Annotated in this window: 51 protein-coding genes (2 of these 51 running past the window's edge); 16 read left to right on the top strand and 35 right to left on the bottom strand. The window is 45.7% G+C overall.

Annotated features, from left to right (window positions below):
- Positions 1–228 carry the end of a transporter substrate-binding domain-containing protein gene (locus E4T81_RS10605; RefSeq protein WP_135044320.1) on the top strand. 594 nt of this gene lie to the left of the window's left edge, so 228 of the gene's 822 nt are visible here — the last part of the coding sequence; the start codon falls outside the window, past its left edge; it ends in the stop codon at positions 226–228.
- On the opposite strand, the gene E4T81_RS10600 is transcribed toward E4T81_RS10605, so the two are convergent.
- The 23 genes from E4T81_RS10600 to E4T81_RS10490 form a co-directional block, all read right to left on the bottom strand.
- On the bottom strand, positions 221–1,126 hold the full coding sequence (locus E4T81_RS10600; protein ID WP_135044318.1) for a dihydroorotate dehydrogenase: 906 nt from the start codon (positions 1,124–1,126) through the stop codon (positions 221–223). The genes E4T81_RS10605 and E4T81_RS10600 overlap by 8 nt on opposite strands.
- Positions 1,114–1,887 carry a dihydroorotate dehydrogenase electron transfer subunit gene (locus E4T81_RS10595; RefSeq protein ID WP_135044316.1) on the bottom strand — a complete coding sequence of 258 codons (774 nt, stop codon included), beginning with the start codon at positions 1,885–1,887 and terminating at the stop codon, positions 1,114–1,116. Before E4T81_RS10595 ends, E4T81_RS10600 begins: the two co-directional genes overlap by 13 nt.
- 64 nt (positions 1,888–1,951) lie before the next feature.
- Positions 1,952–2,479 carry a helix-turn-helix domain-containing protein gene (locus E4T81_RS10590; RefSeq protein ID WP_135044314.1) on the bottom strand — a complete coding sequence of 176 codons (528 nt, stop codon included), beginning with the start codon at positions 2,477–2,479 and terminating at the stop codon, positions 1,952–1,954.
- A 708-nt stretch (positions 2,480–3,187) separates the two neighbouring features.
- On the bottom strand, positions 3,188–6,025 hold the full coding sequence (gene uvrA / locus E4T81_RS10585) for an excinuclease ABC subunit UvrA (RefSeq protein WP_135044312.1): 2,838 nt from the start codon (positions 6,023–6,025) through the stop codon (positions 3,188–3,190).
- 14 nt (positions 6,026–6,039) lie between these two features.
- Entirely contained in the window at positions 6,040–7,002 is a 963-nt protein-coding gene (locus E4T81_RS10580; RefSeq protein WP_135044310.1) for a lytic transglycosylase domain-containing protein, read from the bottom strand.
- A gap of 20 nt (positions 7,003–7,022) precedes the next feature.
- The gene (locus tag E4T81_RS10575; protein WP_135044308.1) at positions 7,023–8,354 is read right to left on the bottom strand and encodes a gliding motility-associated C-terminal domain-containing protein; all 1,332 of its coding nucleotides are present in this window, start codon (positions 8,352–8,354) and stop codon (positions 7,023–7,025) included.
- Positions 8,355–8,432: 78 nt separating this feature from the next.
- On the bottom strand, positions 8,433–9,104 hold the full coding sequence (locus tag E4T81_RS10570; RefSeq protein WP_371683046.1) for an ion channel: 672 nt from the start codon (positions 9,102–9,104) through the stop codon (positions 8,433–8,435).
- Between the two features lie 271 nt (positions 9,105–9,375).
- On the bottom strand, positions 9,376–9,972 hold the full coding sequence (locus E4T81_RS10565) for a superoxide dismutase (RefSeq protein WP_135044304.1): 597 nt from the start codon (positions 9,970–9,972) through the stop codon (positions 9,376–9,378).
- Positions 9,973–10,069: 97 nt separating this feature from the next.
- Positions 10,070–11,263 (bottom strand): TolC family protein, encoded by a 1,194-nt coding sequence (locus E4T81_RS10560; protein WP_135044301.1) that lies wholly within the window; start codon positions 11,261–11,263, stop codon positions 10,070–10,072.
- 38 nt (positions 11,264–11,301) lie between these two features.
- Entirely contained in the window at positions 11,302–14,382 is a 3,081-nt protein-coding gene (locus tag E4T81_RS10555; protein WP_135044299.1) for an efflux RND transporter permease subunit, read from the bottom strand.
- Positions 14,383–14,386: 4 nt separating this feature from the next.
- Positions 14,387–15,508 carry an efflux RND transporter periplasmic adaptor subunit gene (locus tag E4T81_RS10550; protein WP_167761843.1) on the bottom strand — a complete coding sequence of 374 codons (1,122 nt, stop codon included), beginning with the start codon at positions 15,506–15,508 and terminating at the stop codon, positions 14,387–14,389.
- An 813-nt stretch (positions 15,509–16,321) separates the two neighbouring features.
- Positions 16,322–17,467, bottom strand: a complete 1,146-nt coding sequence (lysA, locus tag E4T81_RS10545) for a diaminopimelate decarboxylase (protein WP_135044295.1) — start codon at positions 17,465–17,467, stop codon at positions 16,322–16,324.
- 18 nt (positions 17,468–17,485) lie between these two features.
- Positions 17,486–18,808: an aspartate kinase gene (locus E4T81_RS10540; protein WP_135044294.1), complete on the bottom strand. Its 1,323-nt coding sequence runs from the start codon at positions 18,806–18,808 to the stop codon at positions 17,486–17,488.
- A gap of 66 nt (positions 18,809–18,874) precedes the next feature.
- A complete protein-coding gene (locus E4T81_RS10535; RefSeq protein ID WP_135044293.1) occupies positions 18,875–19,555 on the bottom strand; it encodes a cell division ATP-binding protein FtsE in 681 nt (226 codons plus the stop codon).
- Positions 19,556–19,564: 9 nt separating this feature from the next.
- Positions 19,565–20,164 (bottom strand): bifunctional phosphoribosyl-AMP cyclohydrolase/phosphoribosyl-ATP diphosphatase HisIE, encoded by a 600-nt coding sequence (gene hisIE, locus E4T81_RS10530; RefSeq protein WP_135044291.1) that lies wholly within the window; start codon positions 20,162–20,164, stop codon positions 19,565–19,567.
- Positions 20,165–20,166: 2 nt separating this feature from the next.
- Complete coding sequence (gene hisF / locus E4T81_RS10525; protein ID WP_135044289.1) at positions 20,167–20,922, bottom strand: imidazole glycerol phosphate synthase subunit HisF; 756 nt, start codon at positions 20,920–20,922, stop codon at positions 20,167–20,169.
- Positions 20,916–21,641 carry a 1-(5-phosphoribosyl)-5-[(5-phosphoribosylamino)methylideneamino]imidazole-4-carboxamide isomerase gene (hisA, locus tag E4T81_RS10520; RefSeq protein ID WP_135044287.1) on the bottom strand — a complete coding sequence of 242 codons (726 nt, stop codon included), beginning with the start codon at positions 21,639–21,641 and terminating at the stop codon, positions 20,916–20,918. The genes hisF and hisA overlap by 7 nt, the downstream gene beginning before the upstream one ends.
- The gene (gene hisH / locus E4T81_RS10515; RefSeq protein ID WP_135044285.1) at positions 21,638–22,228 is read right to left on the bottom strand and encodes an imidazole glycerol phosphate synthase subunit HisH; all 591 of its coding nucleotides are present in this window, start codon (positions 22,226–22,228) and stop codon (positions 21,638–21,640) included. The genes hisA and hisH overlap by 4 nt, the downstream gene beginning before the upstream one ends.
- A 6-nt stretch (positions 22,229–22,234) precedes the next feature.
- Positions 22,235–23,104, bottom strand: coding sequence for a formyltetrahydrofolate deformylase (gene purU / locus E4T81_RS10510; RefSeq protein WP_135044283.1), 870 nt, complete (start codon positions 23,102–23,104; stop codon positions 22,235–22,237).
- A 154-nt stretch (positions 23,105–23,258) separates the two neighbouring features.
- A complete protein-coding gene (gene recQ / locus E4T81_RS10505; RefSeq protein WP_135044281.1) occupies positions 23,259–25,439 on the bottom strand; it encodes a DNA helicase RecQ in 2,181 nt (726 codons plus the stop codon).
- A 41-nt stretch (positions 25,440–25,480) separates the two neighbouring features.
- Positions 25,481–26,725, bottom strand: a complete 1,245-nt coding sequence (clpX, locus tag E4T81_RS10500; protein ID WP_135044279.1) for an ATP-dependent Clp protease ATP-binding subunit ClpX — start codon at positions 26,723–26,725, stop codon at positions 25,481–25,483.
- 16 nt (positions 26,726–26,741) lie between these two features.
- Entirely contained in the window at positions 26,742–27,431 is a 690-nt protein-coding gene (gene clpP / locus E4T81_RS10495; protein WP_135044277.1) for an ATP-dependent Clp endopeptidase proteolytic subunit ClpP, read from the bottom strand.
- A 148-nt stretch (positions 27,432–27,579) separates the two neighbouring features.
- Positions 27,580–28,938 carry a trigger factor gene (locus E4T81_RS10490; protein ID WP_135044276.1) on the bottom strand — a complete coding sequence of 453 codons (1,359 nt, stop codon included), beginning with the start codon at positions 28,936–28,938 and terminating at the stop codon, positions 27,580–27,582.
- A 324-nt stretch (positions 28,939–29,262) separates the two neighbouring features.
- Between E4T81_RS10490 and purL the strand changes: the two genes are divergently transcribed.
- The 7 genes from purL (at position 29,263) to E4T81_RS10455 (ending at position 39,548) form a co-directional block, all read left to right on the top strand.
- Positions 29,263–32,970 carry a phosphoribosylformylglycinamidine synthase gene (gene purL, locus E4T81_RS10485; RefSeq protein ID WP_135044274.1) on the top strand — a complete coding sequence of 1,236 codons (3,708 nt, stop codon included), beginning with the start codon at positions 29,263–29,265 and terminating at the stop codon, positions 32,968–32,970.
- A 14-nt stretch (positions 32,971–32,984) separates the two neighbouring features.
- Positions 32,985–34,388 (top strand): amidophosphoribosyltransferase, encoded by a 1,404-nt coding sequence (locus E4T81_RS10480; RefSeq protein ID WP_135044272.1) that lies wholly within the window; start codon positions 32,985–32,987, stop codon positions 34,386–34,388.
- Between the two features lie 102 nt (positions 34,389–34,490).
- Positions 34,491–35,363, top strand: a complete 873-nt coding sequence (locus E4T81_RS10475) for an electron transfer flavoprotein subunit beta/FixA family protein (protein WP_135044270.1) — start codon at positions 34,491–34,493, stop codon at positions 35,361–35,363.
- Between the two features lie 12 nt (positions 35,364–35,375).
- The gene (locus tag E4T81_RS10470; RefSeq protein WP_135044268.1) at positions 35,376–36,404 is read left to right on the top strand and encodes an electron transfer flavoprotein subunit alpha/FixB family protein; all 1,029 of its coding nucleotides are present in this window, start codon (positions 35,376–35,378) and stop codon (positions 36,402–36,404) included.
- A gap of 8 nt (positions 36,405–36,412) precedes the next feature.
- A complete protein-coding gene (locus tag E4T81_RS10465; RefSeq protein WP_135044266.1) occupies positions 36,413–38,116 on the top strand; it encodes an acyl-CoA dehydrogenase family protein in 1,704 nt (567 codons plus the stop codon).
- A 133-nt stretch (positions 38,117–38,249) separates the two neighbouring features.
- The gene (locus E4T81_RS10460; RefSeq protein ID WP_135044264.1) at positions 38,250–38,957 is read left to right on the top strand and encodes a hemerythrin domain-containing protein; all 708 of its coding nucleotides are present in this window, start codon (positions 38,250–38,252) and stop codon (positions 38,955–38,957) included.
- A 9-nt stretch (positions 38,958–38,966) separates the two neighbouring features.
- Positions 38,967–39,548: a response regulator transcription factor gene (locus E4T81_RS10455; protein WP_135044262.1), complete on the top strand. Its 582-nt coding sequence runs from the start codon at positions 38,967–38,969 to the stop codon at positions 39,546–39,548.
- A gap of 43 nt (positions 39,549–39,591) precedes the next feature.
- On the opposite strand, the gene E4T81_RS10450 is transcribed toward E4T81_RS10455, so the two are convergent.
- On the bottom strand, positions 39,592–40,062 hold the full coding sequence (locus E4T81_RS10450; protein WP_135044259.1) for a hypothetical protein: 471 nt from the start codon (positions 40,060–40,062) through the stop codon (positions 39,592–39,594).
- 62 nt (positions 40,063–40,124) lie between these two features.
- Positions 40,125–42,713: an ATP-dependent chaperone ClpB gene (clpB, locus tag E4T81_RS10445; protein ID WP_135044257.1), complete on the bottom strand. Its 2,589-nt coding sequence runs from the start codon at positions 42,711–42,713 to the stop codon at positions 40,125–40,127.
- Between the two features lie 130 nt (positions 42,714–42,843).
- Between clpB and E4T81_RS10440 the strand changes: the two genes are divergently transcribed.
- The 7 genes from E4T81_RS10440 to kdsA all read left to right on the top strand — a co-directional run bounded on the left by E4T81_RS10440 (position 42,844) and on the right by kdsA (position 48,966).
- Complete coding sequence (locus E4T81_RS10440) at positions 42,844–43,743, top strand: DUF5106 domain-containing protein (RefSeq protein ID WP_135044255.1); 900 nt, start codon at positions 42,844–42,846, stop codon at positions 43,741–43,743.
- Positions 43,744–43,755: 12 nt separating this feature from the next.
- A complete protein-coding gene (locus tag E4T81_RS10435; RefSeq protein WP_135044253.1) occupies positions 43,756–44,262 on the top strand; it encodes a DoxX family protein in 507 nt (168 codons plus the stop codon).
- A 17-nt stretch (positions 44,263–44,279) separates the two neighbouring features.
- On the top strand, positions 44,280–45,359 hold the full coding sequence (gene mnmA, locus E4T81_RS10430; RefSeq protein WP_135044251.1) for a tRNA 2-thiouridine(34) synthase MnmA: 1,080 nt from the start codon (positions 44,280–44,282) through the stop codon (positions 45,357–45,359).
- A gap of 5 nt (positions 45,360–45,364) precedes the next feature.
- Positions 45,365–45,982, top strand: coding sequence for a bifunctional nuclease family protein (locus tag E4T81_RS10425; protein ID WP_135044249.1), 618 nt, complete (start codon positions 45,365–45,367; stop codon positions 45,980–45,982).
- Between the two features lie 34 nt (positions 45,983–46,016).
- Positions 46,017–47,360 carry an MFS transporter gene (locus E4T81_RS10420; RefSeq protein WP_135044247.1) on the top strand — a complete coding sequence of 448 codons (1,344 nt, stop codon included), beginning with the start codon at positions 46,017–46,019 and terminating at the stop codon, positions 47,358–47,360.
- Positions 47,357–48,079 (top strand): 16S rRNA (uracil(1498)-N(3))-methyltransferase, encoded by a 723-nt coding sequence (locus tag E4T81_RS10415; RefSeq protein WP_135044245.1) that lies wholly within the window; start codon positions 47,357–47,359, stop codon positions 48,077–48,079. The genes E4T81_RS10420 and E4T81_RS10415 overlap by 4 nt, the downstream gene beginning before the upstream one ends.
- Positions 48,080–48,156: 77 nt before the next feature.
- Positions 48,157–48,966: a 3-deoxy-8-phosphooctulonate synthase gene (kdsA, locus tag E4T81_RS10410; protein WP_135044243.1), complete on the top strand. Its 810-nt coding sequence runs from the start codon at positions 48,157–48,159 to the stop codon at positions 48,964–48,966.
- Here kdsA and E4T81_RS10405 read toward each other — a convergent pair.
- From E4T81_RS10405 to E4T81_RS10365, 10 genes are all read right to left on the bottom strand, one after another.
- Positions 48,963–49,865, bottom strand: coding sequence for a LysR substrate-binding domain-containing protein (locus E4T81_RS10405; RefSeq protein WP_135044241.1), 903 nt, complete (start codon positions 49,863–49,865; stop codon positions 48,963–48,965). The genes kdsA and E4T81_RS10405 overlap by 4 nt on opposite strands.
- A gap of 3 nt (positions 49,866–49,868) precedes the next feature.
- Complete coding sequence (locus E4T81_RS10400) at positions 49,869–50,906, bottom strand: immunoglobulin-like domain-containing protein (RefSeq protein WP_135044239.1); 1,038 nt, start codon at positions 50,904–50,906, stop codon at positions 49,869–49,871.
- A gap of 51 nt (positions 50,907–50,957) precedes the next feature.
- Positions 50,958–51,443 carry a threonine/serine exporter family protein gene (locus E4T81_RS10395; protein ID WP_135044237.1) on the bottom strand — a complete coding sequence of 162 codons (486 nt, stop codon included), beginning with the start codon at positions 51,441–51,443 and terminating at the stop codon, positions 50,958–50,960.
- Positions 51,444–51,447: 4 nt separating this feature from the next.
- Positions 51,448–52,233, bottom strand: coding sequence for a threonine/serine exporter ThrE family protein (locus tag E4T81_RS10390; protein WP_245207061.1), 786 nt, complete (start codon positions 52,231–52,233; stop codon positions 51,448–51,450).
- Entirely contained in the window at positions 52,217–52,369 is a 153-nt protein-coding gene (locus tag E4T81_RS15770; protein ID WP_209308184.1) for a hypothetical protein, read from the bottom strand. The genes E4T81_RS10390 and E4T81_RS15770 overlap by 17 nt, the downstream gene beginning before the upstream one ends.
- A 317-nt stretch (positions 52,370–52,686) precedes the next feature.
- Positions 52,687–52,836 (bottom strand): DUF4295 domain-containing protein, encoded by a 150-nt coding sequence (locus tag E4T81_RS10385; RefSeq protein ID WP_135044233.1) that lies wholly within the window; start codon positions 52,834–52,836, stop codon positions 52,687–52,689.
- Positions 52,837–52,849: 13 nt separating this feature from the next.
- Entirely contained in the window at positions 52,850–53,038 is a 189-nt protein-coding gene (rpmG, locus tag E4T81_RS10380) for a 50S ribosomal protein L33 (protein WP_121699203.1), read from the bottom strand.
- 6 nt (positions 53,039–53,044) lie between these two features.
- On the bottom strand, positions 53,045–53,308 hold the full coding sequence (gene rpmB / locus E4T81_RS10375; protein ID WP_135044231.1) for a 50S ribosomal protein L28: 264 nt from the start codon (positions 53,306–53,308) through the stop codon (positions 53,045–53,047).
- A 177-nt stretch (positions 53,309–53,485) separates the two neighbouring features.
- Entirely contained in the window at positions 53,486–55,189 is a 1,704-nt protein-coding gene (gene menD, locus E4T81_RS10370; RefSeq protein WP_135044229.1) for a 2-succinyl-5-enolpyruvyl-6-hydroxy-3-cyclohexene-1-carboxylic-acid synthase, read from the bottom strand.
- A gap of 18 nt (positions 55,190–55,207) precedes the next feature.
- Positions 55,208–55,696: a YbaK/EbsC family protein gene (locus tag E4T81_RS10365; protein ID WP_135044227.1), complete on the bottom strand. Its 489-nt coding sequence runs from the start codon at positions 55,694–55,696 to the stop codon at positions 55,208–55,210.
- Positions 55,697–56,208: 512 nt separating this feature from the next.
- Between E4T81_RS10365 and E4T81_RS10360 the strand changes: the two genes are divergently transcribed.
- On the top strand, positions 56,209–57,671 hold the 5' portion of the coding sequence (locus E4T81_RS10360; RefSeq protein ID WP_256371514.1) for an NAD(+) synthase. It continues 433 nt past the right edge of the window; the window shows 1,463 of its 1,896 coding nt (coding positions 1–1,463); the start codon lies at positions 56,209–56,211; its stop codon lies beyond the right edge, outside the window.

Raw genomic sequence — 57,671 nt, 5'->3', positions numbered from 1 at the left:
GTTGCAACAGGAGAAATCAATAATGCCGTCATAAGCGAGCGTGTGGCCCGTGACATGGCAAAGGACTATCCTGACATTGACATCAGCACCAACATATCGTTTACTCAGTTCCAGTCGTGGATAGTAAGCGAAAAAAGACCATCGCTTAGCGACAGTCTTAATTTATGGATTAACGATATAAAAGCTACCGGGGAATATGATGCTCTCCGCAAGCGATATCTTAAATAATGCCGATTATATCGTTTATGTCTTCAATGCCATGGCGGTTGCAATAATCGTCCATGTAGTCGATTATCTTCATCGTCACAGCGGGGTCTACGAAGTTGGCTGTGCCTACTTCCACTGCAGTCGCGCCTGCCAGCATAAACTCAAGCGCGTCTCTGCCGTCCATTATGCCGCCAAGACCGATGACAGGTATATTGACAGCGTGGGCAACCTGCCAAACCATACGCACCGCCACAGGACGCACTGCCGGGCCTGAGAGCCCTCCGGTAATCGTGGATAGGCACGGGCGGCGTCGCTCAACATCTATAGCCATTCCGAGAAGCGTATTAATAAGCGACAGCGAATCCACGCCCTCATTTTCGACCGCCTTGGCGATCGATACGATATCTGTCACATTGGGCGACAGTTTTACTATCACAGTCTTTGAGTAGGCTTTTCTTACAGCCCTCGCAACTTCAGCAGCGCCTTCGCATGTAGTTCCGAAAGCCATGCCCCCCTGTTTTACATTCGGGCAGGAAATATTGACTTCAATCGCTTTTATGCGGTCAAGCTCATTGAGCTTCTCACATACGGCTACATAATCACTGATCGTGGCTCCCGATACATTTACTATTATGTTGGAGTCAATATCCTTTATGTCCGGATATATATTCTCTATAAAATAATCCACGCCTTTGTTCTGAAGCCCCACGGCATTCAACATTCCCGACGGTGTTTCAGCCATACGCGGATAGGGGTTGCCTTCACGATGATGAAGGGTGGTTCCTTTTACAACGAAGCCTCCGAGGCGGTTCAGGTCAATGAAATCGGAAAACTCCAGTCCGTAACCAAAGGTGCCGGATGCAGTCAATACTGGATTCTTAAATGAGAGATCGCCTATCTTTACTTCTAATCTTGCCATGTCAGTTCATTTATATTAAAAACGGGGCCTTCGGTACATACACACACATTTCCTTTCACAGTGTTCTCGACACAGCACAGACAGGCGCCGAGCCCACAAGCCATCATGTTTTCAAGCGACACCTCACATGTCGCACCTACCTCACGTGCTTTCTTTGCCACTGCTTTCATCATCGGTGCCGGTCCGCAGCAATAAATGAAGTCAGTGTGCCGCGACAAAATAGTGTTTGCAGTGATAAGTCCGGTCTCGCCAAGCGAACCGTCTTCAGTGGAGACATAGACTTTGCCAATGCCGGTAAATTCGTCAAGCTCCAGGATGTCATTTGCAGAACGCGCACCCAACAAGAATTCAGGACGGAATCCGAGACGCTTGAGCTCGGCGCCCCAGAAAAGCATTGGGGCGACTCCTACACCGCCACCGACAAGCAAGACACTTGCGCCCTGGCCGGGCATTGAAAATGCATTGCCGAGGGGGAGCAGAAGGTTGACGGTGTCACGCGCACTCTTTTCACATAATGCACGTGTGCCTTCTCCTGCCTTCCTTACAAGCAGCCACAGCTGATTGTTTTGCCGGTCGACATAATTTATGGAAATCGGTCTACGCAAGAATGTGGTCTTGGAGTTGTCAATCGAAACCTGGACAAACTGCCCGGGCATCAGCTCCGGCAAAGTTCCCTCAGCCGGCTTTAATATTAGCAAGGAATATAGCTCATGTATGTGTCGATTTTCGACAACATGAAAATCCATTATGTACTTTTTCATTTTGGAATATTTTCCACAAAAATACAAAATTTATTTATATATAGGAAAATAATCGGAAGCGCTGTCAATTACTTTTAGGAACAAATGTGTCAAAGCTGTTGTCAGAGTAAAACACCATTATAGAAACAACTTTTCGCGACTTGCCCAAATTAAACGACATGGATTCAGCCGACGGATTATCGCATTTTGCAGTATCGCGCTCTTGAGGATGGGGAATATTACGTACTTTTTCCGCAGTAAAATTATCTGACTCTTTTTCGTGTTCGTTTGTAAATTGGGTATCGAAATCGCTAAATAACTCATTGCTTGATGGTAAGGGTAGCGAGTCGTCGTCATTTTCATGATTTTGAGGCTCTGAGATTTGCATATTTGCATTGTATCCCATATCTCCTTCGCCAAACATCAGCCACGAGACGGAAAGAGAGGGATAGGCGCGATGGATTTTCTCAATAACTTCATTGCTGACCTTTTTATTCCTGCCATTGAGTAGCTGTGACAGGGATGGCCGAGGGATGCCGCATGTGTCAGCAAATTGAGAATACTGGATCCCGGAGGTATCCATGAATCTTTTTAAACGAGAGGCTATATCCATGACTGTTTCTATTATGCAATTAACAATGTGCAAATGTAATTAATTAAATTGTAAATTCAAAATTTTCACTTTGAAATATTTAATTCAATAATACAAATAGGCTTTGTTTGGAATTGCAATTTGCATACTTAAATAGAGGAATTATATTGAAGTCTTACTTTAAACACTCTATAATAGTTGCTGATATTTAAGTATGTACTCTAAGAGATGTCACATACTGCGCCCGATACCGCGCTTTTGGTGTTAGCTTCTAAAGTAGTAGTTTGATTTTTTAACGTAACCAATATGGCAATAAGCGCATTATAACTATTACTTATTATTGTTAACACTTAAAATTTATATTTGGGAATAGCACAGGAAAGGATATTTGCGGATGATAATCCATTCTAATTTTGCAAATGTAATTTGCATTTGCAAGTTAGAATATTAAGCAGCTGTGAGAATTAATTTTCTTTTCAGAATGTACAAACTTTAATTATCCGATACAATTTTATATCGTAAACAATATTGGCATTCTTAAATGCCATCTCTATCATTTTGCTCTTCTATATCTATAACGTGGCTGAAAATAGAAATGATTACGATGTTATTGGAAATTAACACCGTAATCATCTTATTCTCTGATATTTAACAAATATTTAAAGCACTCAGCTATTTTTGTCAGATATGCAAATTTTATGATATGTTTTATAGCATATTTTCTTTGACTTATTTGCGAGCACCTTGGTAGCCGATTTCTTCTGCTATATATTTCGCTGTAGGCGATTTTTTTGATGAAATCTCAACCGGAGTACCTTCTGCGACTATTGTACCTCCATTCTTGCCTCCTTCCGGTCCCATATCTATTATATAATCAGCACACTTTAATACGTCAAGATTATGCTCGATTACAAGTACGGTGTTTCCTTTGTCGACAAGTCGGTTCAACACTCCAAGAAGTATATTTATGTCTTCAAAATGCAAGCCGGTCGTAGGTTCATCAAGAATAAAGAGGGTCTTTCCCGTATCACGTTTAGCAAGCTCTGTAGCGAGTTTCACGCGCTGATTCTCCCCTCCTGACAGCGTACTTGAGGGCTGACCAAGCTTTATATATCCAAGGCCTATATCTTGAAGCACCTGTATTTTTTTCAATATATTCGGTATGCCCTGGAAAAACTCTACAGCTTGGTTTATCGTCATGTCAAGCACGTCGGCAATGGATTTTCCCTTATATCTCACCTCAAGAGTCTCCCTGTTATAGCGTTTACCGCCACATACCTCGCATGGCACAAGCACATCCGGGAGGAAGTTCATTTCTATGACTTTGTATCCGTTTCCGCTGCAAGCTTCGCATCTGCCACCGGCAACGTTAAACGAGAATCTGCCCGGCTTGTATCCGCGCACTTTTGCCTCGGGAAGGTTTACAAACAGGTTGCGGATATCGGAAAATACACCGGTATATGTGGCCGGATTGGATCTTGGAGAACGGCCCAGCGGCGACTGGTCAACAGTCACAATCTTGTCGATATTCTCTATGCCGTCAATCGATTCATAGGGCAACGGCTCCTGAAGAGAGCGGTAGAAATGCTTGCTCAGGATAGGCTGCAACGTGCCGTTTATAAGGCTCGATTTGCCGCTTCCTGACACCCCTGACACACATACAAGCTTTCCTAATGGCAGCCTTAATGTGACATTTTTAAGATTATGTCCGCGACATCCGGCAAGAGTGATATATTTACCATTTCCTTCTCTTGTCTTTTCCGGAACGGCGATCTGTTTCTCTCCATTAAGATAATCGGCGGTCAATGTATGGGTGGCAAGCATCTCCTTGGGAGTGCCGGCAAATACCACATTACCGCCTTTCCTGCCTGCCTTCGGACCTATGTCGATTACATAATCTGCCTCAAGCATAATTTCCTTGTCGTGCTCGACCACGATAATTGAATTATATGCATCTCGAAGGCGCTTCAAGGAGTCGATTAAGCGTTTATTGTCGCGTTGGTGCAGCCCTATGCTTGGTTCGTCAAGTATATACATTACATTGACAAGTTCCGAGCCAAGCTGCGTCGCAAGTCTTATACGCTGGCTTTCTCCGCCTGACAACGTGGCTGAATTACGATTAAGCGACAGGTATTCAAGCCCCACATCTACAAGAAATTTCAGTCTGGACCGAATCTCCTTCAATATCTCCTTGCCGATTAGCTGCTGTTGCGGCGACAGCTTGCACTCGACATCGCTTACCCATTCATACAATGCCGATACATTCATTGCCGCAAGGTCGGCAATATTTTTACCGTCTATATAGAAATGCAACGCTTCGCGGTTAAGCCTCTGTCCGTTACATTCGGGACACACGGCACGTGAATAATACTGTCCGCTCCATTTCTGTGCTTTTGCCGACGCGTCATCTGACTGTTGCAATTCAAGATACTTGACAAGCCCCTCGTAGGTCTGGAAATAAGAAAATGTATTCTGCGATTCCGTCTTAATCTGAAGTCGTTCATTAGTACCGTTAAGGATGTCATTGATTGCGTCCTCGCTCAAATCCTTTATCGGGGTTTTCAGTGTGTGACCATACTTCTCGCATATCGCCGAAATCTGCCAGAATATCATTGAATTCTTGTAAGAGCCAAGTGCGACAATTCCTCCTTCATGGATAGACAATGACGGATTTGGCATAAGTTTGGAGCGATCCACGATATTCACATAGCCCAATCCTTTACATGCTTCACATGCTCCTTGGGGAGAATTGAACGAGAAGTTATGTGGCGCCGGTTCACGGTATGAGATACCGCTTACCGGGTCCATCAACATCTGGCTATAGTAGCCGATGGAGTCATCGTCAAGGTCGTAGACCATCATCTGCTTGCCGCCTTGCTGTAGCGATTTGTCGACAGAGTCATGTAGGCGTGTCACATCTTTTGCATTAACCTTCAGCTTGTCGACCACAAGCTCCACCGAGTGATTCTTATATCGGTCAAGCTTCATGCCGAACGTGATTTCCCTTAGCTCGCCATCTACTCTGACTGTCAGGAAACCCTTCTTGCGAAGCTGCTCGAAGAGCTCTTTATAGTGACCTTTCCTGTTCTTGACAAGCGGTGCAAGAAGATATATCTTGTGTCCGTCATATTTATTGATAATCATGGACACAATCTTTTCTTCGGTATATTTCACCATTTTTTCACCCGAAATATAGCTTATAGCCTCGCCAATCCTGGCATACAGCAATCGGAGATAGTCATATATCTCGGTAGTGGTGCCGATTGTGCTTCGGGGATTGCGGTTGATGGTCTTCTGTTCAATTGCGATTACCGGACTGAGCCCTGATATGTTGTCAACATCAGGACGCTCAAGAGTGCCGAGCATATTTCTGGCATAAGCAGAGAATGTCTCGATATACCGTCGCTGTCCCTCGGCAAAAATCGTGTCAAACGCAAGAGAAGACTTGCCGCTGCCACTTAGTCCCGTTATTACGGTAAGCTTGTTGTGAGGGATAGTTACGTCAATATTTTTCAGGTTATGCACCCTCGCTCCTATGACCGAGAGGCTATCTTGATTCTCATCCATATCAATTGTTATCGTTAATCAACGGTCCAAGAGTCGTTATACGTCTTTCTTTGTTGTGTCGACCTGCTAAGGTCGCTCTTCTCCGGGATTGCCACCGAGTAAGCTTTGCCGGTCTTGTTGGGCAGTGATTTAGCTCTTATCCAAGGGTTGAAATCTCTTAGTTGCATATAGCTTATGCCTTGTTTTTTTGCCCATGCCGCCCAGTCTTCCACCGGATAATCGACAATGACGGTTTTGGTTTTTACCGGCTGATAAAGTTGGTCTGACTTCAAGTGATAGCCATATTTTGCCGGTGTCTCCATGATGAGTTTCATGGCAAGCAGTCGGTATATGTAACGTGCGGTCTCATCGACAAGATACAGGTTATAAGCCGATTCCTCTCCCTGCGCGGCAATCTCGTTGCTTATTCTGCCCATGCCGCCATTGTAAGAAGCAGCCGCCGACTCCCAGTTGCCATATTTATTAAAGGCACTTTTCAGATAGCGGCATGCCGCCTCGGTAGCCTTTGCTGTATTGTATCGCTCGTCTACATATTCATTTACCTCAAGCCCATATTGTTTAGCTGTCGCAGCCATGAATTGCCAGAGGCCTGCCGCCTTGGCTCCGGAATAAGCTCGCGGATTCAATGTGCTCTCGATACACGCCAGGTACACCAGATCTTCAGGCACTCCATTCTTTTTCAATATCGGTATAATCTCAGGGAAATACTTGTTGGCTCTTTTCAACACAAGAAGAGTGTTGCCGTGGGTGTAAGCCATAGCCGTCAACTCACGGTCAAGACGTTCATACATGTCGACACGATCCAGGTCAACTGTCTTGCCGGCAAAAACCATTGACTTCGGTATTTCCGGATTTTCAATTGACGAGAACACCACGCTTGAACGTTGTTGCGCGTCAATCAGAATGGGGGTGGAGAGAGATGTGCAGCCAATCATTGTGACCACACATATTTTTGCTATATTTTTTTTATAAGTCATGTCAGTATCGTTTTTTATGATTATTCTGTCAAATTACCTGACCCGGAGTAATTCCGCTTGTAATTTATGATATTTATATCGCCACGCAGATTATACTCCTTGCCATCGGCGCCACGCGCTTTTATCACGTAAAAATATACTCCCGCAGGCACCAGTTTGCCATTATGTTTTCCATCCCATCCCTGTGAAGGGTCAGAAAAGTGTGCAACCTGAATTCCCCAGCGGTTAAATATATGACACTCAAAATCAATTATTGATTTGTAGCTTACTTTCCAAATGTCGTTTATGCCTTCGCTTGAACCCGGAGAGAATGCATTGGGGCATATTATGTCGGAATCTCCGATCGAGACTTCATAGACAGGGGAGTAAAAGTCACAATCACCGGCTGAATTGCTTGCCATAAACCTTACATAGAACACGCCTTCGTTGTTAAACACATAATTCATGTCAAGTTCATTAGCCCGGTAATCGATAAAATCAAATTCGGAGTCAGTAGCAATCTGCCATTCTTTGAAAATCGCAGCATCTGTTGCCACCGCATGAAAATCAATTTCTACAGGAGCCGAGCCGCCAAGCCCGTTGGTCTCCACCTTTTGCTCGTTGTCGTTGTCGCGTGACACCTGCTGAGCCGACGTTGACGCCTCTACGGCTTTTGATTCATAAAAAGGCGAAACGACAGACCGTGATTCTCCCCATGCGTCAAGAAATATGTCGCCCGAAAGACTGAAATCAGTGTTACATAACGGCGCTGCCACCCTTATCGTCCCTGCTACATGAGAAAGTTCGTCGGCTACATCGTCAAAGACATATATAGCTGCCTCTTCATCATACTTCAATGTGCTGTATCCGAGTTTCATGCCACGCGACAGCTCTTGCTTTTGTCCGTTTACAGAGTAATAATTTATAGCATCTGCATTTCCCGTGAAGTCGAGTATTATCGTCGAACAGTCACTTTCCGGGCTTATCGAAAGCGATCCGAGATTCAGCCTATGAGCGGCATAATTTACGACCCAGTAACAGTGTCGTGTATTTCCGTCCTCAATGATGTATCCCATATCGCCTTGTAGCGAATGTAGTGTAGAGACATTGCCATTGTAGGTTACATCATGGAGCTCTTCGGCATAACCTCCGCCAAGATTACTGAATCGATACCACTTGACCCGGTTGCCGTCGGGGGAATGATAGCTTGCGCTGACGCCGGTGACATCGCTTACCACATATATTGACTCCAGTCCGGTTGAGACAGGTGCCTGCCGGGTGATTACGGCAAGAGTGTTGCCGGAAAAGTCCATCTGTGGAAACGCATTTATATAAAATGCGAGTAGGGTTGCTGAAGTGAGTATTCTTTTCATAGAGGTCGCTTTGACCTACAAAGATAACTTAAAAATGCGAGAATCAGAAAAAATCACATGTTAACTCCTTTAACTAATTCAAGCGGTTTTTGCCGTTTTTGCAGATGCTGTTTGCGCGGTTTTTGCCGACACCGCCGACTTACGTGCCAGGGCATTGGTTATGTACACTGTAAATATAGGGAACAATATGAGTCCTTCAGCTGCAAGAATCACTGCAAGCACCTTTCCTGTAGGGGTTATCGCATTTATATTGCATCCTACTGTCGTGACATCCATAAAAGCCCACCAGAGCGCCGACCAGTAAGTCGTGACGCCGGGATTGATGTAATGTTCTTCAATAAAAAACATCATACTGGCAAAGTATACTGTCGCGACAAGTAGTCCGACATAAGCTGTAAACAGGCTTGATATCTTATCGGTTGACAATACGCCAAGCACAATTGTCAGTACATAGGCTGCGCGTATCATAGGGATAAATCTCACGAGATACTGCAATTCGGGTGACAGACTGATATTATAGTACTCTATTATGTTAAGATACGGTATGCTTACAATCAGGAAAAAGATATGTGACACTATGTATTGCCACTTTTTAGGAGCGAAAAAAAACTCCACAATCACGTCAAATATAAAGAAAAGGCATATCCAGAATTGAATCTTCATGTATGTGTCATTCGCGAGAAATGATATGTTTCTGAAGCAGTCATAGGATATGAGCACGATTAGTCCTATCGAGCAAAGCAGCACCATTATGTGCAGTATGCGTAGTATTATTCTTCCTGCCCCGGTGTGCTTCTCTCTTAGTGCAGGTTTAGACTGATTATTCGGTGTCGCAGTATTATCCATAAATAGCTGAATTTATATTATTAAAAACAAGAAATTCAAAGGATTGTTTTGTTGCCTGTTATATCGAAAAAGCCGGAGGGCTCTCACGAGTCCTCCGGCCTTCATTCATCACATTATGCTTAAAAGTGCTATAGTCTGTTTCTTGCGTTAGTGCGCATTATGAGAAAAAGTACGATTACATCTTTTTGGAATATCTACTCCCGACTACATCCCAGTCGATTATGCTCCACAGCTTGTCAAGAGCCTCGGCACGGCGGTTTTGGTAGTCAAGATAGTATGCGTGTTCCCATACATCAAATGTCAGTATAGGTGTCAGTCCCTGGGTTAACGGGTTGGCGGCATTCGGTCCCTGAGTGATAAAGAGCTTTCCGTCTTTGTCTTGAGAAAGCCAGACCCAACCGGAGCCAAACAATCCGACGCCGGCATCTACAAAGAGTTTTTTGAATTCTTCAAATGATCCGAACTCCTCCTTTATGGCATCAGCCAAATCTCCATGAGGTTCGCCACCACCGTCAGGACTGAATGAAAAGAAGTAAAAAATATGATTCCATGCCTGTGACGCATTGTTAAACAACGGGCCATTGGCTTCACGGATAATCTCTTCAAGCGAAGTGTCCTCCCATTCAGTGTCTCTGATGAGCTTATTAAGATTGTCGATATAAGCTTTTTCATGCTTGCCCCAATGATAGCTTATTGTTTCGGCACTTATTGCAGGAGCAAGGGCGTCGGGCGCATAAGGTAGTTTGGGTTGAGAGTATACGTTAGTTTCCATATTGTATTACTTATTGTTTTGTATGTTTTGAAAGTAAAACGCCCCAAACATTTAAAAGTTTAGGGCGTTTTATCGCTTTAATGCTTTATAACACTTACTAATCCAATACTTTGTATTTGTTAAGATTAGCGAGCGTCTGGTGGTATTGATACTGAGCGGCAAGGTAATCGCGCTCCGCCTGCATGTAGTAATCCATCTCGCCAAGATAGTCAAGGAGTGAAATTTGTCCTCCATCAAGTGACTTACCGAGAAGATCTACGGAGTTGTCGTTTTTCAACACTGCCTCATATGCCGACATCTGCTTGTACAATGCAAGCGCTTTTTCGCGGTCAGCTTTTGCAGTCGCACGCTTTTTAATAGCTACAGTCATCTCGTCATATTCGAGCGAACGACTGAGAGCCTTTGCCGCGCGCACTTTGTTATGGGTTGAAAAAAACGGTAACGTGACTCCTACGATCATGCCATTGAATACATCCCCGTCTTCCCAGCTGTGATGGTATCCGAGAGTAAATCCCGGCAGCCGCGTAAGGCGCTCCGCTTTGACCCGCTGAGCCTGTGACTGCATCATTAACGAGCTGTATTTAACCGAAGGGTCATTTTCTTCAATTATCTTCTCATATTCTTCAGCAGGAAGAATCACGTCGTCGGGATAATTGTCAATTGACGCGATTATATCGTCACAATTTTTGCCGCCGTTCTGGACTTCAAGCGTTGATTTAAGCAGCGCAAATTCCGATTCAAGCGCCGCCATTGACTCATTGAGCCTTATTTTCTCAATCTTTAGCTTTCGCAAGTCAAGTATTGTCAGTTCGCCGTTATTGACTCCTGTCGTATACTTTTCAATCATCGTGTCCATCAGGGCAAGGCGTCCTTTTACCACCGCCATGTTTTTCTTGACATTTACAATGTCAATCAGCGTCTGTTTTATTTCCAGCCGCTTGTCAATATAATTGCTGCGGTTAAGATAGCTCATCGCTTCTGATGCAATTTTATTTGCCTTGCCACGTGCTGCATATACCCCTGGCCAGTCAAATCCTTGAGTCACGTTGACATCAAATTTATCACCGACCTCATGGCGCCCCCACTGATATTCCAGCTCGACTTCAGGGTCGGGGAGGTTGTTTTCGCTTTTAAGTGAAAGCAACTCACTGTGCGTGGCAGCCACCGATGACATGAGTTCCGTATTGTTGCTCACAACTTTATTAAGCAAGGTGTCAAAATTTTGAGCAGGGGCATCAAAAGAGAATATCCCTACAGTGAAAAGCAATAAGCTTGTACTTGATTTCAGCATGAGATGTTTCTAAGTTTTTTTGAGTTCAACTTGCAAAGTTACACTTTTTTTCTATTTGTTAAATAATATAACACGGGCGTAACGAATATGTTTAGCAACGTAGATGTTATCAAACCGCCTAAAATCACTATTGCCATAGGTGATTGAATCTCATTTCCCGGCTCTCCGCCACGCAATGCGAGCGGTATCAGTGCCAGCGCCGATGTAAGCGCCGTCATCATGATAGGCAACAGCCTGTCGACAGAACCTGTTCTTATGCGGTCGATTAGCCCCACATGCTCTTGGGCAAGATGGTTGTAACGCGATATGAGCAGCATGCCGTTGCGTGTTGTTATGCCAAGCAGCGAGATAAAACCGATAATGGCCGGTATGTTTATTTCACCTGAAGTAAACCGGAGTATCAGGATTCCGCCTATCATGGCGAGAGGCATGTTCACCAGTATTATCATTGTCTGCTTGATGTCATGAAACTCGGAATAGAGCAGCATCATAATTATTATCAGCGCGCCCAATGATGTCAATGCAAGTGTACGGGATGCCTCCGATTCACTTTCAAATTGTCCTGAATAGTTTAGGTAATAGCCGTCAGGCATCTTTACATTATCATCAATCTTCTTTCTGATGTCATTTACCGCACTTCTTAAATCCCTGTCATCTACATTTGCAGAAACCACGATACGACGACTCACATTTTCCCGGTTAATGGTGTTAGGACCGGTTGTAGATACTATATCGGCAACATTGTCGAGAGGTATTTTGCCTACATTGCTGTCAATCATCAACTCCGAGATTGCGGCAAGCGTTTCCCGATTTACATCGCTTACTCTTAATGTCACGTCGTAGGGAAGTCCGCCTTCATAGACCTGCGAGACGGTTTTTCCACCAAGAGTAATATTTATGAACTCGGCAAATTTGTTTACCGGTATTCCATACCGTGCAAGCATCTCTCTGCGGGGACGGATGTCAAGCTGCGGTCGGCCTACCTGCTGCTCAATATTAACATCAACGATTCCGGGTATATCGGAAATCTGATTTTTTATTTCAGAACCAACGGAGTAGAGTGATTGCAGGTCATCGCCAAATATCTTAATTGCAATCTGCGCTTCAGTTCCTGACAGCATGGCGTCTATGCGGTGAGAAATAGGCTGACCAATCTCTATGTTTACTCCCGGAATCTCGGATAGTTTAGCTCGCAGTTCACGGACGACTTCGCTCCGTGAACGGTCGGAAAGCACATAAGGAGCCTCTATTTCGGAAACATTCACTCCAAGCGAATGCTCGTCAAGCTCGGCGCGTCCTGTCTTTCTTGCTACAGTCTTCACTTCCGGGACTGACATTATTGCCTCTTCTGCAATCCTGCCGATATGATCACTCTCTTCAAGAGAAATACCCGGCAACGCACTTACATTTATTGTAAACGAGCCTTCGTTAAATGAGGGGAGGAAACTGCGTCCAAGCGTAAAGAATAGTCCGAGTGTCAATATAAACAGAGCCGATACTCCTGCAATCATGGACTTCCTGTGATTGAACGCCACTTCGAGTCCACGCCTATATAGCGATTTTAGATTTCTTGCAACCCATGATTCTTTACCAAGTCGGTCGGCTTTGTCGCTTTTTAGCAGATAACTACACAATACAGGAGTAAGAGTAAGAGCGACAACGGTAGATGCGATAAGTGCAACTATAAAAGATATGCCAAGAGGAATAAGCATTCTTCCTTCAAGTCCACGTAAAAAGAATAAGGGAAGGAAGCTTGCGATAATTATAAGCGAAGAGTTGAATATGGGCATACGAACTTCTTTTGACGCCTCAAATACCACTGACAGCACAGAGCGTCGCTTGTCATCGGGCAGCGAGGAGTTTTCTCGTAACCGCTTATAAACATTTTCGACATCGACTATCGCGTCGTCCACAAGCGAGCCGATAGCGATGGCAATACCGCCGAGACTCATGGTGTTTATGCTCATGCCAAGCATGTTGAGCACTATTATCGTAACTATAATGGACATAGGCAACGCCACAAGCGAGATGAGCGTCGTGCGTACATTCATCAAGAAGAAAAACAGGATGACAATGACAAATATAGCTCCCTCAAATAATGATTGCTGGAGATTGCTTATAGAGCTGTCTATAAAGTCACTTTGCCGGAATATGTCAGTGGAAATCCGTATGTCTGACGGCATTGTTGCCGATAGGCGAGATAATTCCTCTTCTATTGTCGACGTCAGTTCGATGGTGCCTGTCGAGGGTTGCTTTGTAACGGTAAGCAATACAGAAGGAGTGCCGTTTATTGACGCCGCTCCTGTCAACGGGAGCTTTCCTCCGACAACGATGTCAGCGACATCCGACAACAGCACTATTCCACGGTCATCGCTCCTTACAACCGAATTTCCGAGTTCATCTACCGATGATGTATTTATGTCACCTTTGATTATGTATTCATTGCCATAGTCATATGTGATACCTCCTGATGCATTGTCATTGATTGACTCGGTGGCAGCAACCACTTCGTCAAGGGTGACATCAAAATGCTTCATTTTATCAGGATTCATCTGAATCTGATACTCTTTTACGTCGCCACCAAGCACCGACACCTGAGACACACCGCCGATGGAGAGCAAATGTGGCGCGATAGTCCGGTCAGCGATAGTGCGTAATTCTGTCATTGACGTCGAGTCGGAGGTGAGTCCGATTATAAGCATCTCGCCCAAAATTGACGACTGAGGACCTATCACAGGCGTCCCGACACCGGAAGGAAGTTTTTCGGCTACCTCGTTAAGCCTTTCAGCGACAATCTGTCGGGCTTTGTAAATATCGGTACCCCAGTCAAATTCAATCCATACAACAGAAAATCCTGTAGCCGACGACGATCTAACACGGCGCACGTCGGTAGCTCCGTTTACTGCTGTTTCAACAGGGTAGGTGACCACCTTCTCAACTTCTTCCGGTGCCAGACCCGGTGCCTCTGTCATCACAACAACGGTAGGCGCATTCAAGTCAGGGAATATGTCCACATCCATCTTTAACAACACCGCACAGCCGGCGAGAAGAAGAAGCCCCGACAATACCACAACCGTGACACGGTTGGCAAGCGAAAACTTTATTATCTTGTTAAGCATGATCTTAATGATTGTGGGAGTGACCCTCCGGAACTACATTTGATGTTTCTGCGAGTTTTACAAAAATCACGCCTTCGGTGACTACATTCTCGCCCTCTTTGATGCCTGACAACAGTTCGACTTCCTTTCCATTGGAAATGCCGACAGTTACGTTGCGTTTCTCATAACCGTGGTCATCAATCTTGACATAGGCAAATAGTTTGCCCTGCTGTTCAGTGAGCGCGCTTGATGGAATGACAAGAGCGGAATCAGTAGCAGCACTTTGAAGATATACCTCTGCTGAGGAGCCGGGGACAATCGTTCCATTGTTGTCAAAAGCGAAGTAAACAGGTATATAGCCCGGTTGTACTGCAATATTCTCGGCTGAGGATGTGCGTTTGCCATTGAGTTCAGCCATAGAATATATTTCATCGGAATATGACGGTCTAAAGTTAGCGGTAGTCACCTTAGATAATCGGGAATGATATTTCTGAGGGACATCAGCTTTCAACAGGAGGTGAGAATTGCGTGATAGGGTAGCCACAGGCTCTCCGGCATTTACATATGCGCCCTGATTAACCAGTAACTCTGTAATTACGCCATTAGCCGGCGACACTATAGAGCTGCCAGAAGTGCGACCGGAATATGCGGCCCGTGCCTGCTCATAAGCTGCAAGCGCCGCATTATAGTCTTTTGCAGAGACTATCCCTTCCTTATATAGCGGAGTGATACGGTCTAATTCCTTTTTAGCCGATTGGTATTGTACTGAGGCGACTTCATCGGCATCACCTCCGGCAAATCCTTTGGACGTCACAGCACCGATAGTTGCTCCTGACCTCAGTTTCATTCCGGGGGAGATTCCATTGTTAAATGATACTATTCCTGATGATTTTGCGACAATTGCAGTAACATCATCAGGTGTACCTGTGATACTTCCGCTCACCTTTATAGCGTCGGAGAATGGTTGCCGGCATATAGTCTGTACTTTTACGCCATACTTCTCCGCAGCCTCAGGCGAGAGTACAATTTCATCCGGATTACTTTTATTTTCGTCATGTGAATGATCGTGAGTTTCATGTTCCGACACCTCTTCCTCTGCAGAGTGATGACTATGACCGGAATGGTTGTCATGATTACACGAAGACATAGCTAATAGGCTTATTAGCAAGAATATAGATGTATATTTCATGTGGAATTTAAATTGTTATTTTTATTAAAATACTGACTTACAGACTATTGAACGGGTAATAGCCGATTAAAATCTCCACATGACCGGAGGTGCCCTGAATATTGATGATGACCTGATTATCTGCAACAAACACCGTTGAGAGTGGCTGTCGTCACACGAATAGACTTGAGTAATCCATTCTGATAATTCTAATTTCTTATTTGAGTTAAGGAATATATCAAAAACAGCAATCAACAGAATATTTTGCATAGCCTGTTGCCTGAATTTCCCGGGTTGGTCAATATGCATTGAGCATTTGTGTCCATTGCAATCCGGCTCATGTTCCGGATTTGACATGTAGTGGTGGTGACACTCGTTAAAGGAGAGGTGACCGTCGTTAAAGTTGACTACTACGTCCTTTTCCGACGGAATCGTGAAATAAATAGAGCCGTGACAGTCATGGTGATGAAACTGTAGTGTAGTAGTCAGCAAGACTAACACACTCAGTAATAACGGAAATATTTTATAGCAAATTGACTTCACGTTGTAAAGATAGTTATTTTTGTGCAAATTTACAGCAGTAGTGTCGCAACCGGGTTGCAGAGAGCCCTATTTTTAAGTATCAATCATTTCCCATAATCAATATTATGTTAAATACGATTGAACGGGGAAATACAATCTAATTACCCAACAATACCCCAACCCTCCAAAATATAGTATCCCCTCAAACATAGAGTCAATAAAAAAGCGAGATGAGGTTTTCATCCCGCTTTTCAATATATCATGCTCATTTTAATTGGTCACACATCCGGGAAGATTGCGGCAATTGTACTGAGACGCCATAATCTCACCATATGCACCTGCCGAACGGATTGCAATCAAGTCACCTCGTTTTGTTACAGGAAGAGTCTCTTCAACACCAAAACAATCAGACGATTCGCATATAGGTCCCACGACATCATATGTCTCCGTAGCGATATCGGTTGATGTTATGTTCTGAATAACATGATGAGCCTGATACAGCGCAGGACGTATCAAGTCGGTCATTCCGGCATCTACAATCACAAATTTCTTTTTAAGCCCTTCTTTAACATACCGTACTTTTGTAATTAAAGAGCCACACTGCCCTACGATTGACCTACCCAATTCAAAATGAACCTGTTGAGTAGAATCAAGACGAAGGTTATTGCGAAATACCTCAAAATATGACTTAAAGTCAGGTATCGGCTGTCCGTCAGGGTCTTCATAATCTATACCAAGACCACCGCCTACATTAATTGACTGAAACTCAACTCCAAGCTTCTTATATGTATCAATCAGTCCGTTAATGCGTTCACACAACAGTTTAAACGGTTCCATTACCGTAATCTGCGAACCTATGTGAAAATGAAGTCCGACGAGACGCAGATTAGGACTCTTCAGACAGTAGTCCACAGCGCTACGCAACATGTCAAGTGCAACGCCAAACTTGTTTTCTTCGAGGCCGGTAGTAATATAATGGTGTGTATGTGCGTCAATATCAGGATTCACGCGAATGGCAATATTGGCAACCTTGCATTTTACCGCAGCCATCTCTTGAATCAGCTGAAGTTCAGGGATTGACTCCACATTAAAACACTCTATATCATTGTCAAGGGCATAGTCAATTTCGCTGTCGCCCTTCCCTACTCCCGCAAATACAATCTTTGACGCTGGGAATCCGGCTTTCAGCGCAGCTCTGATCTCTCCCTCACTAACACAGTCCACACCTAATCCTGCTTCTGAAATCTTCTTGATTACAAGTGGATTGGCATTGGCTTTTATAGCGTAGTGTACATGGAAATTATCGTCATGCGCCGAGTCTTTTACTGCATCAAGAGTACGCCGGAGCAACTCCATGTCATAGAAATAAAACGGAGTTGCCGCAGCTTCAAATTCTTTAATCGGGAAATTACTCATCTTATCCTAAATTAAGCGTTAAACCTTATGTTTAAACAATCTGTCGCTTAACAAGTTGAGCGCTTTCACCTTATCTTCCTTTCTTACAAGGAAAGATATATTATAATTACTGCCGCCATAAGAAATCATGCGCACCGGAATTTCTTTAAGCGCATCAAGAGCCTCGGCTTCAAAACCACGGTTCTGCCATTCCAAATCACCTACGACACAGATTATAACCATGTCACGGTCAATTGTCACAGTGCCAAATTTGCGCAAATCATCAAGTATGTGATTGAGATTGCGCTCATTATCAATAGTAAGCGACACTCCTACCTCCGAGGTGGCAATCATGTCAATAGGAGTCTGGTGGGTCTCAAAGACTTCAAATACCTTGCGCAGGAAACCGTAAGCGAGCAGCATCCTGCCCGACTTGATTTTTATTGCCGTGATATTGTCTTTAGCCGCAACAGCCTTAATCTTTCGCGGATCCTGTATATTATGAATCAAAGTCCCGGCTGCGTCAGGCTGCATGGTGTTAAGCAATCTTACAGGTATGTTATTTAGCTTCGCAGGAAGAATACATGTAGGATGAAGAATCTTCGCGCCAAAATAGGCAAGCTCGGCAGCTTCTTCAAAGTGAAGTTCCTTAACAGGTTGTGTTCCCTCTACAAATCGGGGATCGTTGTTATGCATACCGTCGATGTCGGTCCAGATTTCGATTTCATCAGCGTTGATTGCCGCGCCTATAAGCGAAGCGGTGTAATCGCTTCCCCCACGCTGCAGATTGTCAATCTCGCCATATGCATTGCGGCAAATGTAGCCCTGTGTGATATACATGTCGGCGTCCTGATGCTTCTCCATCTGAGCATTCAGCTTCTGACGGATATATTGAGTGTCAGGCTCGGCATTCTTGTCAGTGCGCATAAAGTCCAGCGCAGGCAACAACACTGAGTTGATACCTTTTTCCTGAAGATATATATTCATCATGGCAGTTGACATGAGCTCACCCTGCGCAAGAATCTCCTTTTCTTCAAAAAGAGTGAAAATATCCTTAGTGAATGAACGTATGTAATTGAAACATCCCTTCACTTCCTTAGTGGCAGCTTCCTTAGCTGCAGGAGTGTCATACAGCTCATCTATCGTACGCATGTATTTCGATTCAAGCTGGTTGACGGTCTCTTTTGCCCCGTCAATGTTCTTTTTGTAGAGATATTCCGATATTTCAACAAGAGTATTGGTGGTACCGGACATAGCTGACAATACAACAATGTTTTTACCACGCGAGGTTACAAGCCCGGCTACTTCCTTGATACGCTGGGCTGAACCTACAGAAGTGCCTCCAAATTTTAAAACCTTCATTCTGATTATATCTAATAATTACAAATATTCTTGCAAAATTAATAAAAAACCGTCAAACCATTGACATTAATTGCACGCAATTCCATCCATAGGAGAAAGATGCTTGTCATCGCAGCGCAACACCTTTCCCGGAAAGGTGTCAAGAAGGCTAAGGTTATGGGTTGCCATAATTACAGCAGTGCCTTCCGATGCTATACGATGCAGATACCTTACAATCTGCTCGCCTGTAGCGGGGTCAAGATTGCCAGTAGGCTCATCGGCGAGTATAAGTCTCGGTCGGTTCAACAAAGCCCGCGCAATCACAATACGCTGCTGCTCACCACCTGACAGTTCATGAGGCATCTTGTATGACTTGGTAATCATGCCTACCTCTTTAAGCACCTCCTCAATGCGGTCGTCCATGTCGCTCTTGTTTTTCCACCCTGTCGCCTGCAGCACAAATAGCAGATTCTCGTATACAGTACGGTCAGTCAACAGCTGGAAGTCCTGAAATACGATTCCAATTTCGCGCCGCAACATAGGAATCTTCTTGCGCTTGATTGCAGAGATTTCATAGTCCAGGACATGAGCCTCACCGGTCTCTACCGGGATTTCGGCATACATTGACTTCAGCAGGCTGCTTTTTCCACTGCCCACCTTGCCGATGATATATAAAAACTCACCTTCTTCAACCTCAAGATTCACGTTTTTAAGGACTACATGCTCCTTCCGCAGAATCTCGACATTCTTATAATCAATGACTTTCATTTCAGGGTGTTATACTTTGTGTCGGCGTGCAAGTTCGGCTGAAAGTTCTTCGATCCTGTGTCCCTTTGCGGTCAAAAGCACAATCAGGTGATATATAAGGTCAGAAGCTTCATATATGAGACGCGTATCGGAGCCATTGGTCGCCTCAATAACGGTCTCTACCGCTTCTTCTCCCACTTTCTGAGCCATGCGGTTAAGCCCTTTCTTAAAAAGGAGCGTAGTGTAAGAATCTTCCGGCATCTCTTCATGACGCTTTATTATAAAGTCCTGAAGGTAGGATAGAAATTCTATACCCCGCTTGTTTTCTGTGCCGAAACAGGTGTCTGTGCCATTATGACATACCGGGCCGACAGGTCTGACTTTTATAAGAAGGGTATCGTTGTCGCAATCTTCTTCTATCGATACTACGTTTAAGAAATTGCCACTCTCCTCCCCTTTTGTCCAAAGACGGTTCTTTGTGCGGCTGAAAAAAGTAACCTTACCGTCGGCGACAGTCTTATCATAAGCTTCCTGGTTCATGAAACCAAGCATCAAAACATTTTTTGTCTGCGCGTCCTGAATTATAGCCGGTATAAGACCGCCAAGTTTCTGAAAGTTTAGGTTTGCCATATTTATAATCTTACATTTATATTTCGGTCATAAAGATACTGCTTTAAACCGGCAATTCCAATTTCATTGAAATGAAAAATGCCTGCGGCAAGCGCAGCATCAGCCTTGCCGCGAGTGAAAACATCATAAAAATGAGAGCACGCACCTGCACCGCCGGAAGCGATTACCGGCACTGACAGCTCATCAGACAATCTTGATAACACATCACAGGCAAATCCGGTTTTCACGCCGTCATGATCCATGCTGGTAAACAGTATTTCTCCGGCTCCGCGCATCACACCTTCCTTTGCCCATTCAAGCAGATGCCTTTCCGTAGGGACACGTCCTCCGTTGACATAGCATCGCCAATCTCCGTCGGTAAACCGGGCATCAATTGCCAGAACACACACCTGAGAGCCAAAACGCGAGGCAATGTCGTCAATAAGATGCGGATTGCGTAAGGCTGAAGAATTGACCGATACTTTATCGGCACCTGCGTCAAGCAGCCTCTCCACATCCTCCACACATCCGATGCCTCCCCCTACCGTAAAGGGGATTTTTATATTTTCAGCGACTCTCGTCACCAGGTCTACAAAAGTACGTCGGCCCTCATGTGATGCCGTTATGTCAAGATACACAAGTTCGTCGGCACCTTCGTCACTGTATTTCTTTCCGAGCGCGACAGGATCACCGGCATCACGGAAATTAACAAAATTCACTCCTTTTACCGTCTTGCCATCCTTTACATCAAGGCAGGGTATTATGCGTTTCGCTAACATAGGGCAATCCTTTCCAAATCCTTTAATGTTATGCGCCCCTCATATATCGCCTTTCCGACGATAACCGCCGGCACTCCGGCATTTTCAAGCCGCATAATGTCGTCAAGCGAACTTACGCCGCCACTGGCTATTATGCGCGCATCAGGCAAGACCGACATCATGGACCGATACATCTCAACCGACGGGCCGCTTAGTGTGCCGTCAACAGAAATATCAGTAGATATTATCTGTCGGATACCTTTTTCATAATAGTCCTTTATGAATTCCAACAAGTCATGTTCCGACTGTTCGAGCCATCCATCGGTAGCAACCTTACCACCGTTAACGTCGGCGCCCAGAATGACTTTCTGTGCCCCATATCGTCCAAGCCATCCCAAAAACAATTCAGGAGACTTTACAGCGACACTGCCGCCTGTTATCATCGATGCGCCGCAGTCAAACGCGATTCTTACATCTTCATCACTTTTTAACCCGCCGCCAAAATCAATGTCAAGCGATGTCTTTGAAGCGATACTCTCAAGAGTGCGGTAGTTTACTATGTGACTGGATCTCGCCCCGTCAAGATCAACGACATGAATCCGGCGACATCCCGCGTCGCAGAATCGCTTTGCAATCTCTACCGGGTTGTCATCATAGACACGCGAGCTGTCATAGTCGCCTTTTGTCAGCCGGACACATTTACCGTCAATTATGTCGATAGCCGGGATAATCTGAATCATAATTCAAGGAATGTTTTAATTATAGCTTCACCGGTGTCGCCACTCTTTTCAGGATGAAACTGTGTGGAATAGAAATTATCCTTACGCATCGCGGCACTGAACGGCACGATATAGTCGGTAACGGCTGTGGTCAAGTCACATACAGGCACATAATAACTGTGAACGTAATAGACAAATGAATTGTCGGTCTCAGGAGTTATGACGCCATTAGGCGACATGGACGAGACCGTATTCCACCCCATGTGAGGGATTTTCATGCCCTCGAAATCAGGGAAGCGCCGCACTTCGGCATCAAACACGCCAAGACATTCTGTGTCGCCCTCCATAGAGTGACGGCAGAGCAGCTGCTGACCGATACATATGCCAAGTACCGGCTGTTGAAGCGATTTTATCAACTGGTCAAGGCCTGTAGCCCTAAGATAAGACATTGCCGACGAGGCTTCTCCAACTCCCGGGAAAATCACCTTTTCGGCGCGTCTTATCTTGTCGGCATCATCAGTAACTGTCGCTTCCACTCCGAGTCGGCGCAGGGAGCAAAGCACTGAAAAGTTATTGCCGGCATTATACTTTATGATAGCGACACCCATTATTATTTAGCTGAATACGATAGTCTTGTTATTGTATGTAAGGATTTTACGCTGTATGTGCTTCTCCACTGCACGTGAAAGCACAATCTTCTCAAGGTCACGCCCTTTCTTTACAAGATCGGCAATCGTATCCTTGTGTGTCACTCGTGTGATATCCTGTTCGATGATTGGACCGGCATCAAGGTCGGGGGTCACATAATGACTTGTCGCCCCTATTAGCTTCACGCCCCTGTCATAGGCAGCGTGATACGGCTTCGCCCCTACAAATGCCGGCAGGAAGGAGTGATGAATATTTATGATGTGGTGTGGGTAGCGGTTTATAAAGTCTTCCGACAGCACTTGCATATAACGTGCAAGCACAATAAAATCGACATTGTAAGAGTCAAGAATCTCAAACTCTTTTGCCTCCATTTCCGACTTGTTGTCTTTAGTGATCGGAATGACTTCAAAGGGTATGTTAAACTGCTGCGCCACTACCGCAAGATCGGGGTGGTTGCTTATTATCACAGGTATCTCGACCTCCCACTCTCCTGAGATATATCTCGCGAGTATGTCGTAAAGACAGTGAGACATTTTGCTGACAAAAATCGCCATACGCTGTTTCTTATCAGAAAATTTCAACGAATAGCTTAGATTGTATCGCTGCGCATAAAGTACCTTGAAATACTCGTCTATCTTTTCTTTCGGAATGATAAAATTATCAAGCTCCCACTCCACTCTCATGTAAAAGACACCGTTTACACGGTCTACATACTGGTCAAGATAGACAATGTTTCCACCATTGACATTAATGAACTCTGTTATCACTGCGATGATACCTGGCTGATCAGGGCAGTGCATGAGTAGTATGGCTGTATTTCTCTGTTTTTGTTCCATGTTTGCAACAACTGCGTTTGTTCTGCAAATATACTCATTTACGAGTGATTTAGCAATAAAATGACACATTTATATACAAAAACATACACTTTTGTTGAGAAGAACCTTGTCTTTCAAGCAAAAGTGTATGTTATGATATGGTTTATAACGAATGTCAATTGCCCATTTCTGACAAGAATTTGATACGCATAAGCCTTATCTCCTCTTCCGAGAACTCGTTGCCAAGCTCGTTGATTGCTTCCTGAAGGTCATCGCTCTCGCTCTCTTTGAAATAGTCAAACAGGTCGAGCTGACGGTCTTCATCCATAATTTCGTCAAGGAAATAGTCAATGCTTATTTTGGTACCCGAATATACAATAGCCTCGATTTCATCAAGCAATTCGCTAAATTCAAGCCCTTTGCTTTCGGCAAGCGCATCAAGTGCTATCTTTCGGTCAATTCCCTGGATAATAGAGATTTTAAGTTTGCTTTTGTTAGCAACGCTTCTTACTCTCAGATCCTCAGGACGCTCAATCTCGTTTTCTTCAACATGGGTCTTTATGACCTTTATGAAATCTTCTCCATAACGCTTTGCCTTTCCGGCTCCGACACCTGGAATATTCTGAAGTTCTTCCAGCGTGACAGGATAGGTCGTCGCCATCGCTTCAAGCGAAGGATCCTGAAAGATAACATAAGTCGGCAACTCCAGCTTTTTAGCAAGCTTCTTGCGAAGATCCTTGAGTATATTGTAAAGCTCCGGGTCAACAGCACAGGCAGCCCCGCTTTTTACAACCATCTCCTCTTCATCTTCACTGAAGTCGTTATCTTCAACAATCTTAAATGAAACAGGTTTTTTATAATAATCCTTTCCTTTTTTTGTAATCTTCAACAACCCGAAATTTTCAATATCCCGGTCAAGATAGCCGGCAATTATCGCCTGGCGGATTACGGTATTAATGGTTCTTGCATCAGAACCTTGCAGACAACCGAACACCTCAAGCTCATCCTGGTTGTAAGATTTCACTGTTGCCGTGTTTTTGCCAAGCATCACATCAATCACTTGCTCAGCCTTGAATTTTTCTTTTAGAGCGGTGACAGTCTCGATTACCGCACATAATTCATCTTTAGCTTCCACTTGTTTTTTAGGATTTAGACAATTGTCACAATTTCCACAGTTATCTTCAAGATATTCTTCACCAAAATAATGCAGCAACGACTTGCGGCGACACACCGAAGACTCGGCATAAGCTGCCGTCTCCATCAGAAGCTGACGGCCAATCTCCTGCTCGGCAAGCGGTTTGCCTTGCATGAATTTTTCCATCTTCACCAAGTCTTTGTTCTGATAGAACGCGATGCATCTGCCCTCTCCGCCGTCACGCCCGGCACGTCCCGTCTCCTGATAGTATCCTTCAAGAGACTTGGGTATATCGTAATGAATCACAAACCTCACGTCGGGCTTGTCTATTCCCATGCCAAAGGCTATTGTCGCCACAATCACATCCACCTTTTCCATCAGGAATGCATCCTGATTTTCAGAGCGTGTGGCGCTATCCATCCCGGCATGATAGGCAAGAGCCCTTATGTTATTGACCTTTAGAATTTCCGCAAGCTCTTCAACCTTCTTGCGGCTCAGGCAATATATTATGCCGCTCTTTCCTTCCTGCGACTTAATGAATTTTATGATGTCACGGTCGATATTTGCCGTTTTTGGACGCACCTCATAATAGAGGTTCTTACGGTTAAAGGAAGATTTGAACACAGTAGCCGACTGCATGCCAAGGTTTTTCTGTATGTCATGCTGCACCTTGGGGGTGGCTGTAGCGGTAAGCGCAATCACCGGACGGCGGCTTATCTCGTTTATAATCGGACGTATGCGACGGTATTCCGGGCGGAAATCATGTCCCCACTCCGATATACAATGAGCTTCGTCTACGGCATAAAACGAGATAGGCACGGTTTTGAGAAATTCAATATTCTCTTCCTTGGTCAGTGACTCGGGCGCGACATAGAGCAACTTGGTCTTTTTGGCAAGAATATCACTTTTGACCTGGTCAATCGCCGTCTTGTTAAGCGACGAATTGAGAAAATGGGCCACATTGTCATCTTCGCTGAAATTGCGCATGGCATCAACCTGATTTTTCATCAGCGCAATGAGCGGCGATATGACAATCGCGGTGCCCTCCATCATGAGCGCAGGCAACTGATAGCACAGCGACTTTCCTCCTCCTGTAGGCATCAATACAAAAGTGTCGTTTCCGGCGAGCAGGCTGGAAATAATCGCTTCCTGATTACCTTTAAAGGTATCAAATCCGAAGTGCTTTTTCAACTCCTCGATAAGTACGGGGTTCTTTGCCATGGTCATAAGGTTTTTAATCCAAGTCTTTTATGCAATATTAATTATTCTGTCTTATTTATCTCAAAATTAGCTTTTTGTAATTTTTCCAATGCGTACTCCCGAGTGACCGTAAAGGTTTCTACTCCGGAAGACGGAACATCAAACATAGAGTCAATCATTATAGTCTCCACTATAGAGCGCAATCCTCTTGCCCCGAGTTTATACTCAATTGCCTTGTCAACAATAAGGTCAAGAGCCTCAGGCGCGAAAGTGAGTTTCACTCCGTCCATTGCAAAGAGTTTTTCGTATTGACGCACAATTGCATTTTTAGGCTCCGTAAGCACTCGTCGCAGGGCATCGCGGTCAAGCGGCTCAAGATTGGTAAGTATGGGCAGACGCCCTATTATCTCCGGAATAAGCCCGAACGACTTCAAATCCTGAGGAGCTACAAATTTAAGATAATTCTCCCGTTGCACACGCTGCCTTGCGGGGTCGGTTGAATATCCTACCACATGAGTATTGAGTCTGTGGGCTATTTTCTGCTCTATTCCGTCAAAAGCACCGCCACATATAAACAGGATGTTTTTTGTGTCGACAGGAATCATGCGCTGTTCCGGATGCTTTCTGCCTCCCTGCGGCGGCACATTCACCACCGAGCCTTCAAGAAGCTTCAGCAAACCTTGCTGCACACCTTCTCCGCTTACATCGCGTGTAATCGACGGATTGTCGCCTTTGCGGGCAATCTTGTCTATTTCATCAATGAAGACGATACCCTTTTCAGCCTTCGCAACATCATAATCAGCGACTTGCAGGAGTCGGGTCAAAAGACTCTCGATGTCTTCCCCTACATATCCCGCCTGAGTCAGGACGGTGGCGTCCACAATGGTGAACGGCACGTCAAGCATCCTCGCGATGGTCTTGGCAAGAAGGGTCTTTCCCGTACCTGTAGGCCCTACGAGAATCACATTGCTTTTCTCGATATCGACATCATCGTCTTTATCCTGGGAAAGTCGCTTATAGTGATTGTAGACAGCCACGGAAAGATATTTCTTGGCTTCATCCTGCCCTATAACATACTGATTGAGGTAGTCATATATCTCTTTAGGCTTAGGCACAGAGTCCATTCTGGTGGGCTCGCCGTCCTTCGCCTGCTCTTTATAATCGTGTAGGATGCCTGATATGGTGTCCACACATTCAGAGCAAATATAGATACCGGACAATCCTGCCGACGGCACGAGTACATCAACCATGTCGGCGGGACGTCCACAAAACGAACATATTGCCTGCTCTGTCTTTTTCTTTGCCATAATCTGTTTCTGTCGATTATCTGTTGGCTTTTACAAGTACGTTATCGATCATTCCGTATTGCTTTGCCTCTTCGGCGGTCATCCAGTAGTCGCGGTCAGAGTCGCGCTCGACTTTCTCAAACGGCTGGCCGGAATGATTGGCGATTATGGTATAAAGCTCCTTTTTAAGCTTCTGTATCTCACGTGCGGTGATTTCAATATCAGATGCCTGCCCCTGCGCGCCGCCCATTGGCTGGTGAATCATCACGCGCGAGTGTTGCAAGGCAAAACGCTTTCCCTTTTCTCCCGACACGAGCAATACTGCCGCCATAGACGCGGCAATACCTGTACAGATGGTAGCAACATCGCTGGAGATGTACTGCATGGTGTCATATATGCCAAGTCCAGCATATACCGATCCACCGGGAGAATTGATGTATATGGACACATCCTTGCCGGGGTCGGAGGTGTCAAGATACAACAGCTGCGCCTGGATGACATTTGCCGTATAGTCATTGACTTCCGTGCCGAGGAATATGATGCGGTCCATCATAAGGCGTGAGAACACATCCATCTGCGCGATATTAAGCTGACGTTCCTCTATGATGGTCGGTGAGATATAGCTTGAAGTGATATTTGCCGCTCCTGTCGCAGCGATATATTGGTCAAGCGCGAGCCCGTTCATGCCCAAATGCTTGACGGCATAATTTCTAAAATCGTTATTCATGCTTGTCTTTCGATTATTTGTTTACTATTCAAAGATACAAAATAAAATCATGTCCATGCAAATTTTTTAATATAATATTTACATGGATGTAAAAGTGACGGACGCCACATAAGTGCCGCCCGTCACATAATATAATAGGTGTATCGCGTTACTTGGAAGCGATTTCCTTAAATTCGTCAAGCGAAACTTCCTTATTGTCGACGGTCACCTTCTCCTTTATGGCGTTGAAGAGCTTGATGTCGCCTACCTCTTCTACGATGCGCGGACGGTAATTCTTGTCAGCAAGGATGCGCTTTGCGTAGTCGGTAAGAGTCTCGTCGTCCATGTTGGTCATGCCATACTGTGCAAACTGCATTGCAGCGATAGCCTTTGCATGGTCGATAAGATCCTGCTCGTCAATCTTGATTTCGCAGATAGCACCGAGACGCTCTTTGATAAGCTGCCACTTTAGACCCGGCTCCATCTTTACATATTCTTCGTCGATATTCTCTTCGGTAAGACCTTCGTTACGACGCACGAGCCATTTCTTGAGCACTTCAACGGGGAGTTCCATGTTGCCATACTTCTCAAGCATAGCCTTCTCTGTGTCAACACGGAAGAGCATTTCGCTATTACGTGAAAGCTCGCGGGCGACCATCTCCTTCACTCCGGCACGGTATTCCTCTTCGTTATGAGCCTTGTCTTTGCCGAGTACATTGTCATACAGCTCCTTACCGGGCTCTGCGGGACGAAGCACGATGATTTCTGATATTGAGAGCTCAAAGTCACCCTTGATGTCAGCAGCCTTGTCCTTGTCCACACCAAGCATTGAAGAAAGCTCTGCAGCGTTGCCCTCGCATGTCTTCCAGGGGTTAAACACTACCTTGTCATTCACCTTCTTTCCGGCAAATTTCTCAGCCTCTGCCTTATCCTTGAAGTACATGGGCGCAACAATGCCGTTAAGCATCTGGATAGCGTCGTCAGAAGTCTTCACTGTGCCATCTTCGTTCAGCTCCATGATAGAACCCTTTACGAGTGCGTTAGGCTCGACTTCTTCTCCGGGTACCTGTGCGCCGAAACGCTCGCGGAAATGCTTGTCCTGCTCGTCGACCATTTCATCGGTCACTGCGATGGTGTAATAAGGGAGGTGTTCTTCCTTGTCAAGGGTCACATTGATTTCCGGCACAAGACCAAGCTCATACTGGAAAGTGAAGTCCTTTTCATTCTTCAGGTCAAGCTCCTTGACTTCAACCGGCACCGGTTCGCCAAGCACAGCAAGCTTGTTCTCGCGGATATAATTTACGACCGCTTCGTAAACCTCATTATTGATTACGTCGCTTGTCACTTGCTTGCCAAAGCGGCGAGTAAGCTCGCCGAGGGGCACATGACCCTGACGGAAGCCGGGAATAGCGTGTTTCTTGCCTATTTCTTTAAGCTCTTTTACGACTTTGTCCTTATAGTCGTTTTCCTCGATTGCGACAGTAAGCTTAACGCTTACATTGCCGGTCTTTTCTTGTGATATGTTCATAATTTAAAGTATGATTATCTTTATATAACGTCTAACATGCTGCAAAAGTCGTGCCAAAAATCATTAAAGACAGTGTTGACATTTTTTTTGCGATTGCAAAATTATACATAATATGATAAATTCACAAATAATGTGCCGTCCTAATTTCCGCCGCATGTCGGATAAGCCGGCATGCGGCGCCAAGCCATTGACACAGGCTTAGAGCCAAAAGACAGACAAAAGAAACCGCACAGCGAGTATATTTTATGGGTTTTGTTGGTATTTTACGGTGTTTTTTTACTAATTTTGCAACATAAATCAATCACTTAATAACTGAATCACCATATGGTTGTTTTCTTCAAAAAAGGCGCCAATCACATTATCGCGGTCGAGACTTCTCAGCGATTCAGCGATGATGAGCTAAAGAAGCTTTCATGGCTGTTCGGCGGTGCCACCCCCCTGTCGTCAACCTCGCTCAAAGGTCGCTTCGTAGGTCCTCGCCGCGAGATGATTACCCCTTGGAGTACTAACGCAGTGGAAATCACTCAAAACATGGGACTTTCCGGAATTGCCAGGATTGAAGAGTTCTGGCGCACCAATGCAGAGGAACCGGAATTTGACAAGATGCTCCAGCGCGTCTACGATGGTCTTAACAGCAAGATTTTTGCAGTGGCGAAGACCCCCGACCCCATCGTGTATATAGAGGACATTTCAGAATACAATAAGAAAGAAGGCCTTGCGCTCAGCCCTGACGAAGAGCAATATCTGCGTGACCTTGGAAAGAAGCTCGGACGTCCGTTGACCGACAGCGAGGTGTTCGGATTCTCTCAGGTCAATTCAGAGCATTGCCGCCACAAGATATTTAACGGCACCTTCATCATTGACGGAGAAGAAAAGCCTTCATCGCTTTTTAAACTTATAAAAAAGACTTCGCAGGTCAATCCAAACAAGCTCGTATCGGCATATAAAGATAATGTAGCTTTCATCAAAGGTCCGAAGGTTGACCAGTTCTACCCTGTCAACCCCGACCGTCCCGACTATTTCGACATTAAAGATGTCGACACTGTAATCTCGCTTAAAGCAGAGACCCACAATTTCCCCACCACCGTAGAGCCGTTTAACGGAGCGGCCACCGGAACAGGAGGTGAAATCCGCGACCGTCTCGGTGGAGGTAAGGCTAGTCTTCCCATCGCTGGTACTGCGGTATATATGACATCCTACCCCCGAATGACCCCGGAACATCGCTGGGAAATGATGATGGATCCGAGAGCATGGCTTTATCAGACTCCATGTGATATATTGATAAAGGCATCAAACGGAGCATCGGACTTCGGAAACAAATTCGGCCAGCCACTAATCTGTGGCTCATTACTTACATTTGAGCATGATGAGAATGGAAAGAAATATGCCTACGACAAGGTGATCATGCTTGCCGGCGGAGTGGGTTTCGCCGCCAACAAGGATGCTATCAAGGGCGAGCCTGAGGCCGGAGAGAAAGTCGTTGTAATGGGTGGCGACAACTACCGAATCGGAATGGGTGGCGGAGCAGTGTCATCGGTGGAAACCGGACAATACGACAACTCTATTGAGCTGAACGCGGTACAGCGTGCCAACCCGGAGATGCAAAAACGCGTCAGCAACGTTATACGCGCCCTTGCGGAAAGCGACAATAATCCTATCATATCAATACATGACCACGGTGCGGGAGGACATCTTAATGCGCTGTCAGAGCTCGTTGAGTCTACCGGCGGAAAAATCGAGATTGGCTCATTGCCAATCGGCGACAAGACTCTTTCAGCCAAGGAAATCGTAGGAAACGAGAGCCAAGAGCGCATGGGTATGGTACTGAAGTCCGAAGACATCGAATATGTACGTCGTGTTGCTGAACGTGAACGCGCTCCGTTCTACGTGGTCGGAGAGACGACCGGTGACGACCGCTTTGTTTTCGAGCAGCCTGACGGTGTCAAGCCCATTGATCTTGCTATGGCGGACATGTTTGGCAACTCTCCGAAGACCGTGATGACAGACTCTACTGTAGTCGCTACATATAAAGATGTAGAGTATGACGAATCAAAGATAAACGAATATGTCGTTGATGTGCTCGGACTTGAAGCCGTTGCTTGTAAAGATTGGCTGACCAACAAGGTTGACCGTTCTGTGACCGGCAAGATTGCACGTCAGCAATGTCAGGGAGAAATCCAGCTCCCGCTAAGCGACTGTGGTGTCGTGGCACTCGACTATAAGGGTAAGGCAGGTATAGCTACGTCAATCGGACACGCGCCTCAGACTGCCCTTGTTGACTCGGCAAAAGGTTCGGTCATGGCAGTCGCCGAAGCGCTTACCAATATAGTAATGGCACCTCTTAGCGACGGCATAAAGGGCATATCGCTAAGCGCCAACTGGATGTGGCCGTGCAAGAACCCCGGAGAAGACGCGGCTCTATATCGCGCGGTTGAGGCTTGTAGCGATTTCGCATGTGCGCTCGGCATAAATATCCCGACCGGAAAAGACAGCTTGTCGATGACTCAAAAATATGGCGATGACAAAGTGTTTGCCCCAGGCACAGTGATTATTTCCGCCGCAGGCGAGGTAAGCGATGTCAGAAAGACAGTTTCGCCCGTGTTGCAGCCAAAGAAATCCACATTATATTATATAGACTTCTCCGGCGAGGGACTTAAACTCGGAGGTTCGGCATTTGCCCAGACTCTCAACCGTCTTGGAAAAGAAGTGCCTTCGGTAAGCGATCCGGCTCAGTTTGTCAAGACATTTGACGCCGTGCAGAAGCTTGTAAAGAGCAAAGCTCTCCTTGCCGCTCATGACGTGTCGGCAGGAGGTCTTGTCACCACATTGCTTGAGATGTGTTTTGCCAATGTCAACGGAGGTATTGAATTTAATGCCGATGCGTTTGAAAAGCTTGGTGAGACTGACCTTGTGAAGATATTATTCTCTGAAAACCCGGCTCTTGTAATCCAGGTTGCCGACTCTAAGATTGAAAAGGTAGAGGCTGTGCTTTCAGAGGCAGGTGCGCGCTATTGTGCAATCGGTGTGCCTTCTAAAGAAAGAGTCATTGAAATCAACCACTGTGGTGCAGAGCGTCTGCTATTCGTTGACCAGCTCCGCGATACATGGTTCTACTCTTCCTATCTTATGGACTCAGTGCAAAGCGGAAAAAAATGTGCGCTTGAACGCTTTGAGAACTATAAGAAACAGCCAATCAGATACCGCTTCCCCAAGGGCTTTGACGGAAAGCTGAAATCGATGGGGCTGTCGCTCCGTCGTGATGGCAAGAGCGGCATCCGCGCTGCAATCATCCGTGAAAAGGGCGTGAACAGTGACCGAGAGATGGCCTATTCGCTTTATGTTGCCGGATTTGACGTGAAAGATGTCCACATGACTGACCTCATGTCAGGTCGCGAGACCCTTGATGATGTCAACATGATAGTGTTCTGTGGCGGATTCTCTAATTCCGATGTACTCGGCTCTGCCAAAGGCTGGGCGGGAGGATTCCTTTGGAATGAAAACGCGAAAGCCACCCTTGAGCGCTTTTACAAGCGTGACGACACTCTGAGCCTCGGTATTTGCAACGGATGTCAGCTGATGATTGAGCTAAATCTTATCAATCCGGAGCATGAGCGCAAGGCGACGATGGAACACAATGTATCTCACAAGTTTGAGTCTCAGTTCCTTGGCTTGTCAATACCTGAAAACAACTCCGTAATGCTCGGTTCGCTCTCCGGCTCGAAGATAGGAGTCTGGGTTGCCCACGGTGAAGGTAAGTTCAATCTTCCGGAACCACTTGCCAAGTATAACGTAGTTGCAAAATACAATTATGCTTCCTACCCCGGCAATCCTAACGGTTCGCGCTATTCTATAGCCGGTATCGCATCAGCCGACGGTCGCCATCTTGCGATGATGCCCCATCCTGAGCGTTCTCTGTTCCCGTGGCAGTGTGGCTACTATCCCGAATCACACAAGACTGACGAAGTGACTCCGTGGATTGAGGCATTTGTAAATGCCCGCAAGTGGATTGAAAAGACAATCAATAAAAAGTAAAAACATATATAAACATGGGCGGATTTTTTGGAATAGCAAAACACAACGAGTGTATCAACGAGCTTTTCTATGGCGTTGACTACAATTCCCACATGGGCACAAAACGTGCCGGAATCGCGACTTGCAACAACGGTGTGTTCACACGCTCTATCCATAATATCGAAAACTCTTATTTCAGGTCTAAATTTGAAGGCGACCTGAAAGATTTTGCCGGCAAAGTGGGCATCGGTGTCATTAGTGACACCGATGCCCAACCTATTATTGTGAACTGCCATCTCGGCAAGTTTGCAATCGTTACCGTCGGGCGTATCAATAACATATCGGCTCTTGAAAAGGAGCTGCTTGCCAAGGGACATCATTTCTGTGAACACAGCTATGACATCATCAACCCTACCGAAATGATTGCCGCGCTGATAAGCGAGGGCAGCGACTATGTGTCGGGCATAGAAAATGTCTACAAGCGCGTCAAAGGCTCGTGCTCAATGCTGTTGCTTACAGAAGACAGCATAATCGCGGCACGCGACAGGCTTGGCAGAACACCAATCATAATAGGCAAAAAGGACGGGGCTCATGCAGCAACAAGCGAGACTTGCGCCTTCCCGAACCTCGGGTTTGAAGTGTGCTATAATGTCGGTCCGGCCGAAATCGTGGAAATCAAAGCCGACTCGATAAAGCAGCTAAAAGCTCCGGAAGAAGAGATGCAGATATGCGCGTTTCTTTGGACCTACTATGGCTATCCGGTCTGCGAATATGAAAACCGCAACGTCGACCTTATGCGCTACGACTCCGGATTGGAAATGGGTAAAAATGATGACACCGAGGTTGACTTTGTAAGTGCTGTGCCTGACTCTGGTATAGGCATGGCATTGGGCTATGCCGAAGGTAAAAATGTGCCATACAAGCGCGGCATTGTAAAATACACCCCAACGTGGCCCCGAAGCTTCACCCCAAGCACACAGGAGCGCCGTGAGCTTGTAGCAAAAATGAAGCTTATCCCTAACCGGGCGTTGCTCTATGACAAGCGTGTCATATTCTGTGATGACTCTATAGTCCGTGGCACACAGCTTCGTGACAATGTAAAGGACCTCTTTGAATGTGGTGCAAAAGAAGTGCATATACGTATCAGCTGCCCTCCTCTTATCTATCCGTGCAAGTACATTAATTTCACGGCCTCCAAGAGCGAGATGGAGCTGATTACACGCCGCGTCATCCAGGAGCTTGAAGGCGATGCCGGAAAAGACCTTGAGGAATATGCGACCACCGACTCTCCCAAATACAATGCGATGGTAGAACGCATTCGCCAGCAACTCGGACTGACATCATTACGGTTCAACTCAATCGAGACTGTAGTCAAGGCAATCGGACTGCCGAAATGCAAGATATGCACCCACTGTTTTGACGGTTCAAGTTTTGACTGATGTAATTTGCCATTTAATGCTTGGACATAATTCAGTAAAACATTATCTTTGTAAAAACAAACTAAATATAGCTACATATTAACTATCTAATATCTAAAAGTCATGAGTTTAAACATCATTGTGCTCGCAAAGCAGGTGCCCGACACCCGTAATGTGGGCAAGGATGCCATGAAGGAAGACGGTACCATCAACCGTGCCGCCCTGCCGGCTATCTTTAACCCGGAGGATCTCAATGCGCTTGAGCAGGCTCTCCGCTTGAAAGATGCTAATCCGGGCTCGACAATCACCCTTCTTACAATGGGTCTTCCTCGCGCATCTGAAATAATCCGTGAAGCAATCTATCGCGGTGCCGACACCGGTATCGTCCTTACTGACCGCACTCTCGGTGGTGCCGATACACTTGCAACCTCTTACTCCCTTGCCCAGGCTGTCAAAAAGTTTGGCAAATTTGACATCATTCTCGGTGGACGTCAGGCTATCGATGGAGACACCGCGCAGGTAGGTCCTCAGATTGCAGAGAAACTCGGACTGCCGCAGGTAACATATGCAGAAGAAATCCTTGACTTAAAGGATGGCAAAGTAACAGTCAAGCGCCGTCTTGAAGCCGGAGTCGAGACAGTAGTTGCTCCGCTTCCCTGTGTAGTCACAGTCAACGGATCGGCTGCAGAGTGTCGTCCGCGCAATGCTCGTCGCATCCAGAAATACAAATATGCGGTTTCTCCGTCAGAAAAAGAAAAACTCTCTGACGAGCTGAAAGCTATCGTTGATTCACGCCCCTATCTCAATCTTCAGGAATGGAGCGCGGCATATGTTGACGCCGACCCTGAGCAGATAGGTCTTGCCGGCTCCCCTACCAAGGTGAAGGCTATAGAAAATGTAGTGTTTACCGCAAAGGAAAATCTCACCATTGAGAACAACGATACCGAGCTTGAAAACCTTGTAAAAGAACTCATCGCTAACCACACAATTGGCTAAACCCTGACTGACATGACCGATAATAATAACTTAATCGTATATTGCGAATACGAAGACGGCAAAGTAGCCGATGTAAGCCTTGAGCTTCTTACCAAAGGACGCGTGCTCGCTGACCGCCTCGGCGTCAAGCTTGAAGCAGTGATCATCGGCGACAAACTCGCTGATATTGAAAAACAGGTTCTGCCTTACGGTGTAGACACTGTATACAAGGTAGAAGACAAACGTCTTTATCCCTATACATCAAACCCCCATTCTGCCGTGCTTATCAACCTGTTTAAAGAGATTAAGCCTCAGATATGCCTGATGGGTGCGACTTGTATCGGACGTGACCTCGGTCCCCGCGTTTCTTCATGTCTCCACAGCGGTCTCACCGCTGACTGCACAGCGCTTGAAATCGGCGACCACAAGGATCCGAAGACAGGAAAGGAATATACCGACTTGCTTTATCAGATACGACCCGCATTCGGTGGTAATATCGTTGCTACCATTGTTAACCCTGATTGCCGTCCGCAGATGGCGACAGTGCGCGAGGGTGTCATGAAAAAAGAGATAAAGGATGCCGACTATAAAGGCGAGATTATCAATCTTGATGCCGACAAATATGTTAAGCCTGAAGATTTTGTAGTCGAGATTATCGACCGCCATATAGAGAAGTCAAAGACCAATATCAAGAACTCTCCTATTATCGTTGCCGGTGGCTATGGTGTAGGCAGCAAGGAAGGCTTTGACCTCTTGTTTGACCTTGCCAATACTCTTGGCGGAGAGGTAGGAGCATCACGCGCTGCTGTGGATGCAGGATTTGTGGAGCACGACCGCCAGATTGGACAAACCGGCGTCACCGTACGCCCCAAACTCTATATCGCTTGCGGTATCTCAGGTCAGATTCAGCATATTGCAGGAATGCAGGAAAGCTCTATCATTATCTCAATAAATAATGACCCGAACGCACCGATCAACACAATTGCCGACTATGTGATCACCGGCAATGTTGAAGATATAGTGCCTAAGCTCATCAAATATTACAAGAAAAACTCTAAGTAGCAACAACAATGTCTAATTTTTATACAGATAATCCAGCTCTCAAGCATCATCTTACCCATCCTATGATGGAAAAGATCGTAGCCTTAAAAGAGCGCAACTATACCGATTCGGAGAAGTTTGACTATGCTCCGTTTAATTTCGCTGATGCCATGGACAGCTATGACAAAGTGCTTGAGGTAGTCGGCGAGGTTTGTGGCGAGTACATCGCTGCCCGTGCTGAAGATGTCGACCATCAGGGACCTCATGTTGAAAACGGCAGAGTCATATATGCCGACGGCACAAAAGAGAACCTTGACATCTGCCGCAAGGCCGGTCTCATGGGTATGGCTATGCCCCGCCGCTACGGAGGTCTTAACTTCCCTATCACACCCTATATCATGGCTGCTGACATTGTAAGCCGTGCCGATACTGGATTTGAAAACCTTTGGGGGCTTCAGGATTGCGCGGAGACAATCTATGAGTTTGCCGATGAAGATCAGAAGAGCCGCTATATTCCTCGTGTATGCAATGGCGAGACCATGTCAATGGACCTTACCGAGCCGGATGCCGGCAGTGACCTCCAGTCAGTAATGCTGAAAGCCACCGAACAGCCCGACGGAACATGGCTGCTTAATGGCGTAAAACGCTTCATCACTAACGGTGACAGCGATATACACCTCGTGCTTGCCCGTTCAGAAGATGGCACCAAGGATGGTCGCGGACTGTCTATGTTCATCTACGACAAGCGCAATGGAGGAGTCAATGTACGCCGCATTGAAAACAAAATGGGTATCAAAGGTTCGCCGACATGTGAACTTGTCTACAAAAATGCCAAGGCCGAGCTTGTCGGTTCACGTAAGCTTGGACTTATCAAGTATGTGATGGCGTTGATGAATGGTGCACGTCTTGGCATTGCCGCTCAGTCAGTTGGTGTAAGCGAACTTGCTTATCGCGAGGCACTTGCCTATGCTCGTGACCGCAAGCAGTTTGGAAAAGCAATCATAGAGTTCCCTGCCGTATATGAAATGCTATCTGTAATGAAGGCAAAGCTTGACGCTTCACGTTCTCTTCTATATGAGTGTGCAAGATATGTCGACCTGTACAAGGTATATGACGATATCGCGAAAGAGCGTGCCCTCACCCTTGAAGAAAAGAAGGAGTCAAAGCAATACAGCAAGATTGCCGATGCGCTTACTCCCCTTGCCAAAGGAATGGGCAGTGAATATTGCAACCAGAACGCTTATGACTGCATCCAGATACATGGTGGCTCAGGTTTCATGAAAGACTATGCCTGCGAGCGTCTGTACCGTGATGCCCGAATCACTTCCATCTATGAGGGAACCACTCAGCTTCAGGTAGTTGCGGCTATCCGTTATGTGACTACCGGTGCTTATCTCAACTTAATCAAGGAATATGAGAACGTAGAGGTTAAGCCTGAGCTCCAGGGAATAAAGGATCGCCTGGCTAAACTCACTCAGATTTATGCAGATTCAGTGGAGAAGGTGACTTCAGTAAAAGAGCCTGCCTATGTAGATTTCATGGCACGCCGCATGGTGGAAATGGCTGCTGACATCATAATGGGACATCTTCTGCTTCAGGATGCGCAACGTAACAGCGAGTTTGCCGGCAGCGCAGAAGTATATTGCAACTTTATCCAATCGGAAATTGCAAGACATGCAGAGTTCATCGCAAACTTCAGCCTTGAGAATCTTGAAATTTACAAGAAAGCATAATTACATAATCGCCTGACAAATAAGCCGGATGACAATATATCGTCCGGCTTATTTTTTATAATCACGGATTGTTGTTTAGACTTATTTTAAATTAGCTTGCAAAATCAGAGTATATTTATTAATTTCGCACATTATGAAATTGACAAGAAGCTTTTCAGGTAAAGACAGTGTGATTGACCTCATACGCGAGGACTACAATATCCTTCAGATACTCAGCAGGTTTAATATCCCTCTCGGGTTTCAGAACAAGCGCATCGAAGATGTCTGTATTGAAAACGGCATCGACACAGATGTGTTTTTATTCATCATCAATTTTATCCTGACCGGCAAAATTGATGCGGAGCGACTGCCGGTAGTGTCGCCGGTAGCGATTGTCGACTTCCTGCATAACAGCCATGACTATTTCTTAAAATACAAGTTCCCTCACATACGCCAAAATCTGATAACTGCGCTTGAAGAGACCCATAACGATATAAATCCGGCAATCATATCATTTTTTGACTCCTACATGGAAGAAGTGAAAAAGCACTTCAATTATGAAGAAAAGCGGGTGTTCCCCTATATCCGGGCGCTTGTAAACGGCGAAGATTCAGGCTATAGCATCGACCTGTTCAAACGTCATCATGACGAAATCGGAGAGAAACTGACTGAATTGAAAAACATAATACTTCGCTTTTATACAACTTCGATGCCAAATAAAATGTATGACGTACTTGTCGACTTGTATAATGCAGAAGAAGACCTTGATTCTCACAATGACATTGAGAATCATATATTGATACCGCTCATCACAATGATAGAGCGCAACTACAGATTGACAAACGAGGGAAACAAGCAATAATAAACAGCGATGAAACGTATAAGCATCTCACTGCTTCACTACTCTCCTATCATCAGCGCGGGCATAACAGCCATTATCAGCCAACTGAAGGAAGTCAATATATCCATAAATCATGTAACCCTTCATGACCTGGATAAAAATCACAGCTCGGTCATAATCGCCGACCCGCTTCTTATTTCGGCTGAAAAAGTGGATGAGTTGCGTGCCGGTTCGAGTGGCAAGTTAAGAGTTGTGGCATTATATTCATCGGCTCTTCCGGCAGAGATTCTGCGTGTGTTCGACTCTACTATCTCAATATATGATTCTGTCGACACTATTGAATCGACATTGCGTCAGATTATAGCGGAGGAAGAAGATGAGGAAGAGAAGATACTGAGCCAACGAGAGAAAGATGTGGTTGTAGGTATAGTAAAGGGACTGTCAAACAAAGAGATTGCAGTCGAGATGGGGGTTTCGGTCAATACTGTCATGACCCATAGACGAAACATCGCCTCCAAACTACAGATTCACTCGCCCGCGGGTTTGACCATATACGCGATTGTAAGCAAGCTTGTGCAACTTGATGAAATCAAATCTCAGTTGCCCCGATAAAAAAAGATGCATGAGAAAGCCACATGCACCTTTTTATTCGTAATTATTTTGAGCCGATGCTCGGTGTTACTGTCTGAGAAGCGGGAGTATCCGGTTCAGGAGCCCCTTCCTCAAGCGGCTCTACTATTCTTATAGTGTATGACGCGACAGCTTCAGCCGGGCTGTAATTTACAGCAAATATCGGCATATAGATCTGCAACAAGTGAGAGCCGAGCGGCAGATTCTCTGTATTAAACTTCATACCAAACGGAGCTACAAGCGTGCTACCCTGGAATACGTAATCCCAATAATAAGTGGCGCCACCGATTGTAAGGTCCTTAACCGAGGGGTTGACAGCCTGAATAGACTCTATAGTGAAAGGAGTACCTTGCGGCACAACAATCACTCCCTTGTCAGTAATTTCCGTCTGTCCTTTCATGTCTACCTGAAGCTGGAAGCTGGGCAGGTCATCATCATCGCTACATGACGCCAAAAACAGCGGCAACGCAAACAACAAATAAAGTAATCTTTTCATAATAAATAGATTAAATAGGTGTGTGCCCGACTTGTGCGCCTGACACACACCTCGTTTATAAATTAATTTCTAAATACAAGTTCGTCATCCTTGACATCTATGATAATCGGGTGCTCACGATCCACTTTCTGAGCAAGAATGTCTTTTGACAAGCGGTTAAGGACCATTCTTTGCAGCACGCGTTTCACAGGTCGCGCTCCAAATTCCGGATTATAACCTTCCTTCGCAAGATAGCTCAAAGCAGTCGGAGTCACTTCAAGTTCGACGCCATTCTTTGAAAGCATCCTCTTTATAGCATTGACCTGTATACCTACAATCTCTTCAATCTCGCGCTCATTAAGCGGAGTAAACATGATTATCTCATCTATACGGTTAAGGAACTCCGGACGTATGGTCTGCTTCAGCATATCAAGAACCTGCTCCTTGGTCTTCTCGACGACTTCAGCATGGTTATCGTCAGTTATACCGGCAAAGTTCTCGCGAATAACCTGCGACCCCATATTTGACGTCATTATTATTATCGTGTTCTTGAAATTCACGAGACGACCCTTGTTGTCAGTAAGTCTGCCGTCATCAAGGACCTGAAGCAGAATATTGAACACATCAGGATGAGCCTTCTCTATCTCATCAAAAAGCACTACAGAATAAGGTTTGCGACGCACTGCCTCAGTCAACTGACCGCCCTCGTCATATCCGACATATCCTGGAGGCGCTCCTACGAGACGGCTTACCGTGTGCTTCTCCTGATATTCGCTCATGTCAATACGTGTCATCATATTTTCATCGTCAAACAGATATTCGGCAAGAGCCTTGGCAAGCTCAGTCTTTCCGACACCTGTAGTGCCGAGGAATATAAATGAACCGATAGGCCTCCTCGGGTCATTAAGTCCGGCACGGCTACGGCGCACTGCATCGGCAATTGCGGCGATAGCCTCCTCCTGACCTACGACACGCTTGTGCAGTTCCTCTTCAAGATGCAGCAGCTTCTCCTTTTCGCTCTGAACCATCTTGTTCACAGGAATACCTGTCCAGCGCGATACGACATCGGCTATATCGTCGGCATCAACCTCTTCCTTAATCAGCGACTTGTCGCCTTGCATCTCTTTCAATTGCTGCTGGATACGCTCGTTTTCTTTCTCCTTTTCCTGGACTTTAGAATAGCGTATCTCAGCTACTTTTGCGTAATCGCCTTCACGCTCCGCCTTATCAGCCTCGAAGTTAAGCTGCTCGATGTCAATCTTGTTCTGCTGTATGCGGTTTATCAGCTCCTTCTGCGACTGCCACTTTGCCTTAAAGTCTTTTTCTACATCGCGAAGGTCGGCAAGCTCTTTTTCAAGGTCTTTAATCTTCACATTGTCGCCTTCGCGCTTGATTGCCTCACGCTCAATCTCAAGCTGAGCGATTTTGCGGGTTATCTCATCAAGAGCCTGAGGCACACTGTCTCGTTCAAGACGCAATTTAGACGCGGCTTCATCAATCAGGTCAATCGCCTTATCCGGTAGAAAACGGTCAGTTATATAGCGTTCTGACAGTTGCACGGCAGCAATAATCGCCTCGTCACGAATGCGCACTTGGTGATGATTTTCATAACGCTCCTTCAGTCCTCTCAATATTGAGATTGCGCTCATTTCATCAGGCTCATTGACCATGACTTTCTGGAACCTTCGTTCAAGAGCCTTATCTTTTTCAAAATATTTCTGATATTCATCAAGAGTAGTAGCACCTATGCTGCGCAACTCACCTCTTGCAAGCGCCGGTTTCAGGATATTGGCGGCGTCCATCGCCCCCTCTCCTTTTCCTGCCCCGACAAGAGTGTGGATCTCATCAATGAAAAGTATTATGTCACCATCAGCCTGAGTGACCTCGTTGACAATCGCTTTCAACCGCTCTTCAAATTCGCCCTTATACTTGGCTCCGGCGACAAGCGCGCCCATATCAAGCGAGTATATCTGCTTATCTTTAAGATTTTCAGGCACATCGCCTCTTACTATACGATGGGCAAGACCTTCGGCTATCGCTGTTTTTCCCGTTCCCGGCTCACCAATCAGCATAGGGTTGTTTTTTGTGCGTCGGCTAAGGATTTGGAGCACACGGCGTATCTCGTCATCTCTGCCGATTACAGGATCCAGCTTGCCGGATCGCGCACGCTCGTTAAGGTTTATCGCATATTTGCTAAGTGCATTATATGTGTCTTCAGCACTCTGGTCGGTTGCTTTCTTCCCTTTTCTAAGCTCGTCTATTGCAGCCGACAGCTCATGCTCCGACAATCCAGCATCCTTCAGTATCTGAGATGCCTGACTTTTTACGGCAAATACCGCAAGCAAAATCGCCTCAAGCGTGACATATTCATCGCCCTGCTTCTTGGCTATGTCAAGCGCTTTCTGGAGCACATCATTAGATGTGCGGCTCAGATAAGGCTCACCTCCTGACACTTTCGGCTCTGATGCGATAGCACGATCAACCGAAGCTGAAACCGCACCTATATTGGCGCCGACCTTTTGAAAGATAAATTGCATCAGCGAATCGCCCTCGGTCATTAATCCTTTGAGTATGTGTACCGGCTCAATAGCCTGGTTACCCGAACCCTTTGTAATCTCAACCGCCTTCTGAATCGCCTCCTGCGATTTAATCGTGAAGTTATTGAAATTCATAATATGATATAAATTAATATTTGCTTTACTTTTCTAACACTTATAACCGCCATAATGTTGATTAATTATTTTGTACTAACGCGGTCATTTGTTAACTTTGTTAGTCAAAAATTATGCCAATATACCCCACATGAAGAAAATATTTATTTCCGCAATATTTGCAGTCATATCGTCAATAGCGCTAATGTCGCAATCAAAGACTCACTTCGAGTATCCGATGGCACCTGATTCGCTGGGAACGCTTCAGGAGAAAACGAGTTATATATTGCTCCGTTTTTGGGACAAGGCTGACATGAAAAAGCTGCTTAATGACACAACAGCGTTCAATGAGGCATTTGCCGATTATGTCTCATTCATTCCGTATGCCAGTGCCGACAGCGTAAAAAAATCCATATCCAATCTTACATCGCTATACAAGAATGACGCTAAGTCGACATTGAAAATAGTCAAAGCAGCCGAAAAGAACCTTTTCTCCCCGGAAGCGCCTTTCTGGGCTGATGAACAGTATCTGCTGTTTACCAAAGCAGCCCTTTCCAATAAAAAAGTTTCGGCAAAAGACAAAGCATATTTTCTTGAGCAGGTCAAGATGCTTAATTGCTCACAGGTAGGAGCCACTGTTTCTCCAATCACCTACACCACCCGCTACGGTGCGACCCATCAGCTTTATGACCAACCGGGAGAATTCACATTACTTTATATACACGGACCGGAATGCACCGACTGTGCAATGACTTCATTAAGACTTGAGACTGACTTTGCGGTAAACACGTTGTCTAAAAACGGGACACTAAAAATAATTGATATATATACCGGCACTCCTGACGAAAGCTGGAAAAAATCAGTGGAAAAATATCCCTATGAATGGGAAGCCGGAACATCCGACAGTATCGGCAAACTGATTGACACCCGCAATCTCCCGGCAATGTATCTGCTTGACAAAGACCGCAAGATTGTATTGAGAGACATGAACATCAATCAGTTCCTTGCCATGGCGGCTGCCATATATAAAGAAAAACAAAAGCAACAATAAGACACAAAAGCGATGAAACAATTTTTTGAAAACCTATTCCTGCGAAGCACAGGTTATACATATAGCAATCTTGCGCGTCTGTTCCTTAGATTGTTTGTAGGGGTGATGTTTATGCAGTTCGGGATAAGGCATTTGATTAATTTCTCCACGCTGCGTTACACTTTTCCTGAAGTGTTAGGTCTTGGCAGTGAAGTGTCACTGATAATCATGATCTGCATAGAGCTTATCTGTTCACTCTTCATTATGGCAGGCTTTTTGACACGGCTTTCAGTGCTGCCTCCGGTTGTCGCAATGATAATCGCGGAATACCATATTCTGCATGACCTGCTCCCCAACACTTTCGCATACTCGATTTCAAGCACCCAGCCCGGATACCTTCCGCTGATGTTTATCGGTATATTCCTGTTTATCCTGATTGCCGGACCGGGTAAAATATCGCTTGACTACTTCATATCACTGTTTATCATTTCTAAGCGAGGCAAAGACGAGACTGAAACCGAGGAACTTGAAGAAGTTTAGAATCATATAATGTTGTAATGAAAATAGCTGTACTTATATCAGGTGGTGTTGACAGTGCGGTTGTTGTACACCGTTTGAAGGAGGAAGGACATGACCTTCACCTTTTTTACATACGCATCGGGCTTGACAATGGAGAGGGCGACTGCTCGGCTGAAGAAGATATTGAGATGTGCCGGTTTATAGCCCGTAAATACGGTTGCCCCTTTGACGTCGTGTCACTTCATGAGGAATACTGGGAAAATGTGATGGAATACGCATTGCGGACTGTGAGAGAAGGACTCACCCCCAATCCGGATATAATGTGTAACAAGATGATTAAATTCGGATTTTTCGAGCAACGCTGGGGGCATGAATTTGACAAGACAGCGACAGGTCATTATGCGACTACCGACATAATTGACGGGAAAGTCTATCTTGCAACCGCAGTTGATCCGGTAAAAGACCAGACTGACTTCCTTGCACGCATAAGCTATGAGCAACTCTCTCATCTCATGTTTCCTATCGGAAGCATGCCCAAGGCAAAGGTCAGGGAGATAGCCGTAAATGTAAAGATGCCTAATGCGTTCAGAAAAGACAGCCAGGGAATATGTTTCCTCGGCAAGATTAATTACAATGACTTCATCAAGCGTCATCTCGGTGTGAAAAAGGGTGCCATAATAGAGCTTGAGACCGGGCGTAAACTTGGTGAACACAACGGTTTCTGGTTTCATACGATAGGACAGCGAAAAGGTCTTGGCCTAAGTGGCGGTCCCTGGTATGTCGTAAAAAAGAATGTACACGACAATGTGGTCTATGTCAGTCAGGGATATAACACCGAGAAACAATATGGCAATACACTGCATCTTGATGAGATGCACTTTATCTCCGGTTCGCCCTGGGCTGCGGAGTGTAATCGCGTCAATATCACTTTTAAGAATCGGCACATGCCCGAGTTTATCCCCGGCACATTAACGCGTCTTGGCGAGTCGGAATATCTTGTTGAATCGGAATCACGTATACAAGGTATCGCGCCGGGACAGTTTGCTGTAATATACGATGACAAAGCCCATCTGTGTTATGGCAGCGGCATTATCACCGGTCAAAACGTAATATTGTAATCCAGATGACAAATGAACGAATAAGACTACGTGTACTTGGCATTTCTTATAGCCAGATACAGACAGGGGCATATGCCCTTATCCTCGCACAGGTCGACGGGCCTTACCGGATACCCATTATCATAGGAGCGTCCGAGGCTCAGTCAATAGCTATACGCCTTGAAAGCATCATACCACCGCGGCCGATGACCCATGACCTGTTTGTGAGCTTTGCCCATGCATTTGGAGTAAAGCTAAAGGAAGTGTTCATTTACAAGTTTGAAGACGGGATTTTTTCTTCGGAGATAACATTTGCCGATCAGGACCGTACAATTGTGCTTGATGCACGTACATCCGACGCCATAGCAATTGCAATACGCACCAAGGCGCCTATCTACACAACCAAGGCAATCCTTGACGAGACCGGTTTTATACTTGAAGAAAGCCCGGAAGATGATGCCGACGATGATTCAACCACAAGAATCATTGCAGCGGAAGATGACACAACTCAAGAACCAAAGCTTGAAAATTATGCAATCGAAGAGCTCGAACGCACTCTCGAACGCCTGATTGAACAAGAGAACTATGAAGAAGCCGCAAAAGTCAGCGAAATATTAAAGCGCAAGCGAAATGAAACGCACTGATTGCAGCAATAACCGAACTCATATCATAAAAACAATGAAAGGAATTAAAATCAAACTTGCACTGCTTACGTTCATAGAGTTTGCCGTATGGGGTGCATACCTGACATCTCTTGGCAGCTATCTGTCAAAGGTCGGTCTTGCCGGCAATATCGGCATCTTTTATGCAATCCAGGGTATTGTGTCGCTATTTATGCCGGCATTGATAGGCATAATCGCCGACCGATGGATTCCTGCCCAGAAGACCCTCTCTTTGTGTCATCTTCTTGCAGGAGGATTCATGCTTTCTGCCGGATTGTACGGAATGAGCGCGGGTGACACACCGCAATTCGGAATCCTGTTCACCCTATATGCACTGTCGGTCGGATTTTTCATGCCGACAATAGGGTTGACTAACTCAGTAGCATATAGCGCACTTGAGAAAGCCGGTCTTGACACTATAAAACACTTTCCACCGATACGAACTCTTGGCACAGTAGGATTTATCATCTCTATGCTCTTTGTCAATTTTACCGGCTATCAGAACACTTATGCCCAGCTGATCACATCCGGCGTGTTAAGCCTCGTAATGGTGTTTTACGCGTTGCTCATGCCCGCATGTCCTGTTGACCGCAATAAGAAGGCAACCGGATTCATTGACATATTCGGATTGCGTGCATTCACCCTCTTCAAGCAGAAGCAGATGGCAATATTCTTCATCTTCTCAATGTTGCTTGGTGTGGCATTGCAGATTACTAACGGATTTGCCAACCCGTTTATACAGGCATTCGGCTCAATCCCCGAGTATGCCGATGACTGGGGCGTACACAACGCAAACGCACTGATATCCTTGTCGCAGATGAGCGAGACACTGTGTATACTTCTCATACCGTTTTTCCTGAAGCGATTCGGCATTAAAGTAGTCATGCTTATGTCTATGTTTGCATGGGCGCTGCGTTTTGGGTTCTTCGGCATAGGCAACCCGGGTGACGGAGTGTGGCTGTTCATTCTCTCAATGATTGTCTACGGTATTGCATTTGATTTTTTCAATGTGTCAGGTTCCCTGTATGTAAACAGCAAGACCTCGTCTCAGCTCAGGTCCAGCGCCCAGGGACTATTCATGCTTATGACCAACGGTGTGGGTGCGACTATCGGTACATTGTGTGCGCAAAAGGTAATTGACCACTTCGTTTATTCCCAGACCGAGAATGATGCGATAATTTCCGGATGGCACACATCGTGGCTTATATTTGCCGCTTACGCGTTAGTTATTGCCGTGTTGTTTATGCTGATATTTCATGACCGTGACAAGCATCCTGATGTCGACCGCGAAACAGCCGCCGACATTGACGGCGACGGCGGTGACGGATTTGTGTCAATCAAGAATAAACAATTGCCATGATACAGTTTTATGCGCCTGACATAGAGGACAAACAGATGCTCCCTGAAGACGAGGCCCGCCATTGCATAAAGGTGCTTCGTACACGCCCCGGCTCGCTGATAGAGGCAATTGACGGTAAGGGCTACAGATACAGCTGCCGCTTGCTGAGCGATGATCCCCGTCACGCTTCAGTGGCTATCGAGAGCAAGATACAAGTGGAGCAGGCATGGCAGACTGACATAACAGTAGCTGTAGCCCCCACTAAAAATATGGACCGCATGGAGTGGCTTACGGAAAAGCTTACCGAAATAGGAGTCAACCGTATAGTTCCTGTCTTGTGTCGGCACTCCGAACGCAAGGAGATTAAAATCGAGCGGTTGCAACGTATTGCCGTTTCTGCCATGAAGCAATCGCTAAAGGCGCGGTTGCCGGAGATTGTCGCCATGACTCCTCTAAATGATTTCATATCAAAATTTACTGCTGACCAGCGGTTTATAGCCTATTGTGACCCGGCTATTCCACGCCGCCTGCTTGCAGGGGAATATAGTGTGTCAAGTAAAAGTGTGATAATCCTGATTGGTCCTGAGGGCGACTTTGATCTTAATGAGATTAAGGCGGTTCTTGATGACGGCTATATACCGGTGACATTAGGCGACAACCGCCTTCGCACAGAGACCGCCGCACTTGTAGCCTGCGACACATTTCATATTATCAACCAATTAAGTATGGTTCATAAATAGACAGCCCGATAAGCTGTCGCATTTGAGCGCAGCTGCAGTACAACAATAAATTGCTTTAACTTAAAATCACGACATCAATGATTCAATATTTAAAGTCATCTGACAAAAACAATTTCTTTCTTCTCGCAGGGCCATGTGTCATCGAAGGAGAGCAAATGGCTATGGATATAGCCGGCAACATAAATGAAATAACTTCAAAGCTCGACATTCCTTATGTATTCAAAGGCTCTTACAAAAAAGCCAACCGCTCCCGTATTGACTCATTTACCGGAATCGGCGACATAAAGGCGCTTGAAATACTGCGCAAGGTAAAAGAGACGTATAACATCCCTGTCGTGACTGATATACACACAGAAACGGAAGCCTCACTCGCCGCCGATTATGTAGATATCCTACAGATTCCAGCGTTCCTTTGCCGACAGACCGACCTGCTTGTTGCCGCAGCCAAGACCGGAAAAATGGTTAATATAAAGAAAGGACAGTTCTTATCACCGGAAGCAATGGAGCATGCCGTAAAGAAAGTTATTGACGCCGGCAACAATCAAGTAGCAATCACCGAAAGAGGCACCACATTTGGCTATACCGACCTTATTGTGGACTACCGCGGTATTCCCACAATGCAAAAACTTGGAGTGCCGGTAATCCTTGATGCCACACATTCGCTTCAACAACCCAACCAGCCTGCCGGAGTCACCGGCGGACGCCCCGACCTGATTGAGACCATCGCACGCGCAGGAATTGCCGTCGGTGTCGACGGACTGTTTATCGAGACTCATCCGGAGCCTTCAAAGGCAAAAAGCGACGGAGCCAACATGCTTCCTTTGCATCAGCTGCCGGAGCTGCTCGACAGACTGTCAGAAATACGCGCGGCAATCAATCGCTTTTAAAGCCACTCGCTGACTCGTTGACGCACCGCATTTGACTCGCTGAGCATCCGGAGAAAAACGCTCGCAGAATGCTTGCGGTAAGAGTTTTTCAGCATATGCACACATCCCGCCATGTCACTTCCTCTGACATTGAGCGGGATGTTCTTTATCCCGCTGTGCCCGTGCAATGTAGCTTCAGTAAGTATTGTCACAATATCAGTCGACTGAATAAGCTGGAGCAATATGTTTACCTCGTTAAGCTCAGCCCTGACATTGAGTTTTGAAATATCATCACCTATGATTGCCGATAACTTGTTACGCGCCTGCATGCCTCTCATCGGCAACGCAAAATCACAGTTCTTAATGTCTTCAAGCGACAGAGACTCGTGGCAGCTCAAGCGGTGTCCTTCGCGCATTATCACAGAAAGGCGACTGTCAAACAGTGTGTGAAACTCAATATCCTCCCCTACTTCCATCGGCTTGAATGCAAGTACAAAATCTACCTGATGTCTTGCAAGCATCACCATCAGTTCATCAACGGTCTTATAATATATATTCAATTTCACATTGGGATAATGCTTCATAAATGTGATCAGCGGCTCTGTCAATATAGGGCTGAAGGAATATGTCACACCGATGTTCAGTGTACCCGTCTGCATCTGTTTCAGGTCATTTATCTTAGTCACGCAGGTGTCGGCCGACGTTATCGCGTCAATAGCCTGGGCAAGTAGATGCTCACCTGCCTCTGTGAGCATAACGCTATGGCTGTTACGTTCAAAAAGGGCGATTCCAAGTTCTGCTTCAAGCTGCCTTATCTGCTGAGACAAAGTGCTCTGTGTGACATATAGCGATTTTGCCGCCTCTGAAAAGTTCAGTGTCTCGGCTGTCTTTACGAAATATCTCAATTGTCTTAATTCCATAATCTATCTTATTGAAAAGCGGGCGCTGATAGTCCATCCTGACTCTCGCTCGCCTGCAAAATTCACATCTTTATATATCAAATATTCTCCCGGGACTATTTCATTCAAAGGGCGCAGCAACGTCGCCGTCATTAACTCTGAACTGCCTCCGGATGAAATCATGAAAAGCGGCATATCCCATACACTATTCTGATATAATTTCGTCCATCTGCCATCGACAAGACGCGCTATAGTATAGGGAGTACCGTAATTAAGTTCTTTTCCGCTATTGTTGTGGATTACAAACTCAACCTCGTTTACCGTATCGGGATATACCGGCAACACAGTCGACATGCTGACCCCGAGTGTATCGGTGACTACCAGTCCGGTATAAACCGCCGGGTGTGTCGGTCCGGTAAACTTTAGGGCTGAGTAGCTCACGACATCTCGATAAAACATCGCCCGCAGACAGGGCGAATCATGACTTAAATCCACATCAATGGTGTCATTTATGATTCCAAAGCTATAGACATTAGACAAGACTGTATCATTCCGCTCGGTATCTTTGTTTATAAAATAGTCGGAAATAATATCTTTTATACGTTTCACTCCCTTTTTGTCAACTATCTCGAAATCTGCATAAAGGGTGTCACATATTGTACTTGTACCCAGCCTAACCACTCGGTATCGTCCTGCCGGCAGATGACTGCCTAAATTCAGTATCACAGTTTGTTCATATCTGTCATCCGTGTCTATGATTTTTGAATATGATGGCGTGACATCCATATCATCCGGCGACGCGGGGTCGTCAATTGCCGATATTTTGTAACAGCCATCGTCAAATGCCGATTCCGTCACGGCGCTTAAAGTCAATGACACGGTTTTTGCCGACTGAGGATAATAATCCCACACACCACGCATGGATAGAGAATCAGAAAGTGGCTGCCTCACCTCCGTGCAGACATCTGACGAGTCGGAAACATTACATTTATGTCGATTGCCACATGACATAAATAATGTCATGGCTGCAATTGACAGTATCGACACATGATTTGGCAGCATAAGGATTTTTTTTCTTTGTGATGAATTGCAAATATAAGTATTTTAGCTGTCTTAACCTCGCGTGGCACTAAATGATTTCCGTTTGAACAGGAATATCGGAATCATCTGCCCAAGCACCATTGCAAACACTACAAGAACACATGTCAGTCCATTAAACTGTAGCAGATAGGCGTAATGAGTAAATTCTTCTTCACTTCCTCTTCCGAGTAGCATCAGAAATGCCTGAAGTGATTTATAGGCATATATACCAGGAATCATCGGAAGCAGCGACGGATAGGCAAATGTCTCAGGCGGACACTTTACCTTCGGGGCAAAATAAATTGCAAGACACCCTATGACAAATGCGCTGATGAAGCTTCCCCATACAAGGTGCATGCCCCATAACGTAGTAAGACAATAGCGCAAGGCATGTCCGACAGCGGCAATAAGAGCACAATACTTGAACGCGACTTTTGGAGGATTGCTTATTGCTGAAAATCCGATGGCGGCAATTGCGGCAAACACTGCATCCTCAATTATTTTTACAAATATTTCCATTGACTCAGAAAATCTTTATGTTCATTATCATGAAAGCAAGTGTAAGACCTGAGGCTATACAGCATGTAAGCACTACCGCCTGCATTGTCCGGCTGAAAAAACACAGATAATGTCCGTCAATCATGTCGCTTACAGAATTTATATACGGTATGCCCGGAATGAGATACAACACACTTGTTCCTAAAGCAATTTCAGGGGTGGACGTTATGCCGAATACATATCCCGCACTTCCTACAATTGCGGAGACAAATGACGACAGAAGTACCATAGCCCTGACATCGACACCATGTTTCAGACAGATGTTTTTTATTGAATAGCCGAGCAACGTTGCAAACCCGACTATCGCCATCGCTATCGGGTCACCACCAAACAGACGGCAGAAAGCGGCATTTGCCAGCACAACAAGACACATGACATGCCACACACTCATCAGTGGAGTCCTGAAAATCCTGCCCATCACCTTTTCCGCGCAGGCTATATCAACTTTCCCTTCCGCCACGTCCCAGCTGAGTTTACTCATGCCGGTATTGGCGAGATAACTGATCGGCAAGCTCTTGATTGAGCATGTGTAATGGGCGTATTCACCTGAGGTCTCGTCAGTAAGGGCTACGGCTACATGCTTCGGCAGAATCGTTATGTCGGCACGATACCCAAGACTCTCCGCCATGCGGTTGACATTCTTTGTTATCCTTATGCAAGTTGCCCCGTATCCCCATAGATAGGCAGAGTAATTTGCTAAAAAACGGCTTGCGTCAGCCGCGCATACATGTGATTTATTCTTCGCAGTCATCATCATCGCAATAGATATCATCGTGATCAATATCTATATAATGAAAATTCTTGCTATGAGGTTTATCAACCGTGTAAATAAAGTATCCAAGCACTCCTATTATGGAGATGCCTACGATAAGAATCCAGAAAAACATTTCTATTTCCATAATTGTAACTTTTAATTTTTCTGCAAAGTAACAATATGAACCAGCCTTCCGGACGATAAATGTCAAGGAAAATTCCGATAGCTGCTATCGGAATTTTCATGTAATATTTTACTCGTGGCAGTGCCGCAAATAAAAAACACGGCATTATATTCGCCTCCCCATTCATTGAGTCGATATTGACTATAAGCATTGGCGATACTTACAATAGCCATTACACAACATCACCTCAATTTCCGACAGAAAAAACAAAAAAAGCAGGTCGTCAAGTTTTGACGACCTGCATATATAAGAAATTTGGATTATGCTTATTTAAGAGCGTTCTTAACCTGTTCGTTAGGAACCATTTCTTCTTTAAATACGTAAGCACCGGTCTTGGGAGACTTCTCCATCTTGATAACCTTGCTGTAAGTACGTCCTTCACCTTTTTGAAGTGATGCTACGGTTTTCTTTGCCATATCTTAAGGAGTATTATTTGATTTCTTTATGTACAGTAACTCGCTTGAGGATAGGATTGTACTTCTTCAACTCCAAGCGGTCGGTAGTATTCTTTCTATTCTTTGTAGTAATATAACGAGAAGTGCCGGGCATACCGCTCGCCTTGTGCTCGGTGCATTCAAGGATCACTTGGACTCTATTACCTTTAGCTTTCTTTGCCATAGTGCGTTATATATCTAAAAATTTAATATCTTTACCAGTTAAATAACCCTTTTCGGCTGCATGGTGCAGTGCTGCGTTGAGACCGAGTTTGTTGATGGTACGAAGACCGGCTGCAGAGATGGTAAGACGAATCCATGCATCCTGTTCTACCCAATAAAACTTCTTTTCAAAGAGGTTAACATTGAATTTACGCTTGGTGCGGCGCTTTGAGTGCGACACATTGTTGCCCACCATTGCTTTCTTGCCTGTGATTTGACAAATCTTTGACATGGCTGTTTTTTAATCGTTTGAGTTCGTTATTGATTAACACTACCGTTCTTAGGCCGCCATCTCAGTTCTCATATCATCATTAAGTGCATCATTCTCAATGACTTTACAGGATGAGCCTAAAAACAGTGTGCAAAGTAACTAATTTTTCCTCATTTACACAAATTTTCAAGCCATTTTTCACGGTTTTACCTTAAAATATTGACTAAGGACATCACCGCTAAGCTCCCCGGGGGTCATGAGGGCAAAAATGCAAGGCAATTTGTCCTCTGCCGCAAAGTCGGCAAAACTGTTGTCAAAGTTTTCGTTGTCATTTGCCTCAAAATAGCGGAACCCATAAGCGTCAGCAAGCTTTTTCAACGGGAAATCGCGGTTCACGACAAAATATTCTTCCAGCTCCGGCAAGCGCGAAGTGCTTTTTACAAACCGGAATATGCCTCCGCCGCCATTACAGAGTACAATCATCTTGAATTGTGGGGTTATGCCTTGTGTGGCAAGAGCTCCTATATCATATTGTGCGCTCATGTCGCCCGTGACAAGCAGTGTCACGCCGTCATAGACCGATGCTGCCCCTATCGCTGTTGACAAAGACCCATCAATTCCGCTGACTCCGCGGTTGCAGTCAAACCGATTGTCATGAGGCGGACGGAATAACTGTGCATAACGCACTGCTGTGCCGTTGGACAGCTGCACGTTCCATCCTTCAGGAATCGAAGCAAACACACGCTGCATTGCCGTAAGGTCACACCACGGCTGCATCGAAACATATCTGTCGTGCAACTCAATCCCCCGCCGGGCAAAATGTCTCCATCTTGAAGCATAATCACTATCTGTCACCGGCTTATCATTTATCGTCTCCACAATTTCCTTGAAAAAGCAATCAGCCGGCATATTTATATTCATCGTCAAAGAGCGAAGACAATCGATTGTCGCCTCTGTATTGCCAATATGCCAATGCTCACCGACCGAAGCTCCGCGTAGATATTGCTTTATAAAGCGTGACACAATCGCGCCTCCAAGCGTTATCACAATATCAGGGCGCATAGCCACCTTCTCTTCATCGCTCATGCTGCTTAATGTGGAGTCAATCGTGTCAACAAACATTCCCTCAGGAGCAGTCAGATTAGAGATACGCTCGGTCATGACTGCCACATTGCCACGCCCGACAAGAGAAGCGAGCGACTTGGACAAACCGCTGTCCGGGTCATGGAATCCGGCAATGACAAGCACCCCTGATGCAGAAGCGAGCTTATGGGCAAGCATCTCTTTGTCATCTTCAGAGATCCGTGATGCTGACGAAAGTTGTGTAATCGTGCGAGACATCCATTTCCCTTCCGGCCGACAAGCCATACGGTCAAGAGGCTCGTCAAGCTGAATATTGATATGAACAGGAGCCTTCCGTCCCGACACGGCACACAGAAGAGCATCATTGACCACCCTGTTTACATACCATTGCATATTGTCTTCCCTGCAATCAGCCGGTATATTATAGCTGCGCTTGACATAGTGGGCAAGCGCTTCATATTGACGCAGCGTCTGACTGTCGTCCTGGTCTATCCACTCCATCGGGCGGTCGGCTGAAATTACAATGAGCGGAATCTGGCGATAATATGCCTCTGCGACGGCAGGAGCGTAATTTAACACGGCAGTACCTGAAGTACACAGCAGCGCCACCGGCGAGTCAGATATGGCTGATTTGCCAAGGGCGATAAATGCCGCACTACGCTCGTCAATGACAACCGTCGTCCTGATTGCCCCACTCCTTGCAAGAGCCACGATCATAGGTGCGTTTCTGGAACCCGGAGATATGACAGCTTCCTTTACGCCATGCTCCATCAGCATTGCCGCAAGTATATTACATGATATTTTATCAGTATAATCCATATTCATAAAATTTACATATTAAATGTCAGTCAGCGCCACATAGTTGCCATGTTCGGCTACAACATCAATCAAGTCATTGACTTTGAGCCATAAAGTCGCTGTATTATCGCAAGGATGGACTCCTATATAAGCTCCGTTATCCATAAAATCGCGGTCAATAAAAAGCCGCACCACACATTTTGTGTCGTCAAGAAGACACAAAGGACTCACCGAGCCGGGCTTAACGCATAATATCGCATCCAGTTCGCAATCATCGGCAAAAGAGAGCCGGCGAGTACCAAACCTGCGCCTGAAATCCTTAATGTCAAACCGCTTGTTTCCCTTTATTGAAATCATATAATAGGCGCTACGCCTATCATCATGAAGGAACAAATTCTTAGCGACACAACCGGCATGCGGCATATCCCGGAAGCTTAATCCCGACATATCCAATACCGGGGCGTGCTCTACCGATTCAAATTCTACGCCTCGCGATTCAAGCCAATCATATATTTCCTGTTTATTCATCTCTTATCCATGACAAATGTATGAAACGAACCATATTAATTGCAAAGGTACTTATTTTCATAGAATCCCCGTCACGGTTATCTACTTTATCTCCTATCCGAGTTTGAGACCATGAAACAGATGCCACGCCATGATATCTTCGGAGGATTTTGGATTACACGACCAAAAATCCTGCCTGACACGAAAGTAGTATCGGATACATCTGCTGTTGAGATACTCTGTGCCGAACAGCCTAATAAGTCTTTCAATCAGTCGAGTCCGCTCTTTCCGGTTGGAGTTTTTACGCTTGTCAAGCATAGTAGTCACCGGACCGATAAGCTCTTGTATAAGCGGGATTTTTTATTAACTTTGTCGTAGTCCCGCTGAGCTGTCGTAACTTTCATAGAAAAAGCTGTCAAATTATATCGCGATGTCTGCAAAATGTCTGCAAAACACATTATTTAGACCGCGGTCAACTACGTTACGGTTTAATTTGTTACCTTTGCAGACTACAACAGCAAAAAACGATTGTGATAATGAATACAGGATATTTCAGGGTGGCAGCCGCAGTGCCGAGCGTAAATGTCGCCGACGTGGAGCATAACGTAGAGAGCATAATAGAAACCTGCAGACTTCTTGACAGCAAAGGGGTGATGCTTGCCGTGTTTCCGGAGCTTTCAATAACCGGCTATACCTGTGGAGACTTATTTCATCAGGAACGCCTGCTTGAGGCGGCTGATGCCGCTATTGACCGGTTGCGCGAGTTTTCCGCTACGATTAATCTCGTATTTATTGTCGGCTCTCCCGTGCGTCATGGCGGAGCGCTCTACAACTGCGCCATAGCGATAGGCGGTGGCGAGATACTTGCAGTCACTCCCAAGACCTATCTCCCCGATTACAATGAGTTTTACGAAAAACGATGGTTTACGCCCGGAAATGACACCGGCCTGCGCAATGACACCATTCTCGACATAAACGGTGTAAAAATCGGCATAGAGATATGTGAAGACCTTTGGACTCCGATGCCTCCGTCTACGTCAGCGGCACTTGCCGGTGCGCAGATACTTGTCAACCTTTCCGCGTCCAACGACATAATCGGGAAATACAACTATCTTATAGACTTAATCAAGCGTCAGTCGGCATCATGTGTCGGCGCTTACGTATATGCGTCAGCGGGATATGGCGAATCGTCAACCGACCTTGTGTTTGACGGCAAAGCGGTAATTGCAGAAAACGGGTCTATCCTTGCCATAAACAAGCGATGGCAACATGAACCTAACTTTGTCATCGCCGACATTGACATAGCGGCAATCAATCGTGACCGTATGCACCTTATGTCATTTAACGATTGCGGCAGAGCCAATAACACTGACAAATATAAATATATCTATGCTGATGTCACACCCTCTCCTGATGACGAACTCTACCGTACAATACACCCCCACCCCTTTGTCCCCTCCGACGACAAGATAATTGATGAACGGTGTGAAGAAATTATCAATATCCAGGTGGCCGGACTTGCTCGACGACTTGAAGCGACAAAGACAAAGCATCTTGTAATAGGCATTTCCGGAGGGCTTGACTCGACCCTTGCATTGCTTGTTGCAGCAAAGACATTTGACCGTATAGGCATCGACCGCAAGGGCATCATCGGAGTGACAATGCCGGGATTTGGCACGACCGACCGCACTTACACCAATGCGATCTCACTTATGCGGGCACTCGGGATAACCGTGAGGGAAATACCTATAGCTGATGCGGTAATCCAGCATTTCAATGATATAGGTCACGACAAAAACAACCATGACGTGACATATGAGAACTCACAAGCACGCGAACGCACGCAAATCCTTATGGATATTGCTAACCAGACAGGCGCAATGGTGCTTGGCACCGGCGATCTTTCCGAGCTTGCCCTCGGATGGGCGACCTATAACGGCGACCACATGTCAATGTATGGCGTCAATGCCGGAATCCCCAAAACGCTTGTAAAATA

The organism is Barnesiella sp. WM24 (assembly GCF_004570975.1).
Classification (GTDB): domain Bacteria; phylum Bacteroidota; class Bacteroidia; order Bacteroidales; family Muribaculaceae; genus Muribaculum.
This window is presented reverse-complemented; position numbering and strand designations above follow the sequence as displayed.

Bases quoted from the DNA above. Each gene is read 5' to 3' on its own strand.
- E4T81_RS10385 (WP_135044233.1), bottom strand. From the start codon at position 52,836: ATGGCAAAGAAAACCGTAGCATCACTTCAAAAAGGTGAAGGACGTACT.
- mnmA (WP_135044251.1), top strand. From the start codon at position 44,280: ATGAAAATAGCTGTACTTATATCAGGTGGTGTTGACAGTGCGGTTGTT.
- E4T81_RS10435 (WP_135044253.1), top strand. From the start codon at position 43,756: ATGAAACAATTTTTTGAAAACCTATTCCTGCGAAGCACAGGTTATACA.
- E4T81_RS10365 (WP_135044227.1), bottom strand. From the start codon at position 55,696: ATGAATAAACAGGAAATATATGATTGGCTTGAATCGCGAGGCGTAGAA.
- E4T81_RS10565 (WP_135044304.1), bottom strand. From the start codon at position 9,972: ATGGAAACTAACGTATACTCTCAACCCAAACTACCTTATGCGCCCGAC.
- E4T81_RS10535 (WP_135044293.1), bottom strand. From the start codon at position 19,555: ATGAAAGTCATTGATTATAAGAATGTCGAGATTCTGCGGAAGGAGCAT.
- E4T81_RS10440 (WP_135044255.1), top strand. From the start codon at position 42,844: ATGAAGAAAATATTTATTTCCGCAATATTTGCAGTCATATCGTCAATA.
- rpmB (WP_135044231.1), bottom strand. From the start codon at position 53,308: ATGTCAAAGATTTGTCAAATCACAGGCAAGAAAGCAATGGTGGGCAAC.
- E4T81_RS10420 (WP_135044247.1), top strand. From the start codon at position 46,017: ATGAAAGGAATTAAAATCAAACTTGCACTGCTTACGTTCATAGAGTTT.
- E4T81_RS10570 (WP_371683046.1), bottom strand. From the start codon at position 9,104: ATGGTGCTGCTTTGCTCGATAGGACTAATCGTGCTCATATCCTATGAC.
- recQ (WP_135044281.1), bottom strand. From the start codon at position 25,439: ATGGCAAAGAACCCCGTACTTATCGAGGAGTTGAAAAAGCACTTCGGA.
- E4T81_RS10415 (WP_135044245.1), top strand. From the start codon at position 47,357: ATGATACAGTTTTATGCGCCTGACATAGAGGACAAACAGATGCTCCCT.
- E4T81_RS15770 (WP_209308184.1), bottom strand. From the start codon at position 52,369: ATGTTTTTCTGGATTCTTATCGTAGGCATCTCCATAATAGGAGTGCTT.
- clpX (WP_135044279.1), bottom strand. From the start codon at position 26,725: ATGGCAAAGAAAAAGACAGAGCAGGCAATATGTTCGTTTTGTGGACGT.
- E4T81_RS10560 (WP_135044301.1), bottom strand. From the start codon at position 11,263: ATGCTGAAATCAAGTACAAGCTTATTGCTTTTCACTGTAGGGATATTC.
- lysA (WP_135044295.1), bottom strand. From the start codon at position 17,467: ATGAGTAATTTCCCGATTAAAGAATTTGAAGCTGCGGCAACTCCGTTT.
- E4T81_RS10475 (WP_135044270.1), top strand. From the start codon at position 34,491: ATGAGTTTAAACATCATTGTGCTCGCAAAGCAGGTGCCCGACACCCGT.
- hisH (WP_135044285.1), bottom strand. From the start codon at position 22,228: ATGGGTGTCGCTATCATAAAGTATAATGCCGGCAATAACTTTTCAGTG.
- hisF (WP_135044289.1), bottom strand. From the start codon at position 20,922: ATGTTAGCGAAACGCATAATACCCTGCCTTGATGTAAAGGATGGCAAG.
- E4T81_RS10555 (WP_135044299.1), bottom strand. From the start codon at position 14,382: ATGCTTAACAAGATAATAAAGTTTTCGCTTGCCAACCGTGTCACGGTT.
- E4T81_RS10550 (WP_167761843.1), bottom strand. From the start codon at position 15,508: ATGTCTTCGTGTAATCATGACAACCATTCCGGTCATAGTCATCACTCT.
- clpB (WP_135044257.1), bottom strand. From the start codon at position 42,713: ATGAATTTCAATAACTTCACGATTAAATCGCAGGAGGCGATTCAGAAG.
- E4T81_RS10470 (WP_135044268.1), top strand. From the start codon at position 35,376: ATGACCGATAATAATAACTTAATCGTATATTGCGAATACGAAGACGGC.
- kdsA (WP_135044243.1), top strand. From the start codon at position 48,157: ATGATTCAATATTTAAAGTCATCTGACAAAAACAATTTCTTTCTTCTC.
- E4T81_RS10395 (WP_135044237.1), bottom strand. From the start codon at position 51,443: ATGGAAATATTTGTAAAAATAATTGAGGATGCAGTGTTTGCCGCAATT.
- E4T81_RS10460 (WP_135044264.1), top strand. From the start codon at position 38,250: ATGAAATTGACAAGAAGCTTTTCAGGTAAAGACAGTGTGATTGACCTC.
- E4T81_RS10455 (WP_135044262.1), top strand. From the start codon at position 38,967: ATGAAACGTATAAGCATCTCACTGCTTCACTACTCTCCTATCATCAGC.
- hisA (WP_135044287.1), bottom strand. From the start codon at position 21,641: ATGATTCAGATTATCCCGGCTATCGACATAATTGACGGTAAATGTGTC.
- purU (WP_135044283.1), bottom strand. From the start codon at position 23,104: ATGGAACAAAAACAGAGAAATACAGCCATACTACTCATGCACTGCCCT.
- clpP (WP_135044277.1), bottom strand. From the start codon at position 27,431: ATGAATAACGATTTTAGAAATTATGCCGTCAAGCATTTGGGCATGAAC.
- E4T81_RS10465 (WP_135044266.1), top strand. From the start codon at position 36,413: ATGTCTAATTTTTATACAGATAATCCAGCTCTCAAGCATCATCTTACC.
- E4T81_RS10425 (WP_135044249.1), top strand. From the start codon at position 45,365: ATGACAAATGAACGAATAAGACTACGTGTACTTGGCATTTCTTATAGC.
- E4T81_RS10595 (WP_135044316.1), bottom strand. From the start codon at position 1,887: ATGAAAAAGTACATAATGGATTTTCATGTTGTCGAAAATCGACACATA.
- E4T81_RS10540 (WP_135044294.1), bottom strand. From the start codon at position 18,808: ATGAAGGTTTTAAAATTTGGAGGCACTTCTGTAGGTTCAGCCCAGCGT.
- menD (WP_135044229.1), bottom strand. From the start codon at position 55,189: ATGGATTATACTGATAAAATATCATGTAATATACTTGCGGCAATGCTG.
- rpmG (WP_121699203.1), bottom strand. From the start codon at position 53,038: ATGGCAAAGAAAGCTAAAGGTAATAGAGTCCAAGTGATCCTTGAATGC.
- E4T81_RS10450 (WP_135044259.1), bottom strand. From the start codon at position 40,062: ATGAAAAGATTACTTTATTTGTTGTTTGCGTTGCCGCTGTTTTTGGCG.
- hisIE (WP_135044291.1), bottom strand. From the start codon at position 20,164: ATGGCAAACCTAAACTTTCAGAAACTTGGCGGTCTTATACCGGCTATA.
- uvrA (WP_135044312.1), bottom strand. From the start codon at position 6,025: ATGGATGAGAATCAAGATAGCCTCTCGGTCATAGGAGCGAGGGTGCAT.
- purL (WP_135044274.1), top strand. From the start codon at position 29,263: ATGGTTGTTTTCTTCAAAAAAGGCGCCAATCACATTATCGCGGTCGAG.
- E4T81_RS10390 (WP_245207061.1), bottom strand. From the start codon at position 52,233: ATGACTGCGAAGAATAAATCACATGTATGCGCGGCTGACGCAAGCCGT.
- E4T81_RS10405 (WP_135044241.1), bottom strand. From the start codon at position 49,865: ATGGAATTAAGACAATTGAGATATTTCGTAAAGACAGCCGAGACACTG.
- E4T81_RS10590 (WP_135044314.1), bottom strand. From the start codon at position 2,479: ATGGATATAGCCTCTCGTTTAAAAAGATTCATGGATACCTCCGGGATC.
- E4T81_RS10600 (WP_135044318.1), bottom strand. From the start codon at position 1,126: ATGGCAAGATTAGAAGTAAAGATAGGCGATCTCTCATTTAAGAATCCA.
- E4T81_RS10480 (WP_135044272.1), top strand. From the start codon at position 32,985: ATGGGCGGATTTTTTGGAATAGCAAAACACAACGAGTGTATCAACGAG.
- E4T81_RS10490 (WP_135044276.1), bottom strand. From the start codon at position 28,938: ATGAACATATCACAAGAAAAGACCGGCAATGTAAGCGTTAAGCTTACT.
- E4T81_RS10580 (WP_135044310.1), bottom strand. From the start codon at position 7,002: ATGACTTATAAAAAAAATATAGCAAAAATATGTGTGGTCACAATGATT.
- E4T81_RS10400 (WP_135044239.1), bottom strand. From the start codon at position 50,906: ATGCTGCCAAATCATGTGTCGATACTGTCAATTGCAGCCATGACATTA.
- E4T81_RS10575 (WP_135044308.1), bottom strand. From the start codon at position 8,354: ATGAAAAGAATACTCACTTCAGCAACCCTACTCGCATTTTATATAAAT.